The 49,635-nt window shown below is 34.3% G+C and carries 44 protein-coding genes and 1 pseudogene; 16 read left to right on the plus strand and 29 right to left on the minus strand.

The window, feature by feature from the left end; all coding sequences use genetic code 11:
- Positions 1–101 precede the first annotated feature (101 nt).
- Positions 102–1,052 carry a 23S rRNA (adenine(1618)-N(6))-methyltransferase RlmF gene (gene rlmF / locus A9G08_RS04455; RefSeq protein ID WP_065562539.1) on the minus strand — a complete coding sequence of 317 codons (951 nt, stop codon included), beginning with the start codon at positions 1,050–1,052 and terminating at the stop codon, positions 102–104.
- Positions 1,053–1,296: 244 nt separating this feature from the next.
- Between rlmF and A9G08_RS04460 the strand changes: the two genes are divergently transcribed.
- A complete protein-coding gene (locus A9G08_RS04460; protein ID WP_218058404.1) occupies positions 1,297–2,664 on the plus strand; it encodes a sodium:proton antiporter in 1,368 nt (455 codons plus the stop codon).
- A 75-nt stretch (positions 2,665–2,739) separates the two neighbouring features.
- Here A9G08_RS04460 and A9G08_RS04465 read toward each other — a convergent pair whose 3' ends face one another.
- The 3 genes from A9G08_RS04465 to A9G08_RS04475 are packed head-to-tail and all read right to left on the minus strand — an operon-like array spanning position 2,740 to position 6,903.
- Positions 2,740–3,921: a carbohydrate porin gene (locus tag A9G08_RS04465; RefSeq protein WP_065562541.1), complete on the minus strand. Its 1,182-nt coding sequence runs from the start codon at positions 3,919–3,921 to the stop codon at positions 2,740–2,742.
- Between the two features lie 26 nt (positions 3,922–3,947).
- The gene (locus tag A9G08_RS04470) at positions 3,948–5,309 is read right to left on the minus strand and encodes an MFS transporter (protein ID WP_065562542.1); all 1,362 of its coding nucleotides are present in this window, start codon (positions 5,307–5,309) and stop codon (positions 3,948–3,950) included.
- Positions 5,310–5,334: 25 nt separating this feature from the next.
- Complete coding sequence (locus A9G08_RS04475) at positions 5,335–6,903, minus strand: alpha-L-rhamnosidase-related protein (RefSeq protein WP_065562543.1); 1,569 nt, start codon at positions 6,901–6,903, stop codon at positions 5,335–5,337.
- 249 nt (positions 6,904–7,152) lie between these two features.
- Here A9G08_RS04475 and A9G08_RS04480 point away from each other — a divergent pair, with 249 nt between their 5' ends.
- A complete protein-coding gene (locus A9G08_RS04480) occupies positions 7,153–7,959 on the plus strand; it encodes a helix-turn-helix domain-containing protein (protein ID WP_065562544.1) in 807 nt (268 codons plus the stop codon).
- A 78-nt stretch (positions 7,960–8,037) separates the two neighbouring features.
- On the opposite strand, the gene A9G08_RS04485 is transcribed toward A9G08_RS04480, so the two are convergent.
- Positions 8,038–8,838: a DUF1266 domain-containing protein gene (locus A9G08_RS04485; RefSeq protein WP_065562545.1), complete on the minus strand. Its 801-nt coding sequence runs from the start codon at positions 8,836–8,838 to the stop codon at positions 8,038–8,040.
- Positions 8,839–9,144: 306 nt separating this feature from the next.
- On the opposite strand from A9G08_RS04485, the gene rhaS reads away from it, so the two are divergent.
- A complete protein-coding gene (gene rhaS / locus A9G08_RS04490) occupies positions 9,145–9,963 on the plus strand; it encodes an HTH-type transcriptional activator RhaS (RefSeq protein WP_081299486.1) in 819 nt (272 codons plus the stop codon).
- A 29-nt stretch (positions 9,964–9,992) separates the two neighbouring features.
- Positions 9,993–10,841, plus strand: coding sequence for a helix-turn-helix domain-containing protein (locus A9G08_RS04495; RefSeq protein ID WP_065562546.1), 849 nt, complete (start codon positions 9,993–9,995; stop codon positions 10,839–10,841).
- 63 nt (positions 10,842–10,904) lie between these two features.
- On the opposite strand, the gene rhaM is transcribed toward A9G08_RS04495, so the two are convergent.
- The 6 genes from rhaM to rhaB all read right to left on the minus strand — a co-directional run bounded on the left by rhaM (position 10,905) and on the right by rhaB (position 17,075).
- Positions 10,905–11,219, minus strand: a complete 315-nt coding sequence (gene rhaM / locus A9G08_RS04500; RefSeq protein ID WP_065562547.1) for an L-rhamnose mutarotase — start codon at positions 11,217–11,219, stop codon at positions 10,905–10,907.
- A 72-nt stretch (positions 11,220–11,291) separates the two neighbouring features.
- Positions 11,292–12,446 carry a lactaldehyde reductase gene (fucO, locus tag A9G08_RS04505; protein WP_065562548.1) on the minus strand — a complete coding sequence of 385 codons (1,155 nt, stop codon included), beginning with the start codon at positions 12,444–12,446 and terminating at the stop codon, positions 11,292–11,294.
- Positions 12,447–12,458: 12 nt separating this feature from the next.
- Positions 12,459–13,493, minus strand: coding sequence for an L-rhamnose/proton symporter RhaT (gene rhaT / locus A9G08_RS04510; protein WP_065562549.1), 1,035 nt, complete (start codon positions 13,491–13,493; stop codon positions 12,459–12,461).
- Between the two features lie 52 nt (positions 13,494–13,545).
- Entirely contained in the window at positions 13,546–14,370 is an 825-nt protein-coding gene (gene rhaD / locus A9G08_RS04515; protein ID WP_065562550.1) for a rhamnulose-1-phosphate aldolase, read from the minus strand.
- 10 nt (positions 14,371–14,380) lie between these two features.
- On the minus strand, positions 14,381–15,634 hold the full coding sequence (locus tag A9G08_RS04520; protein ID WP_065562551.1) for an L-rhamnose isomerase: 1,254 nt from the start codon (positions 15,632–15,634) through the stop codon (positions 14,381–14,383).
- A gap of 40 nt (positions 15,635–15,674) precedes the next feature.
- Positions 15,675–17,075, minus strand: a complete 1,401-nt coding sequence (gene rhaB / locus A9G08_RS04525; protein WP_065562552.1) for a rhamnulokinase — start codon at positions 17,073–17,075, stop codon at positions 15,675–15,677.
- Between the two features lie 210 nt (positions 17,076–17,285).
- Between rhaB and asd the strand changes: the two are divergent.
- Together asd and mscM are read left to right on the plus strand one after the other, a co-directional pair.
- Positions 17,286–18,131, plus strand: a pseudogene (gene asd / locus A9G08_RS04530) (archaetidylserine decarboxylase); the annotation flags it as partial.
- Between the two features lie 7 nt (positions 18,132–18,138).
- Positions 18,139–20,757 carry a miniconductance mechanosensitive channel MscM gene (mscM, locus tag A9G08_RS04535; RefSeq protein WP_065562554.1) on the plus strand — a complete coding sequence of 873 codons (2,619 nt, stop codon included), beginning with the start codon at positions 18,139–18,141 and terminating at the stop codon, positions 20,755–20,757.
- On the opposite strand, the gene A9G08_RS04540 is transcribed toward mscM, so the two are convergent.
- Positions 20,754–21,284 (minus strand): DedA family protein, encoded by a 531-nt coding sequence (locus A9G08_RS04540; protein WP_065562555.1) that lies wholly within the window; start codon positions 21,282–21,284, stop codon positions 20,754–20,756. The genes mscM and A9G08_RS04540 overlap by 4 nt on opposite strands.
- Before the next feature lie 178 nt (positions 21,285–21,462).
- Between A9G08_RS04540 and fdhD the strand changes: the two genes are divergently transcribed.
- The 5 genes from fdhD to A9G08_RS04565 all read left to right on the plus strand — a co-directional run bounded on the left by fdhD (position 21,463) and on the right by A9G08_RS04565 (position 27,410).
- On the plus strand, positions 21,463–22,266 hold the full coding sequence (fdhD, locus tag A9G08_RS04545) for a formate dehydrogenase accessory sulfurtransferase FdhD (RefSeq protein ID WP_065562556.1): 804 nt from the start codon (positions 21,463–21,465) through the stop codon (positions 22,264–22,266).
- A 253-nt stretch (positions 22,267–22,519) separates the two neighbouring features.
- Positions 22,520–23,338: a purine-nucleoside phosphorylase gene (locus A9G08_RS04550; protein WP_065562557.1), complete on the plus strand. Its 819-nt coding sequence runs from the start codon at positions 22,520–22,522 to the stop codon at positions 23,336–23,338.
- A gap of 47 nt (positions 23,339–23,385) precedes the next feature.
- Positions 23,386–24,612, plus strand: a complete 1,227-nt coding sequence (locus tag A9G08_RS04555; protein WP_065562558.1) for a nucleoside permease — start codon at positions 23,386–23,388, stop codon at positions 24,610–24,612.
- 179 nt (positions 24,613–24,791) lie between these two features.
- Positions 24,792–25,685 carry an EamA family transporter gene (locus tag A9G08_RS04560; RefSeq protein WP_065562559.1) on the plus strand — a complete coding sequence of 298 codons (894 nt, stop codon included), beginning with the start codon at positions 24,792–24,794 and terminating at the stop codon, positions 25,683–25,685.
- 1,254 nt (positions 25,686–26,939) lie between these two features.
- Positions 26,940–27,410, plus strand: coding sequence for a hypothetical protein (locus A9G08_RS04565; protein WP_065562560.1), 471 nt, complete (start codon positions 26,940–26,942; stop codon positions 27,408–27,410).
- Positions 27,411–27,492: 82 nt separating this feature from the next.
- Here A9G08_RS04565 and amtB read toward each other — a convergent pair whose 3' ends face one another.
- The 9 genes from amtB to A9G08_RS04610 all read right to left on the minus strand — a co-directional run bounded on the left by amtB (position 27,493) and on the right by A9G08_RS04610 (position 37,607).
- Positions 27,493–28,773, minus strand: coding sequence for an ammonium transporter AmtB (gene amtB, locus A9G08_RS04570; protein WP_065562561.1), 1,281 nt, complete (start codon positions 28,771–28,773; stop codon positions 27,493–27,495).
- Between the two features lie 20 nt (positions 28,774–28,793).
- Positions 28,794–29,132 (minus strand): P-II family nitrogen regulator, encoded by a 339-nt coding sequence (gene glnK, locus A9G08_RS04575; RefSeq protein WP_065562562.1) that lies wholly within the window; start codon positions 29,130–29,132, stop codon positions 28,794–28,796.
- 225 nt (positions 29,133–29,357) lie between these two features.
- Positions 29,358–30,836 (minus strand): dGTPase, encoded by a 1,479-nt coding sequence (gene dgt / locus A9G08_RS04580; protein ID WP_065562563.1) that lies wholly within the window; start codon positions 30,834–30,836, stop codon positions 29,358–29,360.
- Positions 30,837–30,860: 24 nt separating this feature from the next.
- The gene (gene purK / locus A9G08_RS04585; RefSeq protein WP_065562583.1) at positions 30,861–31,919 is read right to left on the minus strand and encodes a 5-(carboxyamino)imidazole ribonucleotide synthase; all 1,059 of its coding nucleotides are present in this window, start codon (positions 31,917–31,919) and stop codon (positions 30,861–30,863) included.
- Between the two features lie 7 nt (positions 31,920–31,926).
- Positions 31,927–32,427, minus strand: coding sequence for a 5-(carboxyamino)imidazole ribonucleotide mutase (gene purE / locus A9G08_RS04590; protein ID WP_065562564.1), 501 nt, complete (start codon positions 32,425–32,427; stop codon positions 31,927–31,929).
- 152 nt (positions 32,428–32,579) lie between these two features.
- On the minus strand, positions 32,580–32,930 hold the full coding sequence (locus A9G08_RS04595; protein ID WP_065562565.1) for a RidA family protein: 351 nt from the start codon (positions 32,928–32,930) through the stop codon (positions 32,580–32,582).
- A 24-nt stretch (positions 32,931–32,954) separates the two neighbouring features.
- Positions 32,955–34,958, minus strand: a complete 2,004-nt coding sequence (gene uvrB, locus A9G08_RS04600; protein WP_065562566.1) for an excinuclease ABC subunit UvrB — start codon at positions 34,956–34,958, stop codon at positions 32,955–32,957.
- 396 nt (positions 34,959–35,354) lie between these two features.
- Entirely contained in the window at positions 35,355–36,815 is a 1,461-nt protein-coding gene (gene modF, locus A9G08_RS04605; RefSeq protein WP_065562567.1) for a molybdate ABC transporter ATP-binding protein ModF, read from the minus strand.
- A 15-nt stretch (positions 36,816–36,830) separates the two neighbouring features.
- On the minus strand, positions 36,831–37,607 hold the full coding sequence (locus A9G08_RS04610) for a TOBE domain-containing protein (RefSeq protein WP_065562568.1): 777 nt from the start codon (positions 37,605–37,607) through the stop codon (positions 36,831–36,833).
- Between the two features lie 208 nt (positions 37,608–37,815).
- Between A9G08_RS04610 and modA the strand changes: the two genes are divergently transcribed.
- From modA to modC, 3 genes are read left to right on the plus strand one after another with little or no spacing between them, the layout of a single operon-like run.
- Positions 37,816–38,556, plus strand: a complete 741-nt coding sequence (modA, locus tag A9G08_RS04615) for a molybdate ABC transporter substrate-binding protein (protein ID WP_218058406.1) — start codon at positions 37,816–37,818, stop codon at positions 38,554–38,556.
- 12 nt (positions 38,557–38,568) lie between these two features.
- Positions 38,569–39,258 carry a molybdate ABC transporter permease subunit gene (gene modB / locus A9G08_RS04620; protein WP_065562570.1) on the plus strand — a complete coding sequence of 230 codons (690 nt, stop codon included), beginning with the start codon at positions 38,569–38,571 and terminating at the stop codon, positions 39,256–39,258.
- A 5-nt stretch (positions 39,259–39,263) separates the two neighbouring features.
- Positions 39,264–39,944, plus strand: coding sequence for a molybdenum ABC transporter ATP-binding protein (gene modC / locus A9G08_RS04625; protein WP_065562571.1), 681 nt, complete (start codon positions 39,264–39,266; stop codon positions 39,942–39,944).
- Here the strand turns inward: modC and A9G08_RS04630 are convergent.
- From A9G08_RS04630 to A9G08_RS04645, 4 genes are all read right to left on the minus strand, one after another.
- A complete protein-coding gene (locus A9G08_RS04630) occupies positions 39,923–40,675 on the minus strand; it encodes a UDP-2,3-diacylglucosamine diphosphatase (protein WP_065562572.1) in 753 nt (250 codons plus the stop codon). The genes modC and A9G08_RS04630 overlap by 22 nt on opposite strands.
- Positions 40,668–41,159 (minus strand): peptidylprolyl isomerase B, encoded by a 492-nt coding sequence (ppiB, locus tag A9G08_RS04635; protein ID WP_065562573.1) that lies wholly within the window; start codon positions 41,157–41,159, stop codon positions 40,668–40,670. The genes A9G08_RS04630 and ppiB overlap by 8 nt, the downstream gene beginning before the upstream one ends.
- Before the next feature lie 67 nt (positions 41,160–41,226).
- Positions 41,227–42,078 (minus strand): bifunctional methylenetetrahydrofolate dehydrogenase/methenyltetrahydrofolate cyclohydrolase FolD, encoded by an 852-nt coding sequence (folD, locus tag A9G08_RS04640; protein ID WP_065562574.1) that lies wholly within the window; start codon positions 42,076–42,078, stop codon positions 41,227–41,229.
- Positions 42,079–42,141: 63 nt separating this feature from the next.
- Positions 42,142–42,834: a DUF2884 family protein gene (locus A9G08_RS04645; protein WP_065562575.1), complete on the minus strand. Its 693-nt coding sequence runs from the start codon at positions 42,832–42,834 to the stop codon at positions 42,142–42,144.
- A 279-nt stretch (positions 42,835–43,113) separates the two neighbouring features.
- Between A9G08_RS04645 and A9G08_RS04650 the strand changes: the two genes are divergently transcribed.
- Positions 43,114–43,380 (plus strand): GrxA family glutaredoxin, encoded by a 267-nt coding sequence (locus A9G08_RS04650; RefSeq protein WP_065562576.1) that lies wholly within the window; start codon positions 43,114–43,116, stop codon positions 43,378–43,380.
- A 46-nt stretch (positions 43,381–43,426) separates the two neighbouring features.
- Here the strand turns inward: A9G08_RS04650 and tsaB are convergent, their stop codons facing one another.
- From tsaB to A9G08_RS04670, 4 genes are all read right to left on the minus strand, one after another.
- On the minus strand, positions 43,427–44,107 hold the full coding sequence (gene tsaB, locus A9G08_RS04655) for a tRNA (adenosine(37)-N6)-threonylcarbamoyltransferase complex dimerization subunit type 1 TsaB (protein WP_065562577.1): 681 nt from the start codon (positions 44,105–44,107) through the stop codon (positions 43,427–43,429).
- Positions 44,104–46,032, minus strand: coding sequence for an ATP-dependent DNA helicase (locus tag A9G08_RS04660; RefSeq protein WP_065562578.1), 1,929 nt, complete (start codon positions 46,030–46,032; stop codon positions 44,104–44,106). The genes tsaB and A9G08_RS04660 overlap by 4 nt, the downstream gene beginning before the upstream one ends.
- A 282-nt stretch (positions 46,033–46,314) precedes the next feature.
- Positions 46,315–47,289 carry a glycosyltransferase family 8 protein gene (locus tag A9G08_RS04665; RefSeq protein WP_065562579.1) on the minus strand — a complete coding sequence of 325 codons (975 nt, stop codon included), beginning with the start codon at positions 47,287–47,289 and terminating at the stop codon, positions 46,315–46,317.
- An 11-nt stretch (positions 47,290–47,300) separates the two neighbouring features.
- Positions 47,301–48,278 (minus strand): glycosyltransferase family 8 protein, encoded by a 978-nt coding sequence (locus A9G08_RS04670; protein ID WP_065562580.1) that lies wholly within the window; start codon positions 48,276–48,278, stop codon positions 47,301–47,303.
- 150 nt (positions 48,279–48,428) lie between these two features.
- Between A9G08_RS04670 and A9G08_RS04675 the strand changes: the two genes are divergently transcribed.
- Positions 48,429–49,385 carry a glycosyltransferase family 8 protein gene (locus A9G08_RS04675; protein WP_065562581.1) on the plus strand — a complete coding sequence of 319 codons (957 nt, stop codon included), beginning with the start codon at positions 48,429–48,431 and terminating at the stop codon, positions 49,383–49,385.
- Positions 49,386–49,635 lie beyond the last annotated feature (250 nt).

Below are 49,635 nucleotides of genomic sequence, written 5' to 3' on the forward strand. Positions count from 1 at the left end.
TCAACTTTATAAATCTTTAAAATTATAGTTTTTAATCCAGAGAAAATTTAATTTTATTTAAATTTTGTTTATTTATTGATTTCTATGTAGAGATTTAAATGCTAAAAACCCCGCTCCTCAACTTTTTTTATTATCATTTTTCGCTCTTCTTGATCAAAAAACGTCCACGCAACAAAACGGCTAATTTTTTGCCCTTGAGCCATAGAGACAATTTTATATTCAGTTGCCACTTTTAGTTGTTTTTTTATTTTGCTTAGCGTCTCTTTTTTCGATACCAATGAGGTAAACCACAGGCATTGCGTTTTGTATTTGATACTCTCTTTTATCATTCTAGTGATAAATGCACTTTCTCCCCCTTTGCACCAGAGTTCAGCGTGTTGTCCACCAAAGTTGAGGATGAGATTATCTTTCGTTGAATTTACTTTTCCCAACTTTTTAAGTTTAGTGTAAGCACTTGCATGTGCTTCTTGTTCGGAGGCGTGAAAAGGTGGATTGCATAGGGTGGCTAGGTAAAATTCTTTAGGTTGAATGATATTTTCAAAAATAGCTTCGTTGTCAGGTTGTAAGCGACATTGTAATGTGTTTTTTAATAGATCATTAGATTGTGCTATCAATGAAGCAACTTTTATTGATGTTGGATTGATATCACTACCCACAAATGACCAGCCATACTCTGCACAACCAATAATTGGATAAATAATATTCGCCCCAACCCCAATATCTAAAATACGGACCTGTTTACCTGTAGGAATTTGATTATCTTGCGCTAACAGATCGGCAAGATAGTGTATATAATCTGCTCGCCCCGGAATTGGCGGACATAGATAGTTGTCAGGAATGTCCCAATACGAAAGTTGATAATAGTGCAATAATAGCGCTTTATTTAGCATTTTGACCGCAGTAGGATCAGCAAAATCAATCGTTAACCGTCCATATTGATTAGGCTTTACAAAATTAGATAGCTCGTTCAATGTTTTGATAAGTAAATCAAATGGATAACCATTAATGTGTTTATTGCGGTGGTGTAAAGCTGTTTTTTTGATTGATTGCATGGATGATCCAACATAGAGAATTAATCACTATTATAACGTTTTTGAGCAAATTTGTGAAAAGCGAAAGATTTTATGCTTCAAAAACCCCGCTCCTCAACTTTTTTATAATCGTTAAGTTATACGATTGTGGATGATTCGAAAATTAATTTTGAATTTGTTATAATCATCCACTTTAAATCCAACCGATAATACAATGAAAAATATAAAAAAGTTTTTGATATTCCCTTTTTTGAGTTTAATGCTTATGTCTTTTGATTCCTATGCGAGTGAGTTTAATGGACAGGCGTTATCATTACTTTGGGTGATCCCTTTCGTTGGAATTTTGTTATCGATTGCTTTATGTCCACTATTTTTAGCCCGATTATGGCATTATCACTACGGTAAAGTTGTTGCCGTTTGGACGTTATTATTTTTGGGGTTTGCACTGGTTTCATTTGGTTTAACGACCACAATTGAGCTAACAGTACATGCCATTGTTCAGGAGTATATTCCTTTTATATTATTACTTTTGGCTTTGTTTACGGTTTCCGGTGGCATTCTGGTTAAGAGTGATAAAATCAGCACACCAAAATCCAACGTTATTTTACTGATGATTGGCGTTGTGCTTGCTTCAATTATGGGAACAACTGGCGCTGCGATGTTGATGATTCGTCCACTACTTCGAGCTAATCGTCAACGACAGTATGCTGTACACACGGTAATATTTTTTATCTTTTTAGTTGCCAATATTGGCGGTGGATTAACGCCTTTAGGCGATCCACCATTATTTATTGGTTTTTTAAAAGGTGTCGATTTTTTCTGGACAGTTAAGCATATGCTGTTGCCTGTTGTGTTTACATCAGGGTTATTGCTAATTATTTATTATTTTATCGATCATTACTATTACGTTAAGCAGTATGGTGTGAATAGCAATCCAATTAGTGCTAAGCCTGTTAAGTTATATGGTCTAAATAATCTTGTATTATTATTGGCTATTATTGCTAGCGTGATTTTGTCTGGTGTGTGGCATTCATCAATAAGTTTTACTATTTTAGTTTCACAAATCGCATTACAAAATTTAGTTCGTGATGGCCTTTTTATTGCTATTACGATAATTTCAATAATGATTACCCCAAAACAAGTTCGAGCAGGCAACGAATTTAATTGGGAGCCGATAAAAGAGGTTGCTAAGTTATTTATTGGGATTTTTATTACTATTGTGCCTGTGCTAGCGATTTTACGTGCGGGTAATGATGGTGCGTTGGCTTCGGTCATTTCATTGGTGACTAATGACCAAGGTGCACCAATAAATAGTATGTATTTTTGGTTATCAGGATTGCTATCCGGATTTTTAGATAATGCACCAACTTATCTGGTCTTTTTCAATCTTGCTTCGGGTAATGCTAGTAGCTTAATGACGACATTTGAAAGCACTTTACTGGCTATTTCAATGGGCTCGGTATTTATGGGCGCTTTAAGTTATATTGGTAATGCCCCTAACTTTATGGTTAAAAGCATTGCGGATCAAAATAAAATCAATATGCCTAGCTTTTTTGGTTATATGAAGTGGTCAATCGGGATTTTGATTCCGGTTTTTATTATTGATAATTTGGTGTTTTTTGTGTTTTTTTAAGAAATGACTCTTTTTAGAATTCCCCAAGTAAAGTGCGTATTATTTTTACTTGGGGTGAATGTTAATTAGTCTTATTTAAAAGAAATATTTAAAACGGACCCTTGCGCCATAACGATTATCGTTACCTCCTCCTTGTTTTTCATCGCGCTCTAATCTAGATAAGTAAGTCCCTAAATAGATATTGAAGTTATCCATATCCATCACATTTGAAATTAAGTATGAGGCATTGACAGTATGTAATTTATATTTGCCTTTAGCATAAATTTCACCATCACCTCGATAATTTGTATTAAATGCTTTTATATCATTGGCAGCATAGATGTAACCAAGACCAATACCTTTCCAAATACCATTGATACCCGCGGTAAAATCTTTTTCTTGTTCGGCATCTAAATAGGAGATGCTGCTATTGAGCAGTAATCCCTCAGATGATTTATCAAAATCACCTGCACTATTCCAACTCATCGTTAAGCCATACCCATTACGTTTTGACTGATCATGCCATTTGCCGTTTATATCATGGTAACCATAAGCGTTATTAACAACATTACGCTCCATTGCTAGAGCTGCTGATATATCATTATTTCGGTAAGATATGATGGGACGTAAGTAAACGACGTTTTTATCTTTTTGCAATTTATATCCATGATAACGGCTATGGTCAAATAAGGAGGTACCATCTTTTACCATTGCATTAACTTGCAAGTTCAAATCCCCCAACTCTTTGGTTAATTCGATTGCACCGCCGTTACTGCTACGCCCTCTACCCTCTTTCATCATATAGATGTAACCAAAACCATCACTATATAAATCGTTGGCAGTATTGCCAGAATATTCTATGAAGGTATCTTGCCCAAGTGGGAACATGTCATAAGCTTCATAGCGACCAATTCGTAGGCGCCAATCATCTTTTTTACCAAAATAGAAACTAGCATCATCTAGGTTAACTTTACCTCCCATGTCAGCAAGCGGTTGCACCGAGAATCCTGCATAGTTCTGATTCGCTAATTCTCTTTTCCCATCCAAGCCGAATAAAATACGGCCATTTATATCCCACTGATCTGTGTCATTAGCATCAAAGTCTTTGTTTGCCGATGTTCTAAGTGAGGTTAACTGCTTTTTTTTGCTTGCAGCATCAATATTAAATTCGACATCGCCATAAAGTTTAAGTGTTCCTTGTTCGGTCTGCCATTCAATGGATGCTAATGCGGATAAAGAATAGAAACAGCAGACTCCAGCTATTATTTTTAATTTCATCGTTATTTCCTTTTAATGTAAATTGATTAAACTTTTTGTTCATCATTAAGATTTTGGTTTCTGGCATCTAATTCAGCTCGAATTGAAGTATAACTGTCATCAAGTTTGTAGAACTTAGCAATCCAAATCATCGAGGCAATAATTAAAATGGCAGGTAAATATAAGTAACAGAGTTTGATTGCAAAAAGCGCACTTGGTACTTGAACTGCATTGGCAACATATCCACCAGATGAGAGTAAAAAACCGGTAATAGCACCAGCACCTGCCATCGCCACTTTGCCAAAGAATCCATTGATTGATGTCAAAATTCCGGCAGTATTAATACCGGTTTTCCATACACCATAATCAACCGGGTCAGCCTGCATTGAAAAATAAATAGCAAGGCGTTGCCCAGCACCGAGTGATAAGATAACCGCGCCGATGATAAGACCAAGATGATTCACGCCCGATAACATCATTATTCCCATACCAATTAAGTTGATAGCGCTTGAAAATAGATAGACATGTCGTTTTTTCATCTGATTGGCTAAGAATGGTACGGTAAGTGTGCCAATTAAGGGGACGAAAGTTGATATTCCCGCAATTATTGCGGTAAGGTTTTCGCTTTGTACGTAATAGTTGAAGAAATAGACTAAGGAGCCAGTTTGTAAAAAGAATGCGCCCCACATAAGAAAGATGTTAGTTGCAAAGATTTTCCATGGGTTGTTGTCTTTTAAACCTTTCCATGCTCTAGTTAAGGTCATTCGCTCTTGTTGTATAGTGATTTTTTCCTCAACATTTTTAAAACTGACTATCAGAAAGAAAGTCGCAATAATCCCAAAAACAATAGCGGTATATAAAAAGCCATGTGTTTGATCACCATTTCCCAATGTCGCAACTAGCGGTAATGTTGCAACTGCAACAATCGTTGAACCTAAGGAACCTAATAAAATTCTTACTGAAGATAAGGTTGTTCTTTCTAATGAATCTGCAGTTAAAAATGGCAACATTGCACTAAATGGTATATTGACCAAGGTATAGATAAAAGAGAGGCAAAGATAGGTGATAAAGGCATAGATTAGTTTACCTGTCGTACCAAAATCAGGCACATAGAAAACTAAAATACACAATATGCCAAACGGTATTGCGCCGATTAATAGCCATGGACGACAACGTCCCCAACGTGTGGATGTATTATCGATAACTAAGCCCATTAAGACATCAGCAACACCATCAACCAGCCGGGTAACTAAAAACATTAGACCGACATAATAAGCGGGTAGTGCCATTACGTCCGTATAAAAATACATAAGATATAATGAGATTAATTGCCATACTAAATTACAAGATAAGTCAGCAATCCCATAACCTATGCGTTGCCGCCAAAGAGAAAATAATGAATTGACCATTTTTTTATTCCTTATAAATTTTTAGTTAAAGTTTATTTTGTCGAATAAACCAAGCCGGTGTGCAACTCCAAGCATGACAGTAGCTATTGATGATTTTGCTACCATACGGTGAATAATTAAGGTCGTTTGGATCAAACAATTCCCAAAATGTGTCTGCCCCAAATTCGACCATTTTTCCCCAATATGCTTTAATCTCAATAATGGCTTGTTGTTTCATGCCTGTTTTGAACAAGGCTAAGATGTAGTGATGTCGTAAGTAAGGCGTGTTCATGCCGATTTCTGGTGGAGTTGTTATTAATTGAGTTAATAATTTTTGTTGATGAGCTAAATCGCCTACATCAGCTAAAACCATCCAAATTTGTGTGGCGTAACTAATTTGTTTTTGTTCGCCGCTGGTGTAAAAACCGGCTTGCTCGTCCCATAATGTTTGTGCTGCTCTTTTAACCAAATCTAATTTTTGATTAAGCGCCTGAGTTATATCAGGTTGAAAATGTTGGGAAAGTCGACTTGCTTTGTCTAAACAGTAAATTAAAACACCTTGAGAAGCGCCTTGTTTATTGAGTTTTTCGTGCCAATCAATAAATGACCACCAATCATCACTATCTTGAACTAAACCTTGCGCGTCACAACGTTTTAGATTTATTTCAATTTGCTGTAATGCGATCGGCCATAGCTCTTTAACCGTTTGTCGATCATTAGTTTGATTAAAGTAGTCATAAAGGACATCAACAAAAAGAAGTGAGTAATCAAATAAGAACGTATCGTCAGCAATAATGTCAGGTTTAACAAAGACATTAGAGGAAACCAGACCATCTTCCCGACGATGGCTAGCAAAGAGGTATAAGCATCTGCGGACTAAATCGTGCTGTTGAAAAGTGACGTTGTTCACTAGGGCTTGTAAGCGTAAATCGCCTAACCACAGTCTTCTATCTCTTTTCGGACCATCCTCGAATACGTCTTGCATACAATTTCGAAGCGTGTGAATGGAGACTTGATCTATCTTCGTTAATAGCGGATCTGATGATTGATAGCTAAGACAGTGTTCTGGTGCTGAACTGACTGTGTTAAAAGTTATATCTTTAAATAAAATTTGGTATTTAGGCGATAGTGAGACAACATCTATTTTTAAGTATCTAAAGCAGTAGCGTCGAGATAAGTTGATTTTAGAGGGTAAAATATCAATGTATTCATCATGCTGTTGTAACCAGCTTTTGCTAAGCCAACCTTGATATTGACTGAATGGTTCAGCAATTTCACACAGTGTTTCACCAAATGTTAATTTTATATGCGCAGGAGCATCAGGAGGGCTACCAGTGGATTCGCACAAGAAAGAGAGGTAACCAACATTGTGTTGACCAAAATCAATTATAAAACTATCACCTGAATGAAAACTCTGATTGAGATAATCATTTGCATCACTCACTATTTTTGATGACCAATGATGAATAGCACTTGGATCATTGATGAGCGAAATAATCTTTTGGGGTGAGATCTTTTTTTGATAAATCTTTGGTTGTAATTGCTTTGCTTTCAGAATAAATGCATTATCTTTTACCATAACTGCATCAACATTTTTTTGAATTGCTTGTGCCATATTCTTCTCCTATAGAAAACATTTAGGAGTATAGCTATGCAAAACAAAAGCTAGCCACTAAGATACTGCCAGATTGCATTTATAAATGGCAATATTAAAAAGCTTATACCGAGCAAGTTCACATTTTTAAGAATATTATTTTTTATCTCATGTTTAATTACTTTATTGTATTTATATGACGGATAAAAAATGTCTTTTATTTAGCGGGATACCTTGATAATAAGTTACCGTTGTAAGGATATAATCAATATGTATACTTTAAAAATTGACACTTATTTTAATCATAAATCAGATAAATTAGCGCTTTATAAGAGTGACCCTGAGGACAACAGTTGCGAGCATAATCATGAGTTCGACGAGTTAGTGATTGTTGAGCACGGTCATGGTTTACATGTTATTAATGGTAAGCCGTTATTTATTCAACAAGGTGATGTTTTTTTAGTTAGGGGGCATGATTACCATTTTTATGATGATCTCGGAACGCTAAAGCTAACTAATATCCTGATTAATCCAAATCAGAATTTTACTTTTTTGAAGAATATGGAGGAGCTATTAAGGCCTATCTCCGCAAGTGATTTAAGTTCTTATATTTGGTTAGCGCCTAATATTCGTAAAGAGTGTAATTCTGTTATTGATCAGTTATTTAATTTAAATAATTCAATTGAGCATCGTGAGTATCTATTTTTTAAATTGCTTGTTATCATTAAGCAATATCAACGTCAGTCACAACAAAATAATACCCGCTATAAACTCCATCTTTTACTTAACCATCTTCAAGAAAATTGCTTTGATGAATATGATTGGAACAATATAGCTCAAACGTTTCATTTAACAACGCGTACGATGTTTAGGCATATTAAACAAGCAACCGGCCTAACTCCTGAAAATTACATCAGACGATTACGGTTAATGTCAGCAAGATTAAAGATTAGAGAAAGTGATATGACTATTACCGAAATATCACTACTTTGTGGTTTTGTTAATAGTACTCATTTTACTACACTGTATAAAAAAACGTTTGGTATCACGCCATCTGAAGAGCGAAAATTTAACTAGATTTTAATATGGTTGGGTTTTAAATAACGATTAAGGATTTAAGTACTTGTGACAGTTTACACTGTCACAAGCATTAACTTAATTATTCAACGGATATTTTAGCCATGGGCTTTCTTCCGAAGTGGTGCTTTCGGTGTAGATATCAAATAGACCAGAAAGCGAAGCATCATCAGGCTGGTACACAGCACGACCTAGCATATAACTTTGACCAAATTCTTTCCAATTGGCAAAATTTTCTTTAACCGTTGGTAAAACTGAGTTAATCGATTGCCATGCTTGATCTTTGCTAATATAGCCCGCTATATAGCTTGCTCTGGCAATATAAACTAGGCGTCCTAAATCCCATGCAATTGAACCTCGTAGTAAAATTTGACGCAATTCGTCTTGGTCTTCAGCGACTTTGTTTTCAATCAGCATTGAAGATACTTGATCTAATCTTGAGCAATAGATTGTAATAATATCACGGTAATCTTCTGGAACTTGGTCATCAATACAACTTTGCCACTGCTCTTTAGGTACGTTTAGATAAATTTCAATCGCTACATCAATGAGTTTGTGAGTTGATCCAAAAGAGGATAAACATTCAGTAGCACTTTGTGGAGAAGTTACATCCCAAGCTGTACTTAAGCGATATCGCTGTTCTTTTTTACCAGAGTTTCTGGCATCACTTTCTAAGCTATCCCAACAAAACATATGCTGCTCAGCAATAATAAGTCCAGCTGATAATGCATTTTGCAGGTCAACTGTCAGTTGTTCAGTTTTTTGAGAATTTTGGGGAAAAGATTTGTGTTTTAAAGTTTTAATGAGAATCGTAATCACTCTATTGTATCGTACAAGTAGTGACGCTAAAAGAATCAAAATTACAATTAATATTTCCATATGAACATCTTCTTTTTGACATAAATCAATTTAAATAAGCTGTGAGATAATAATACATAACACCTGCTAACAAGATAAATTTTTAGAAAAGTTTTGTAAAAAATTAAGCTGTTTCGTTGTTATATTGATAATTTTTTGAATGAAGTGGTTTTAAAAATGTGAAGCTTCGCACATTTTTAATAAAAATTCCTGTATAGCTATAATTTATTGCCAAAATATTATATTAGCTGTCCAAATTTTAAAGGTGAGATTTCGATTTACTTTTTAGAATGTGGTTGTAGGTTTTTATAAGGAGTGAGGTTCAAAATGATTGAGATGTTACTTGATAAAGATTTTTTTTCGTCTAGCGATCAAAATATCACCGTTGAGCCTCGGGCGCCTCAACCCGTCTACCCTGAACACACGCATAATTTTAATGAAATCGTTATTGTGACAAGTGGGTATGGAAAACATATTTTAAATGGGCGACTATTTGATTTATATCCAGGTATGATGTTTTATATTAAGGCTTCGGACTGCCATTTGTATGAGAACGTTAATAATCTACATTTGACCAATATTTTATTTAGAGATCCTGAGAATTTTCATTTTATTAATGGGATAAATCAGTTAATTCCAAATCCTGATCCGATTCATTCTCATTACTTTTTTGATAAAAAATCTGATGAAAATATTCAATCGATTATTAATCAATTGACGCAAAATCAATCAAGTGCTGTACAGGAAAGTTTATTTTTACAATTACTACTTATTTTTAATAAGAATTTTTATGTCAATGAAGGTTCTGGATCATCTGATAATCGCGTTAAGCAGTTGTTGCGTTGGTTACAGATCAATTTTAAGGAGCAAATTGATTGGGAACAGTTAACGGCACAATTTTCATTGTCATTGCGCTCTTTTCATAGGAAGATGAAAAATGAGATTGGCATCACGCCTCAAAAATATTTAATAAAGTTGCGGTTAGCTAATGCTTATACTCAGTTAATTTATAGCAATAAATCTATTACAACCATTGCGCAAGAATGTGGTTTTAATGATAGTGCTTATTTTTCTACCTGTTTTAAACAAGAATTTACGTTTTCGCCACAAGCATTACGTAATAACCCAGATAAAGGGTATCATTAGTTGTTTTACTAGTAAGTCAGGAACAGTTTATGGAAAGATGTTTGCGTTTATATAAACAAGATTATTTTATTTCAAAGATGAATACTGTTACTGTCGAAAAACGTGATCATCAACACCCTTTTCCTTTACATGATCACGATTTTTATGAAATTGTGATTGTTTGTTCAGGTAATGGTTTGCATTATTGGAATGATTATATTTATCCAATTACCAGTGGTGATATTTTATATATTAATCCCAAAGATGTGCATGGTTATGAGTCAGTTAATGATCTAAAATTGGATAATATTTTATATTTGAGAGAGTCACTTTTTTTATTATCGACTATCGAGTCTTATTTACCTAAAGTGACAGCCAAACATAATGAGCGTTCTTGGCGAATTCAACCTTCATACCTTAAACTTTTATCTCCACTTATCGAAAAATTAGCTATCGAATCAAAGAAAAATAATTTAGCCTCCGTACATTTATCTGAGGCACTTTTTCTGCAATTAGTTATTTTGTTAGACCGGATAAAACAAGCACCAAAGGTAACGGAGCCGACTGCTACTCATCAGTTGGATTTATTGTTTACCGCGCTCCATAACAGTATTGCAACACCATTTAATGTTGATGTTTTTTGCAAGGAAAATCATATTGCAAGCCGTTCACTTAGTCGTTTATTTAAAAGCCAAACAGGGATGACCATTAGTGGTTATTTACAAAAAAGGCGATTATGTGATGCCATGTCTTTACTTCGTAATACTAATTATTCGATTAGTATGATTGCTGCTGAGTGTGGTTACGATGATAGTAACTATTTTTCCTCAGTGTTTAAAAAGCAAACTAATCAAACGCCTTCAGAGTACCGGGCTAAATTTAATGATAAGAAGTGCTAGGTGAAGGTAGATTAAATATATATTCAATTTACTCTCTTTTAGGCTTTAAAAGAGAGTAATGTTTTATTCTAAATAAAAGACTTCTGCTAATGATTCACTAATTGGGCTGTTGTCTGGGTTGCTTGGCATGATATCTTTCATAAACGCCCACCATTTTTGACAAGCTGCTGTTTTAGCTACTGCATCCCATCGCTCTTCTGATTCGATTTCAACATAAGCAAAAAGTAGATTTCTTTTGCTGTCTAAAAATATTGAGTAATTGTGAGCGCCATGGGCTTTTAGTTCTTTTACCAGCTCGGGAAAGATTTCATCATGCCGTTTTTTATATTCAGCATGTTTGTCAGGATGGACCTGCATTATGCTTGCTTTTCTTATCATAATAGCTCCTTTTTAATGAATTAGGTTAAATTTGCATTTAACCTATTTCATTATCACGTGTACATTCAATTTTTATTGGTAAATAGAATGATATAGTTGCTCAATTTCTTTTACGTTAGTGTCACGCGGATTGCCTCCGGTACAAACATCATCAAAAGCAGCTTGAGCTAACGCAGGGATATCCTCAAGTTTTACGCCAATATCTTTTAATGTAGGAGGGATACCAACATCTACGTTAAGTTGTTTAACAGCATCGACAGCAGCTTTTCTTGCTTGTTCGATCGTCATTTGTTCTGTTTTAGCCACTCCCATCGCTTTAGCAATATCACGATATTTTTCACCAGTAAATTCAGCATTGTAAGCCATGATATGAGGTAAAAGTACCGCATTAGCTACACCGTGAGGAGTTCCATAAAATGCTCCAAGTGGGTGAGCCATTCCGTGAACTAAACCTAATCCCACATTTGAAAAGCCCATGCCAGCAATATATTGGCCTAATGCCATGTCTTGAGAACCTTTTGCAATCCCTTTTACTGAGTCACGTAATGAACGAGATATGACTTCTATTGCTTTAAGATGGAACATGTCTGATAGTTCCCAAGCGCCTTTGGTTATATAACCTTCAATGGCGTGAGTTAAGGCATCAACACCTGTTGCTGCTTTTAAACTCGCTGGCATACTTGTCATCATATCGGAATCTATGATTGCGACAACGGGAATATCGTGAGGGTCAACGCAGACAAATTTACGTTTTTTCTCTTCATCGGTAATGACGTAGTTAATGGTCACTTCAGCTGCTGTACCTGCTGTTGTAGGAATAGCGATTGTGGGTACTGCTGGTTTTTTCGTTGGCGCTACCCCTTCAAGACTACGAACATCTGAAAATTCTGGATTGTTGATAATAATACCGATCGCTTTTGCAGTATCTTGTGGTGAGCCACCACCAATTGCAATTAGGTAGTCTGCACCCGATTGTTTGAAGACTTCAACCCCTTTTTGAACAATACCAATAGTTGGATTTGGCATGACTTCATCAAATATTTGATAAGCAAAGCCATTGTCATCTAATAGTTTTGTTACTTTAGTTGCTACTTTGAATTTAATTAAATCTTTGTCAGTAACCACTAATGCTTTTTTAAAACCCCGTTTTTTTACTTCATCTACGATGTGGCTGATTGAACCAGCGCCAAAGTAAGATGTTTCATTTAGAATCATTCTATAAGCCATAATGTTTTCCTTTTAATTCGTCATGCCTAAACCAACAATGTTCGCTGCAACAATGATAACTAAGCAGCCAATACAAAGTATTCGTACTGGTTTTTTGCCAGTACCAAACCACTCTTTTAGTGCTAATCCAACAATACCACCACAAAGTACATAGAAACTCATATGTAACATCCAACTCATGAAACCATATTCAGTTGGAATATTTGCATGACCCCAAGCATAGAAGAAGAATTGGAAATACCACATTGCGCCACCTAAAATGGCAAATAGTATGTTGCTAATAAGTAGGGATTTGGCAACTGAGATATCTTTTTTAAATGAAAGTTCTTTTTTAGCGCAGAGTCGACTAATACAGAAACCTAGATTAATAATTGCACCACCACCCATAATAATGACATAGCTTGGGAGAGCTACGTATAGATGGTCTACGCCAAGTTCGGCAGCTTTTTCGTGCATTGGTACTGCTGCACTCATGGCAAATGACATACCAGCAGAGAAGATACCACACATGATGGCAAGAAGAAGTCCTTTCTTTAAATTAAAATCTTCAACTTGTACTCCGAGTGTTTTTTCTTTCAATAAACCCGCATAAGTTACGATAGCGACACCAATAACCGCAACAACGACACCTAATAATGTCATTTTTCCGCCAGTTGAAGCCAATAATTCACCAAATTTACCTTGTAGTATTGGCGTCATTAGCGTACCAACGATTAAGGTTATGCCAATCGCAATACCTATACCCATCGACATGCCTAAATAACGCATTGTTAATCCGTAACCAATGTTACCTACTCCCCACATGGCGCCAAATAAGAAAACTGGAATTAATATATCTGAACTAAACGATCCGTAATAAGACCAAAAGTCAGGCAATAAGAAGTAACTAATTGACCATGGCAATATGATCCATGAAAATAGTCCGGCTATTGACCACATGGTTTCCCATGACCAATTTTTTACTTTTTTAAGTGGTGCGTAAAAACACGCAGCAGAAGCGGCACCAACAAAGTGCCAAAATATGCCTAAAATAATTGAACTACCCATATATTTATCCTTATATTTTTGAAATATAATTTGATATTTTTATTAGTAGCTTTTACTGTTTTAATGCTTCTTCCATTGGGTTCACATCAAAACGCTCAGCTAATAATCTGAACTCTTCCGTGGATATGGTTTGACGTTTTCCTCCCATTGATAGGACTTTTACAAGAACTTCTGCTGATTTTTCAGCTGTATCAATCAAGCCGAAAGCTTCATCTAACGTTGGTCCTGTTCCAAATACACCATGGAAAGCCCATAACACTAAACTATGTTTTGCCATCTGTTTTGCAGTGGCATAACCAATTTCGTCTTTTCCTGGAACCATCCAAGGAACGACACCAACACCATCTGGAAATACAACTAAACATTCGGTACTCATTTCCCACAACAATCGCGTTATTACCGCAGTATCAAGTTCTAGGACATAAGTTAATGCAATTAAATTGGTCGCATGACAGTGCATGATCACGCGGTCTTTTCCTTGGCTTTGTTCGATTCTTACAATATGTGATTGCAGATGAGCAGCGAGTTCAGAAGTCGGTAATCCACCATTTATTAATCCCCACATGATGTAATAACCCTTGCCTTGTTCATCAATTTTGACAATGGCTAACGTATCAGCAGGATCTAAAATGACATTGCGGAAAAACTTACCTGATCCTGTGACAATAAAGTACTGGTTAGCAAGTTTAGTCACATCTTGTGTTAACGATACGTGACGGGGATTTTTATAAAAGTCACTTTGAAAAGAGACCACATCACTTTCAAGTAATCTTAAGCTAACATTACCACCATTACGCTCATCCCATCCTTTTAACCACATATCGTAAGTGGCTTTGATCATCCCTTTTACAAACCAAGAAGAAAGAATCTGTTGCATTTTGTTTTCCTTATGATCGTTTAGTTAAAACTGTTGTTTCATATTGACGAACTTCATCTAACCATCGGCTACCAACTGGTACGTCATTCAATAAACAGTAGTGATCCCAAACTGCTTGCCAAGGTAATGATTTTTGTTCTTCGAGTAATGCTAGTCGTGAAGTAAAGTCACGATCGTGTTCATATTTTTTTAATTGCTCGGTCGGTTCTAATAGTGCTTTTAACAAGCATTTTTTCATGTTGCGAGTGCCAATTACCCAAGCGGCAATACGGTTTATAGAGGCATCAAAGAAATCTAAACCAATATGTACTCGGTCAAATAGTTTGTTTCGAATGATTTCGCTCGCGATATTTTGAGTTTCATCATCAAAGAGCACTACGTGATCACTATCCCAACGCACTGGACGGCTAACATGTAGTAAGAGATGTTCAACAAAAGGCATTACGGCAGAAATTTTGTCTGAAATGACTTCAGTTGGATGGAAATGTCCAGCATCTAAACATAGTGCAGTTTTACGTGATGTAGCATAAGCGAGATAGAATTCATTTGAGCCAGCAGTATAAGATTCAAGACCAATACCAAATAATTTACTTTCGACTGCATCAATGTGATATTTTTGATCAATCTTTTCTCGAATAATTTCATCCAATGATTCAACTAAGTGTTGTCTTGGTGCAAATTTATCGACAGTAATGTCTTTCATTCCATCTGGTAACCAGATATTCATGACTGATGGTGTACCTAATTCTTTACCAAAATATTCTGATACTTTACGACAAGCTTTTCCGTGATCTATCCAGAATTGACGAATTTCTGGATTAACATGAGTAAGAGTGCCTTCGTTACTTAAAGGGTGTGAAAAATATGTTGGATTGAAATCTAGACCAATCTGGTGCTTTTTAGCCCATTTGACCCAATTGGCAAAGTGTTCTGGTTTGACTTCATTACGATCGACTTTTTTATCTGATTCTAAATAAGAAGCATGAAGATTTAATCGTTTTGGTCCTGGTATAAGGCTAAAGGCTTTATCTAAATCTGATCTTAATTCATCTGCATTACGAGCTTTACCCGGATAATTACCTGTCGCTTGAATACCACCAGTTAATTCACCTTCTTGCTTTTCAAAACCAGCAACATCATCGCCTTGCCAACAATGTACAGAAATCGGTAATTTTGCCATTGCTACTATAGCAGCATCTGTATCCACACCGATTTCAGCAAATCTTGCTTTAGCGATCTGATAGGCATTTTCAATTGCGCTCATGAAATACTCCTTAATAAATATAAAATTTTTCTATAATTGGTTAATTACTTTTGGGTTGATAATATTTAGTGTCAAAATTCTGTGAAATGAGTTGTCTTAATGCGTTAACATCAGCAATTTCACCTAATGAAATTAACTGGTAACCCACATTGCCTAAGGCTGATGATTCAATAGGACCTGCGGTAACATTGACATTGCATAAGTCAGCACATAACTGGTTTAAAAAAGCATTTTGGCAACCACCACCGACAATATGTAATGTGTTAATTGGTTTACCACTTAGCATCGATAATTCGTTTAATACATCTCGATATAGATGTGCTAGGCTGTCAAAAATACATCTCACCAATTGAGGGAGATTTTTAGGCGCCTGACCAATGTTTTCTAAACATACCTGTTTGATGGTTTCTGTCATATCATCAGGATTTAGAAACCTTGGATCATTAGGATTAATGAGAAAAGCAAAGGGTTGCTCTTGTTTTGCCAATGTAATTAATTGATTGATATCTTTGACTTCGTGTTCAGAACAAACGCGTTGGAATAACCATAATCCCATGATGTTTTTTAACACTCGATAATTACCATCAACACCACCTTCATTGGTAATATTTGCTTTTAATGCTTCTTTTCCTGTGAAAGGTTGTTTAGATTCCAATCCCATAAGTGACCAAGTACCTGAACATAAATAAGCACTATGTTGGTCCATTAATGGCGCAGCAATAACAGCACTGGCAGTATCATGGCTTGCAATTGCAATTACTGGAATACGATCGCCCTTGGCACTTTGCCAATATCCAACTTGGTTTCCGGGCATACAAATATCACCAAACCATTTACGTGGTATGCCTAGATAATCAAGTAGATCTTTGTCCCAAGTTTGAGTTGCAACATTAACAAGTTGGGTTGTGGTAGCATTGGTATATTCACGATTTAAAACACCGGTCAATCGATAAATTAGGTAATCAGGAATCATCACAAAATCAGATACTTGTGACAGCCAAGATGGTGATTCAAGCATCATAGCTTTGAGTTGATAGAGTGTATTGAAGGTTAAGAATTGAATTCCGGTTTTTTGATAAATATTTTCTGTTCCAATTTCATCTTGTACCTTTGACATGATATTGTCAGTACGATGATCACGATAAGAGTATGTCGGTCCGACGATTTGGCCTTGCTTGTCAAGTAATACATAATCAACGCCCCATGTATCTATACCAATACTATCGAGTTTGATTCCTTGTTGAATAATTTTGTTTAATCCATTTAAGATTTCTTGTTCTAAATAGTTCAAATCCCAACAAAAATTTTTACCATTACTTTTATATCCATTACTGAATCGGTGGATTTCTGTTAATGTGATTTTTTGAGATTGATAACTCGACAACATAACTCGGCCACTAGATGCACCTAAATCAATTGCAGCAATATATCTATCTGCCATTATAACTACCCTCAATTTTGCTAATGGGGATAGTCTAGAGAACTATTTTGATAGACACTTTTAATTGACTGCCATTGTTAGTGAAGTTTGGCAAAATTTTTAAAATGCTTGTGATCTTTGCCACAAAATATGAATTAAGTTGTGCTATTTATACTTTCAGAATAAATATTGATATAATGCATTATTTCGAAAATAATTTGAGAGCTATCTATGTTAAATCAGTTAAAAGCAATTATTCAGTATCTTCTTCCAAAACAATTATTAACTACCCTATTTGGTTGGTTAGCTAACAGACGTTTAGGAAAAGTCACTACATGGATGATTATCGGTTTTTGTAAATTATATAAAATCGATTTAAGTGAAGCTAAATTGACTGATGCTAAAGAGTACAAAACGTTCAATGACTTTTTCGCTCGTGAGCTAAAAGAAGATGCGCGAACAATCGATGATGCGGCAAATAGTATTGTAATGCCAGCAGACGGGATAATTAGTCAATTTGGTAACATTCAAGATAATCTTCTTTTGCAAGCTAAAGGACATTTTTATTCTTTAGAATCCCTGCTTGCTTGTCATCCTGATATGATTAAGTTTTTTAAAAATGGATCTTTTGCGACTACCTATTTATCACCTAAAAACTACCATCGTTTTCATATGCCTTGTGATGGTATATTGCGTGAGATGATTTATGTTCCTGGCTCGCTATTTTCAGTTAATAAAGCAACAACAGAAACTATTCCTAATATTTTTGCTCGAAATGAACGTGTAATTTGTCTATTTGAAACTGAATTTGGACCAATGGCACAAATTATGGTTGGGGCAACGATTGTAGGAAGTATTGAATTAAATTGGGAAGGCGTTATTACGCCTCCTCGCGACGGCATAATGAAACGTTGGACTTATTCTGGTCAGATTAAATTAGCGAAGGGTGAAGATATGGGTTGCTTTAAATTAGGTTCAACCGTTATTACGCTGTTTGCTTCAAATGCTGTTGAATTTGACAGCCATCTTAAACTTGGTGACGTTACTCGTGTAGGTCAAAAACTAGCTGAAAGGATCTAACTTTATGTTGATGCGTGGTTTTTTGGGTGGAATATTACTCCTTCTGTCTTGCTTTGCTTTTGCTGAAGAATCAATACCCAATATTGATAATGAAGATCAGCTTACCGAAGTTATTGCTAAGCTTAATGAAAAAAATGAAGATCTTCGTCAGAATATGGAGTATCAAAAAGCACATTTAACCAGCATCATCAATGAACAAAATAATATTAATACACAAATTTCCCATGTTCAAAATACGCTCGCAACCCTTGCTGAACAGGGCGAATGGTTAAGTTTTTCAACAGCATTAGGTGAAACTCTTCGCCAACAGTTATTACGATTACCTGAAAAACCTAAATCACAACCCCTTGATGCTGAAATCGCAGAAGCCAAAGTTCAGCAACTCAATTATTCAAATACCTTAGCTAGGCTAGATAGTTACCCTACGTTACCAAGTAATTTGAATAATCTAAAATCAGCTAGTCAATATCGCCGTTTATTAAGAGAACAAAGTGAGCTCATCAAAACGTTGATTTCGGGTACTGATACCACGATTCTTGAACTAACTAAATTAAAAATATCAAATAAGCAACTAACCAATGCTATCGATGAGGTTAATGATGCTGCACACCGTTACTTTTTCTGGGTTGCTGACGTCAATCCCGTTTCATTAAGTTTTATTCTTGATTTAGCCAGAGATGTCGTTTATGTCACCGTTCAAATTGATACGCTGTCACAACTATATAATGCTGGTGTTGAAGTACTTAGTGCGCCAAAACCATTGTTTTTCCTAGTATTATCTTTATTGTTTGTATTTGTACATTTCAAAATGCGAGGAAAATATAACGCTTTCTTAAATAAATCGGCGGCTCGGGTTGGTAAAGTCACCCAAGATAGTTATTCACTTACTTTGGAAGTGATTGTTTTGTCATTAATTATGGCATTGCCGGTTCCTATTTTATGGGCAGCTTTGGGTTATGCTCTTCAAATTAACTGGGATTATCCTGTAGCCGTTGCTCTAGGCTATGGCGTTAATGCTGCTGCTCCAATTTTGTGGGTGTTTATTATCACCGCGCATTTTGCGTCTCAAAATGGGCTATTTATTACTCATTTTGGCTGGTCAAAGAAAAATGTCCGTCAAGCTATGAAATATTATCAACTGTCGGTTTGGGTGGTTATCCCTTTAGTAATGGTTGTAATGAGCTTTGATCAGTTTAACAATCGTCAATTTGCAGCAACTATCGGTCGTACCGCATTCATTATTCTCTGTTTTGCACTCGTATTTATGACTAATTCTATTCATCGCGCTGGAGTTCCACTTTATATCGATAAAAAAGGATCTGGCGATAATTTATTAAGTCATATTCTGTGGTTTGTGTTGTTGAGTGCACCCTGGTTAGCCATTATTGCTGCTTGTTTAGGTTATTTATCGACAGCTGAAGTGTTATTAGGACGATTAGAAGCTTCGGTCATTATCTGGTTTGGCTTGTTAGTGGTCTATTTTATGATACGCCGTTGGATGTGGATACAAAAACGACGAATTGAATTTGAACGTACAAAACAACGTCGATTAGAACGTATGCAACGCGCTAAAGGAATTGAAGAAGATCTCACCCCATTAAATGATAATATGGATGAACCTGTTATCGACTTAGATGCGATCAGTGCCCAATCATTACAACTAGTCAGGTCAATTATTATGCTAATTGCTTTAATTAGTATGATTTTACTTTGGTCTGAACTTCATTCCGCTTTTGCCTTTATGAATAATATCAAGCTATGGGGAACAAGTACCATTATTAATGGCAACGAAATTGAACAACATATTACCCTAGGTGCTGTCTGTATCGCAATCTTGGTTATGACCATTACTGTTCAGTTAGTAAAAAACTTACCGGCGCTGCTTGAGTTAGGCATTTTACAACATTTAGACCTCGCACCCGGCACTGGATATGCCATTTCAACCGTATCAAAATATATTATTTTGATGGTTGGTTGTATGATTGCTTTTTCATTTATCGGGATAGATTGGTCTAAGATTCAGTGGTTAATAGCGGCATTAGGTGTTGGTTTAGGATTTGGTTTACAAGAGATTTTTGCTAACTTTATTTCTGGCTTAATTATTCTGTTTGAAAAGCCGGTAAGAATTGGCGATACCGTAACTATTCGTGATTTAACAGGTAACATTACCAAAATTAATACTCGTGCAATAACGATTGTTGATTGGGATCGTAAAGAAATTGTTATGCCAAATAAGGCTTTTATTACTGAACAATTGGTCAACTGGTCTTTATCTGACTCAATTACTCGTATTGTGTTAACTATTCCAGCTACGATTGATGCCGATAGTGAACTGGTTATGAAGCTATTACAACAAGTTTCAGAGGAGTGTGAATTTGTTCTTAACGATCCTGAACCGCAAGTCTTTTTAGTGGATATTCAAGAAGGTATTCAATTATTTGAGTTACGTGTTTTTGCAGCTGAAATGGGGCATCGTATGAAATTACGTAGCTCAATACAAAAATTGATTCTTGAAGCTTATCGCCAGCATAATTTGACATTGCCATTCCCACCTTTACAAACCAATTTAGAAGCACTTGGTCGCAAAAGTGGGCGTCGTAGTTATACAATTGGTACTATTTAACCAAACAAGGTTTCTAACCATGGCACCCCAAATGCACCGGGTGCCAATAAAACAAATGCCCAGATTGGTGCTGAAGCAATATTGGCGATATTGAATTTTGTTGCTGGCATATGCATTGTTCCTGCAATTAATGGAACGATTGCACGTAATGGTCCAAAGAATCGACCAATAAACACGCCGAAAGTACCGTATCGCTGGAAAAATTGTTCAGCACGAAATATCATTTTTGGGTATTTATTTAAAGGCCATGAAGAAATTACCTGTTGGTGATAATGTTTACCTAACCAATAAGAGATAAAATCACCTACAATGGCACCTAATGATGCCGATATCAAAACAGGAACAAACGAGATCACTCCTGTTCCCACCAATGCACCTGCACCTAGTAAAATTGCGGTAGCCGGTACCAATAATGAAATGATCGCCAATGATTCACCAAATGCTAATATGAAAATAATTGGCAAAGCCCACATTTGATGATGTTCGATAAATTGCATAATTGTATGCGTGATTTCATTTAATGACATATTTTGCTAGCTATTAACTATTTAGAATAACTCATTCTAACACAACAAATGCACTATCGTTCTACTAATCATTGTTAGAAACTAGCAAATTTAATAAGCTTTCATGCCAGACTTTTTATTACTATCAACCTCAGTTATTATACTTGAAATGAAATTGCTAATAATAATGAGATAAACCATGACGGTAGGCATTGAAAAATGTAGTGTAAATAAATTCAAACATGGTCAATTACAACCATTGCAAGAAGATGTTGTCGCAATTGAAAGGCCTGTTGCACTAATTTATAACGGTATTTCTCACGTTGTAATGATGGCAACACCAAAAGATCTTAATTATTTCGCTATTGGCTTTTCGTTAACAGAAAAAATTATCGAGTCTGTTGATGAAATTTATGGAATAGATATCATCGATAGTGAGCAAGGCATTGAAGTCCATATTGAGCTCTCTTCACGACGTTTTATGCAATTAAAAGAAAAACGTCGAAATTTAACTGGTAGAAGTGGCTGTGGCATTTGTGGTACCGAGCAGTTAGAACAAGTTTGCCAGTTTATTCCTCCCCTTTCTTTGAACGATAAAATTCATCTTTCTGATTTTGAACAATCCCTTAATTATCTAAAGGAAGTTCAAACCGTGGGCGGTCAAACTGGTGGTACTCATGCTGCGGTATGGTTAGATTTGAACGGTAATTTTATTGCTGGATTTGAAGATGTGGGTAGGCATGTCGCTTTAGATAAGTTATTAGGCTATCGTGCCACATTTCTACGAAATCAAAATTTAAAAGGTGTAATTCTTGTTTCAAGTCGGGCAAGTTATGAAATGGTACAAAAAACAGCCCGTTGTGGAGTCGAGATCCTCTTTGCCGTTTCAGCAGCAACTTCTATGGCGATTGAACAAGCTAAACAGTGTCAGTTAACATTAGTTGGATTTTTTAGAGATACTCAAGGTGTTATTTATTCTACTAAAGAACGTATTCTCAAATAATATGCAGTTTTTTATTTAAATTAATTAAAAATTAATCGATATTAATTATCACAATAAAAACAATATATTAACTTTTTTATACGAAGATATCTCATTCCACGTCTTTCTTTATTGGTCGAAGATCATCATAATATACGCTAAAAATAAAAATGACTTTGTTTTTATTATAGATTACGTGAACTTTTTCTATTTATGATTTTGATCACACAGTTTTATCAATTAAGTAGCTACTAAAATTTGAAAGGATAGTGTTATGCATCAAACAGCAGATATTCAACAAGCAGTTAACTATATTCAACAACACACAGACAAAAAACCAACAATCGGGATTATACTTGGATCAGGTTTAGGTCCTTTTGCCGATACTCTTGAAGATGCCGTCCATATTCCTTATGACAATATCCCTCACTTTGCTAAATCTGCTGCTGTTGGCCATGCAAATGAATTAGTGATTGGTAAATGCGGTGATAAGACTGTTGTCGCAATGAAAGGCCGTTTTCATTACTATGAAGGTTTTTCATTAGATCAAGTTACCTTCCCTGTGCGTGTAATGAAAATGCTAGGCGTTGAAAAACTAATCATTACTAATGCTTGTGGCGCAGTCAATACTAGCTTTAAGCCAGGGGATTTAATGATAATCACTGATCACATTAACTTAACCGCTAATAATCCATTAATGGGGCCAAATAATCCTGAATTAGGGGTTCGCTTTTTGGATGTAAGCGAAGTTTATAATAAGCAATTAAGAGCAACAGTTAGCGAAGTAGCTAAGGAACTAAATATCACATTACAACAAGGTGTTTATGCTTGGTGGACAGGCCCAACTTATGAAACCCCAGCAGAAATCAGAATGATCCGTACCCTTGGTGCTGATGCGGTTGGTATGTCTACGGTTCCTGAAGCAATTATTGCTCATCACTCTGGCATTAAAACTATCGGTATTTCATGTTTAACTAATATGGCTTGTGGCATTTTAGATCAACCTTTAGGGCATGAAGAAGTGATTGAAACAGCTGAACGCGTTAAATCAACTTTCTTACAATTGATAACTAAAACAATTGCGCGTTTTTAATTTGTATAATTTCATATCAGCAGTTCACTTTATTTTGGATATAAATAATGAACATGAAGCATAGATTACAAGTAATGATGTTTTTCCAATATTTTATTTGGGGAAGCTGGTTGACAACTTTTGGTATTTATTTAATCAATACGTTGCATTTCTCTGGTGCAGAAGTCGGTCTGGTTTATAGCACTAAAGGCTTTGCGGCATTATTTATGCCGTTTATTATTGGAATAATTGCGGATAAATTTATTCCACCAAAATACTTATTTATGCTTTGCCATACTGTTTGTGCTATTGCACTATTTTATGCGGCAACCGCAACAACACCAATTCAACTTTATTGGTTGATGCTTATCAATGCAATGGCTTTTATGCCAACAATTGCATTATCTAATTCAATTAGTTATCACTGTTTAGATAAAAGCAATTTAGACTCTGTTACCGTTTTTCCAAAAATTCGTGTTTTTGGAACAATAGGCTTTATTATTGCTATGTGGACAATCAGTTTACTAAAATTCGATATTAGTAATGCTCAGCTCTATATTGCTTGTGGTGCGTCTGTGATTTTGGTCATCTACAGTGCGACTTTACCTGATATTAAAGTCATCGCTAATCAACAACAATCATGGATTTCACGCCTTGGCTTAGATGCGTTTGTATTATTGAAAAACCCAGTAATGTCGATATTTTTTCTCTTTTCGATGCTATTAGGGGCTATATTACAAATCACCAACACCTTCGGCGGAGCATTTTTGAAAGATTTTGGTAGAATCCCAGAATTTCAAGATAGCGTGATTGTACAACATCCAGCAATATTATTATCAGTGTCACAAATGGCTGAAGTTGCCTTCATTTTGACGATCCCATTTTTTCTCAAGAAATTTGGAATCAAAAAAGTCATAATAATCAGCTTAATCGCTTGGACACTTAGATTTGGCTTTTTTGCCTATGGTGATCCAACGCCATTTGGTTTTGTATTATTGATGTTATCAATGATTGTATATGGTTGTGCTTTTGACTTCTTTAATATTTCAGGCTCTATCTTTATTGAGAAAGAAGTTAACTCTAATATACGTGCGAGTGCCCAAGGGCTATTTATGACGATGGTTAATGGTATTGGTGCGATTATAGGTTCTTTTATCAGTGGTTTTGTCGTTGATATCAATACTCATGATGGATTAAAAGATTGGCACTCAATATGGTTAATTTTTGCGGCTTACGCATTAATTTTAGGTTTTGTTTTTTATTTTACCTTTAATTATAAACAATCTGCGAAGTAACATCTTATCAATATAAATAAGGGATACATCGTCCCTTATTTATCCTCTGTTTTTTTTGAGTATTACCATACCGTAAAAAATAGTGACATAAAGCCGCAAGATATAGCTTGTCGGCTATGATTGTTTTATGCGCCAATTATTGGCGATAAATATAGTTTTAAAAGTAATGAGATTTTAGTATGAAAGAAAAATTTTTTGGTGGTTTATTAGTTTTTTTAGGTGCGTGTAGTTTTGGCGTTCTCTCTTCTATTGTAAAAACCGCTTATCAATCAGGTTATACCTTAGGACAAGTTACTGGTGTTCAATGTTTTTTAGGTATGTTGATATTATGGGGGATACATCTGATTGTAAAAACGCTCAAACAATCAAAGATTAAAAATAAAAAAACATTAACCCCAAAATGGAAAGTATGTGCAGTAGGTATATTTCCCGGATTAGTGGGTATTTGCTATTATCAATGTGTACAGTTGGTGCCAGCATCAATTGCGATTATTTTGCTTATGCAATACTTATGGATTAGTGTCATTATTGATTTTGTTATTTTTAAAAATAAACCTTCACCACTTCAATTAGTCACAGTCGTTATCATAATTGTTGGTAGTTGTTTTGCTGCAGGTCTTTTTAATCAAACTATTGAATTAAATTTAACAGGTTGTTTATTTGGTTTTCTAGCAGCGCTTATGTATTCGCTTTTTATTACAACTAGTAGCAATATCGGCAATGAATTACCAAAATTAGAGAAAAGTGCCTTGATGATAACCGGTGCTTGTATTGTGACTTTCTGTATTTTTCCGCCACTATTTTTCTTTGAACTCAGTATTGACGATAAAATTTATCAACTCGGATTTTTATTGGCCTTATTAGGTACAGTCTTACCCCCTTTTCTATTTTCAGTCGGTATGCCTAAAATCGGCATTTCGTTGAGTGCGATTTTATCCGCTGCAGAACTGCCTGTAGCTGTAACCTGCTCTTATTTTTATTTAAAAGAATCGGTCTATTTGAATCAATGGATTGGAGTAGTGATTATTTTGTTTGCAATCGCCTTACCAAATCTAAAACATTTAAAGAAATAATATTCAACAAATTAAGTGTGGTTATCCACACTTAATTATCTTCAAACAGGTTTTGTACTTAACTTTTTAACCAATAGTCTAAATATTCTTTACAGGATTCTTTTGTTACTCACAAATATTATAACGTTAAGCATAGGCTGTTTTTATCTATCGTGGAGATACAATAAGTTGCCCTGATCCCCATTATTTTATCCTGAAGAATATTTGACGTGATAACAATTAGTATATTGTAATAATTTTGAGCTCAAAATCGCTCGAGTGAAAAGAGCAAAAAAAAATAATCAGAATGCCAATAATATTTTTCACCGTTATTCTGCCCATTAAAATAATGAAATGTTTAAATAATCTCGCTAAATTAAATTAACAATATATCATTTATCAAATACTGGACAAAAATATAAAAAAATACTAGTATTTAATAACCTGAAAAACAGTAATGTTATTGATAAAATAGTTTATGTTTTTTAAGGTATTTTTTACATCTTTAAAATAAAGTCTTTACCGAGGTTGATACATTTTGTTATTTAGTTTATTTAGTTAAATAAAGTAGAAATGAAGTAATATTATCTTTTGGTATTTAAAAATTTATTGATCGTCCCAATATAAAGTAATATATTTTTATCTTAAAAATATTTTGCATCACCAAGAGTTAATTATTTTCTAAAAATATTTTCTAGTAGAGTAATAACGAAAGAGTTTAAGTCCGATATACGATAAATTAGTAGTTGAGTTTATCCCTTTTATTGCAAACATTTTCAAGAAGATTTGATACTTCTTAAATGGACTTATATCAACCAATGATTGGATTGAGGTATCAATATGCCCCCTAATCTATATTCTAAGACAAATATTTTATCAAGATGAATAGCTTGACTGAGTGATAAATGTTTAGTTGTAAGAAGTCTTATTTATTTTAATCCAGATAGAGTTTATTTAGTTAATCTTTGATTTGTAGATCATAATTGGTATTTTTTTAATTAGTTTTTTCAAAATATTATGGAGGGTACTGAAAAAATAGCCGGTTTAAATAAGCTAGTAATTAGTCTGATAGGCTTATAGTAATCGTATGGTCTTTTTTGTAAAAAAACCACAAGTTTTAATAGTCAGTAGTAAATAGCAGTATTTTAAAAATCTTAATTGATTTTTATTTATAAACATAAAGTTATACAGATATACAGATATACCTTGGCAATGAGTGTTTATTATCAAATTTATTGTTCTATTTTTACCCTGAATTAAAAAGGAAGTTACAGAATGAAGACATATAAAAAGCCATTATTTACCTTAGTGCACAGTAATGATGCTATTCCTGAACACAAAACTTTAGCTTATTTAGATTCAACATTAAATGATTATACCGATCACATCGACGAAATTATTGGTTTACGTATCAAGGAGTTAAAGCTACACCATTCTGAATACAGGGAACATCATAATGACACTAATAAGAAATCAGGTTTTTCATTTATTTTCCCTGAAATATTTGAATCAGAACACCATAAAAAACAGATTGGCATGTTAAAAGAAGAGATGTTAATTGCCAAAGAGTCCAATAAAGTTATGGAATTACTTAGTGATCGTTTAAAAGAATTTGCCAAATTTTACCCAGAAATACAACTTAATTTAAATAATGTTCAACTATTACCAACTAAATTTAAAGAGTACCTTTTTGCTCCACCTTTAGTCTTAACCGAAGATAATGCAATTATGCTTTGGGATGACTAGAAAAAAACTTAACAATAATTAATAAGCTAAAAATCTACAGTAGTAACATACTGTAGATTTTTTTTATTTATAGTTTTATATATTAACTATTAAATGCGCTTTCTCCGTGACTGTTAATATCAAGTCCTTCACGTTCATATTCTTCTGAAACACGTAAACCAACTGTAATATCAGCGATTTTATAAGCAATGAAGGCAATAATTGCAGTCCAAATTACACAGGTAATCACACTCATTAATTGTATGCCAACTTGACTAGCCATAGTAACGCCTTCGGCAAAGCCTATACCACCCAGTGATTCGGAGGTAAATACTCCAGTTAATATACAGCCAACAATACCACACACGCCATGAACGCCAAATACGTCGCAAGTATCATCTACTTTTAAGACTCTTTTTAAAGATGATACGCCCCATACTCCTGCAAAACCACAAGCAAGCCCAATTAACATTGCTCCACCAACACCAACAAAGCCAGCAGCAGGTGTTACACCAACTAATCCAGCTATTACACCCGATGCAGCGCCTAAACATGATGGTTTGCCACGTAGTATCCATTCGGCAATGGTCCAGGCGAGTACGGCTGCGGCTGTTGCAGCTACGGTATTGATGAAGGCTAGTCCAGCGATTTCGTCAGCGTGTGTTGATGATCCTGCATTGAATCCAAACCACCCAATATATAATATTGCGGCCCCTAAATAAACATAAGGTAGGTTGAATGGTTTTAATGGTTCACGGTTATAGCCAATACGGCTTTTAAGCATATAAGCACCTAATAGACCGGCAACAGCTGCATTGATGTGCACAACGGTTCCGCCAGCGAAATCCAATGCACCTTCATCACCAAGGATACCCCCACCCCATACCATATGTGCCATTGGAATATAGGAAAAAGTAAACCATAACACCATAAAAATAAGGACAGCTGAAAAACGAACTCTTTCAGCAAACGCACCTAAGATCAAACAACAAGTAATACAAGCAAATGAACCTTGGAATGCAATCCAAATTAGTTCGTAAATCGAACCTGAAATATCAGTAATACCAACATTAACCAATAAGAATTGGTCAAAATTGCCGAAAAACCAGTTACCTTCACCAAATGCTAATGAATACCCATAAGTAATCCATAATACAGCAATTAAAGAAAAGGTGACTAAGACTTGCGATAACATGGATAGTACATTTTTAGATCGTAATAATCCGCCATAAAAAAATGCGATACCAGGCACAGACATAAATAACACTAATGCAGTACAAATCATCATAAAACCATTATCGGCTTTATCCGCAATTTCCACTTCGTCGGCAAAGACTGGACTGGCTAAAACTAAACTTAAAGAGAGAATAATTTTCTTCAACATAATGATATCCTTATTGATAGTTATAGTGCTGACTCATCAGTCTCGCCGGTACGAATTCGAACTACATGTTCTAATGGCGTAACAAATATTTTGCCATCACCTATTTTTCCGGTATACGCAGCTTTTGTAATGGTGTTAATGACTTCATCAAGTAATTCATCGCTAATGGCTAACTCTATTTTTACTTTTGGTAAAAAATTAACATTGTATTCAGCGCCTCGGTACAGTTCGGCGTGACCTTTTTGTCGGCCAAAACCTTTAACTTCAGTAACAGTTAAACCAGTAACACCTATATTGGATAGTGATTCCCTAACCTCTTCTAATTTAAAAGGCTTAATAACTACAGTGACAAATTTCATCCATTACTCCTTATAACTATTAATCTTATTAAAGTTAATGCAAAGGGCGTGCCAAAAATTAAAAAGAGGGTGATTAATATTGTGAAATACTTAAAATGAGTAAAGGTTATTAGTTGCTATTTAAAAAAAAGTTGAGGAACGGGGTTTTTGACGCTAAAAATAGCCTCATTGTCGCACTAATATGGTGCTTGTGCTTATTTTTGGTGCTGTTTTAAATGTGCCAAATTAGAATGTTACCATTAATTTTCGATATTCATCATAAGCAAAATGGTCAGTCATACCGCTGATATAATCTTGAATTAAGCGACAACGATAGTAAAATTCCCAACAATCAAAGTGTTGATTGTCTATCTGATCAAGTGCTTGTTGATAAGCTACGCAATGTTTTGCTGATAGTTTGTGATACAACCGAGTTTCGATAGGATATTTTTTGTGATTACCTGTTTTGACTAATTTTATAAAATCATCAGTATGCATAGCTAAAAGTGGGCTGTAGATCTCTAGCAATCCAGTAATGATTCGGTAACCTTGCAGTTCGATATTTTCAACCGTTTCATGGTTAAAGATGTGTTCAAAGCCAACTGTTTTGAAGATACTAAGTAATTTATATTCCGCACCATGATCTTCAAGTAGAGCATGATTAAAAGAACCATGATAAATTGCTTCGATGTTTTCGATAAATCGTTCAGCTGCATGAGGTACGAGTTGACCAATGGTATTTACGCGCAGATACATAAAAAACTGGTCGATACCTATCGCTTCAAATTCATTCTTTTTCAAATTTTCATAAGGGCGATTCACAACTTCATCAAATAAATCACCTTTTTTAACGGGTCCCCATGCTTCTTTTAAATAATGATAAAGCTGCTGAACAGTTAAAATTTTCTTTTCTACAGCATCTTCAAGATCGGCGATGCAGTAAGAAATATCATCTGCTGCTTCCATAATATAAGTGAGCGGATAACGATGGAAAGGTTGGATATCAAGTTGTTCCGAAAGTGTTTTAATAAAAGACTCTTCAGATAGATAATACCCAGGTTTTTTCATTAAGTAATTAAATTCATCAGGTATAGGATCAGACCAATAAGCTGGTTTCGAATATTTAAGAATTGACGCAATTTGCGAGTAAGTTAAATTGAGTCGTAAAATCGTATGAACTAATCGAATCGCTTGTGCATTACCCTCAAAATTAGAGAGATCTTGGCGTATTTTCAATTTTAATGATTGAGTTGATTGATCATCAGTATCCTGAATATTAAGCACTGAGTAGCATGACGTTTTATCTATACCTAAACGCATACCAAACCAATGATTGATTGCCGCTTCACCAAAGTGACCAAATGGTGGATTACCTATATCATGCATTAAACATGCCATTTCAACTAGGCTTTCAATTGACATAACTGAATTTTCAAGGCCAAAGGCTTTTAATTGTCCAGATTTATTAAGTCGATAAATAATCTCTTTTACAATATAACGACCAACTTGTTGTACTTCCATTGAATGAGTAAGGCGTGTTCGAACGACAGAATTACGCTCTAAAGGAAATACTTGTGTTTTTTGTTGTAAACGCCTAATGGCAGCAGAATTAAGGATACGACCACGATCACTTTCGAAAAAGCGTAAAACCGAGTAATCATCAAATGCTTCACGCGGTTTACTTGCATATCGTTGATAATTAATTTTTTTACTAAAGTCGATCATATCGCAGTCCCTTGATTTAATCAGCTATAATTTTTGTTTTGCCCACGCTATTGGTTGACTATATTCCGCTGGTAATAAAAAGGATAATTGGTTTAATGCTTCAACTAATTTTGGGCTATAGTTATGAGTTAGGTTGATGTGTCCAACTTTTCGCCCTGCTCTTACTTCTTTTTCATACCAGTGTAGATGCGCTAAATCAACTGATAACCATTTGACATTAAAATCTGTTCCAATCAAATTCACCATGACCGATGGGCAAAAAACATCCGGTTTAGGCATTGGTAGTCCTAAAATTGCCCTTAAGTGTAATTCGAATTGGCTAATAGATGCCCCATTTTGGGTCCAATGTCCACTATTATGTACTCTTGGCGCTAATTCATTAATTAGTAAGTTATCCCCAATAACAAAACATTCCATCGCCATAACGCCTACATAATTGAGTTTATGCATGATGCTTGAAAGCATCTGTTCAGCTTTATTCTGCAATGTATTATTTTTACCAGGAATGGCAACACTCATTTTTAAAATGCCATCTTGATGGAAATTATTTGTTAATGGATAAAAGACAGTTTCGCCTTTAGCATTTCTGGCACCAACTAGTGATAGCTCTTCTTCAAAAGGAATGGCTTGTTCAACAATAGCATGTTGATAAACATCGTCTGGAATCGAATCGTGAGCAGTTATGCGCCATTGGCCTCGACCATCATAGCCACCTGTTCGACGTTTAACGATTAATAAATCACCCAAATTTTTAAATAAATTCGGCCAATCATTTTCATTATTAAGCGGGTACCATTTAGCCGTAGGTAAGTTAAGCTCATCAAGTAACTGCTTTTGACTTAAACGATCTGCTATTATTGGAAATACATCTCGATTAATGAAGTGGGGGTGGCTAGCTAAGAGTTGAGTAAACGTTGTTTCGGGCCAACGCTCAATTTCAGCAGTAATGACTGAACTTTGATAAGGGATGGTTGCAGGATCAACATCCAAGCCAACTGGATAGACATGGATTCCTAAAGGTTCACCAGCTTGTCTAAGCATTCGTCCTAGCTGGCCATTTCCTAAAACACAAACAGATTGCATTGTCATATTAAATATCGACTCTCGGATCAGGATTATTCAAAACTTCATCAGTTTGACTCAATCGCCAATTTGATAAACGTAGATAGATCTCTGGGTTATGCAATGCCAGAATTTGTGCAGCTAATAAAGCTGCATTTGCCGCTCCAGCTTTACCTATAGCTAATGTTCCAACAGGAATACCTTTAGGCATTTGTACGATAGAATAAAGGCTATCAATACCACTGAGCGCTGCACTTTGAACTGGAACACCTAACACTGGTACTAGTGTTTTCGCCGCTAACATACCAGGTAAATGCGCAGCCCCACCTGCTCCAGCTATGATCACATCAAAACCTCGTGATTTGGCATTTTGCGCAAATTCAAACAATTTATCGGGTGTTCGGTGTGCAGAAACAATTTCGACATGATAAGCAATGGTTAAAGTATCTAAGATATCCGCAGCATGTTGCATGGTACTCCAATCACTTTTCGAGCCCATTACAATGGCAATTTTAGGTTGAGTATGCATAAACGTTTATAGGAAGATATAAAATATTAAGTGTTCAAAGTATACACTAAAATTAAATGAATGGGCTAGCAAGAAGTAAGGTTGATTATCAATAAGTTAAATTATCAGATTGAGAATATCCGCCAAGATTATGACGGATAATTATCTGTATATTACGGACTCACTGCCGCAACAATTTTTATTTCAATTAAATACTCTTTTTTCATTAACCCTGCATGAACGGTACAACGAACAGGCGCTTTTCCTTTTGCTACCCATTCGTCCCATGCTTTGTTCATGGCAGAGAAATCGTTTTTATTTACTAAAAATAGTGTCGCATCAAGAATGCGAGTTTTATCACTATTTGCTCTAGCCAAGATGTGATCTATTTCAGCTAATGCACTTTTAGTTTGTATATAAGCATCATCACTCAAATCAGTTGGTACACTAGTATAGTAAATTACATTGTTATGAATTACTGCTTCTGACCACCTTTCCGCAGGATCTATTCGTGTTATTGTCATTATATTTTCCTTAAAGACTATTTATTAAGATACCTTTATAAAATCCGAACGCAATTTTTTAATCTCATCACGTAATACACCTGCTTTTTCAAATTCAAGATTCTGAGCAGCTTCGTACATCATGGCTTCAAGTTCTTTAACTCTTGCCTGAACTTCTTTTATTGAAACATAATTATACTGACCACCTTGTTCAAATGCTTGAATTTTAGCCGTTGATTTTTTAGTGCTTAAACCTGCATCTAAGATATCTTTGATTTCTTTACGCACTGATTTTGGTGTAATACCATGTTCCTGATTGAAATCTTCCTGTTTTTTACGACGCCTTGCAGTTTCATCAATAGTGAGTTGCATTGCTGGCGTAATTTTATCAGCATATAATATTGCTTTACCATTAACATTTCGAGCTGCGCGTCCCACGGTCTGAATTAATGAGCTTTCTGAACGTAGAAATCCTTCTCGGTCAGCATCTAAAATTGCGACTAATGATACTTCTGGGATATCTAATCCTTCTCGAAGTAAGTTAATACCAACTAATACATCAATCTTACCTAAACGCAAGTCGCGAATAATTTCCATTCGTTCAACAGTATTGATATCAGAATGCAAATATTTAACATTGACATTATGTTCTGATAAATAGTCTGTCAAATTCTCAGCCATTCGCTTAGTCAATGTGGTCACAAGAACGCGTTCGTCTTGGTTTATGCGTAATTTAATTTCAGACAAAAGATCATCAACTTGAGTAGCCACAGGCCTAACTTCGATGATTGGATCTAATAATCCTGTAGGTCTTACCACTTGTTCGATGATTTCACCTGCTGATTTTTCAATTTCATATTTAGCAGGTGTTGCCGAAACATAAATTGTTTGTGGCATGATATTTTCAAATTCTGTAAATTTTAATGGTCTATTATCTAAAGCCGAAGGTAATCGAAAACCGTATTCAACCAGATTAAGTTTTCGCGATCTATCACCATTATACATTGCACCCAATTGTGGGATTGCTACATGCGATTCATCAATAAACAATAAGCCATCAGCAGGTAAATAATCAAATAATGTTGCTGGCGGATCGCCTGCATTTCGTCCTGCTAAATAACGAGAATAGTTTTCTATCCCAGAACAATAACCAAGCTCTGTCATCATCTCAATATCAAATAGTGTGCGTTGAGTTAATCGTTGCTCTTCTAGTAGACGATTATTATCCAACAATACTCTTTGGCGTTCTTGAAGCTCTTGCTTAATTTCGACAATTGCGTCATCCATGATATTTCTTGGTGTGACATAGTGTGTTTTTGGATAAATAGTAATACGTGGTACTTCATTAATTGCATTACCTGTTAATGGATCAAATATGACTATTCTTTCAACTTCATCATCAAAAAGCTCAACACGCACTGCATGTTCATCTGAATCAGCTGGAAATATATCAATCACATCGCCACGAACACGAAAAGTACCGCGACTAAAGCCAATTTCATTACGTGTATATTGTAATTCTGCTAAGCGCGTTAATACTGCGCGTTGGTCAGTAATCGTCCCTCTTGCCAAATGTAATATCATTGACATGTAAGTTTCAGGTGCACCTAAACCATAAATAGCCGATACCGAAGCAACGATAACAACATCACGGCGTTCTAATAATGATTTGGTTGCCGATAGTCTCATTTGTTCAATGTGCTCGTTAATCGATGCATCTTTCTCTATAAATGTGTCTGTAGACGGAACATAAGATTCTGGCTGATAATAATCATAATAAGAGACGAAATATTCCACCGCATTATCCGGAAAGAACGCTTTCATTTCACCATATAGTTGAGCAGCCAAAGTCTTATTAGGCGCTAAAATAATTGTTGGGCGATTATGCTTTGCAATAACATTAGCCATGGTAAAAGTTTTACCAGATCCTGTTACTCCTAATAATGTTTGATGCGCAATTCCATCATCAAGATTTTGATTTATACGATCAATTGCTACCGGCTGATCACCTGCTGGTTTAAAATCAGAACATAATTTAAATTTTCTCATTACATCGCAACCTAAAATTTCACCTATTAATAAAAATTATCCCCAAAAACACTTGACCTTTAAAAATGTTATATTTTTTGTTCAGTTAAGTTAAAAGTTTGTTAAGACATTATTAAAACTATACCTTGATTTATCGTAACATTATGATTAATAATAATTATTAAAATCATGGCTAAGTTGTAATCAAATTAAATAAAAACCTGATAGACATTGAAGTTAGCACACTTTTCAATTAACTATTCACAGACTTATCCACAGGCAACGGGGATAACTTGCTAAGTATAATCAATATAGACTTTTTTGAATTTTTAGCTTAAAAAAACGCCACTAAAAAAAAGTTTTTTTATTGATTATTTCTATTTTTAAGTCTCATTTTAATAGTTTATAACTAATCCATTATTTGATACGCTCAATTTTATATTGATAGCCAACAGTATCATTTGGCACAAAAGTTAATCGATGAGTGATGCATTTTGGTGCATCTTCTGCATGATGTGAAACAAACAATAATTGTGTACGACCTTTATCGATTAAATTATCAATCCAATTTTTTACTAGTTCTCTATTTAGATGATCCAGTCCTTGTAGCGGTTCATCTAAGATAAGTAATGTTGGATGTTTCACTAAAGCTCTCGCTATCAATACTAATCGCTGTTGTCCCCAAGATAATGATTGAAAGGGTTTATCGGCTAAATCAGTCAAATCTAATAATTGTAACCATTGCTTAACTAACTTTGCTTGTTTATCACTAATCGCTTGGTAGACCCCAATTGAATCAAAGTACCCCGATACCAATACATTTTCCACACTCAAGCTAACTCGATAGTCAAGATGAAAACTACTACTGACATAACCAATATGACGTTTAATATCCCATATTGTTTCGCCAGACCCTCGTTTTCGCCCAAATAGCGTCAAATCATTACTATAACCCTGAGGATGATCGCCAGTTATTAGGCTTAATAATGTCGATTTACCTGCGCCATTAGGACCAATGATCTGCCAATTTTCATTCGCTTTTACCAACCAACTAAGTCCATTAATAATAGCCTTTCCATCATATTGAACATGACCATTATTTAATATAATGCGTTCTAATGTATCGGGTAGTTGAATGGGTGTTTCATCCGGTTCGGGTAAAGTAAAGTTTGATAGCTGTTCTAAATTCGCAAGTTGCTTGATGGCTACGTCATTTAATATGGTGGCTTTGGATCCAAATTTCAATAGCTGGCAGTTAGCAAGTATTCCAATATTTTTTACAAATATTGGGATTTCATTAAAACGATTCAACACCATTACAATCGTAATATTTTTTTCAGAGAGTTGTTTAAGTTTTTCAGCTAAGTTTGCTCGAGATGCAACATCTAAACCATCAAACGGTTCATCTAAAATTAGCAGTTCCGGTCGACTCATTAATGTGCGACATATCAATGTTTTGCGTGTTTCACCGGTTGAGAGATATTTAAAGCGACGATCTAACAGATGTTCAATACCAAATTGTCGGGCTAAATGTTCGCAAAGTTCGGCATCTTGATTAACTTCTTGAATAATTTCTGCTGTAGTTAATCCAGTATCATCTTCGTTGTCACTAAGCATATCGGTATTATTGCGTTTCCATTCATCATCTATTATTTTTTGAAGTTGCTCAAATGAGATATGCGCTATTGATTTAAATTGATTGATAACTTTACCCGACAATAACGGTTGATTACCAGCTAATGCTTTAGCCAATACCGACTTGCCCGAGCCATTTCGACCTACAAAAGCGACAATGTCACCACTATTGATAGTCAATGATTCAATTTTAAAAACGTTGAAATCACTTATTTTATATACTGCATTTTCAATTTGTAACATAAATACCTCAAACTGCTAGACTAATGTGGCAACAATGATGTTCTGGGGATGGATGGATATGGTAGTTTTTTGGCCTTCGGTTAATTTTAGATGATTAATTTCACTGGTTGATTTATTAGCATAAAGCATCAGACCGGAAGGTAATGAAAATGAGATCTCAGATAATTGACCATCGCTTACTATTTTTTCAACTTTAACTCTTAATTGATTTTCATTTAAATCATTTAATTCAATCAAAGGTGCTTTAATCAATAAAAGAACAGTTTTATCAATATTCAATTTTAAACGCGCAATACTTTGTTGAGTTATATAAGCTTTTAATTCAGTTTGGTTATCACTTAATTTTACTTTTACAAACCCAGCTATATTGTTAGTTTCAATGCTCGAAACATTGCCATAGATTTGATTACGGGCGCTAGTCTGTAATGATAATTTAGCGGTTATTTTTAATATATCATCAAGAGGAATATTGTCGTCATTTAGAATATTAAAAGCATTATATTGGAGTTGAGTTAAGAGATCATAAAGCTGAATAAACCTTATCGCATAAGCGCTAAGTTTTGTGCCTCCGCCATTTTTACCACCCGTTGCTGTTATCAAAAAAGGTTTTGGTGATAACTGATTGATTTCGTTTATCGCATCCCAAGCAGTTTTATAGCTAATACCGACTTTCTTAGCCGCTTGGGTTAGTGAGCCAGTTAGTTCAATTGCTTTTAATAAGGCAATTCGTCTGGGATCAGTAAATAATTGCTGATTTATGTTTAAAGTTAATAATATTTCTGGTGACAGCATTACTTTATGCCTTAATTGAATAAACAAGCTACTTTCAATAAAAAAGTAAATCTATTGTAGACGTTTTTTTCTTTTCCTTCAAAAAATGTCCTTAGCCATATTCGTAAAGAATAAAAATAGTGTACTGCTTAAAGTTTGATTGTACTTTATTAATAAATTTTGATAGCATCGCTATATAGTTCATTATATAACGAATATGAGGAATAAAATGCGTAGAATCATTGGTGTATCACTATTTATAGTAACTTTACTCGTCAGTTTAACAACATCTGCCACCCAAAAAATTACGGTATTTGCAGCAGCATCACTTACTAATGCAATGCAAGATATTGCAACTTCTTACAAAGATGCAGAAATTGTTTTCTCATTTGCTTCATCTTCTGTATTAGCCAAACAAATTGAACAAGGGGCACCTGCTGATATATTTATGTCTGCTGACCAAAAGTGGATGAATTATCTTATTGAACACAAAGTTGCAACAGATAAACAGAATTTGTTAAAAAATGGATTAGTATTGATTGCTCCAAAACAATCTAAATTAGAAAAGGTAGAAATTAATGCAAATACTGATTGGCAAGCCATTTTACCAAAAGGAGAAAGGTTAGCTGTTGGTGATCCTGACCATGTACCTGCAGGGCTTTATGCTAAGGAATCTTTAACCAATTTAGGCGTATTTGATAAATTATTGCCTCAAATGGCGCCAGCAAGTAATGTTCGTGATGCATTAATGTTAGTTGAGCGTAATGAAGCTGCATTAGGTATTGTTTACAGTACTGATGCGAAAGTGAGTGATAAAGTGAAAATTATTGGTAGCTTTCCCGCTGAGACATTTACGCCAATTGAATATCCGATCACATTACTTAAACCTGAAGCAAAGGAATTTTATCAATATTTAAGTTCTGAAACTGCCAAAAAGATTTTCCAAAAATATGGTTTTATCACTGAATAGAATTTAAACAAGATGATGTTAACTGAGTATGAATGGCAAACATTGCTGTTAAGCTTGAAAATAGCAGGAGCAGCAATTGTCTTTAGCCTTCCAATAGGTGTGTTGACAGCTTGGATTTTAGCAAGATGTCAATTTATCGGTAAATCACTATTTGATAGCATTGTCCATTTGCCTTTAGTGTTGCCTCCAGTAGTATTAGGCTATCTTCTACTCTTAACAATGGGTCGCCATGGCTTTATTGGCGAATGGTTAGATAAATATTTTCATTTAAGCTTTAGCTTCAATTGGCAAGGCGCAGCTTTAGCTTCTGCTGTGGTTGCGTTCCCGCTTATGGTTCGATCGATTCGATTAGCAATTGAATCGATAGATTCACGTTTAGAAAATGTAGCTCGAACCTTAGGTGCTAAACCATTTCGAGTCTTTATGACTGTCACGCTACCATTAGCTTTCCCTGGAATTTTAATGGGAGTCGTGCTCGGTTTTGCTCGTTGCTTGGGTGAATTTGGCGCGACAATTACCTTTGTATCAAACATTCAAGGAGAAACACGCACCCTTCCATTAGCAATGTACACCTTATTACAAACCCCAGATGGCGAGTCAGGAGCATTACGACTTTGTATTGTTTCGATCATTTTATCTTTAGTTGCCTTATTCGTTTCAGAGATGCTAAATCGTTGGCATAAAAAGAAATTAACAGGATAACAATAATGTTAAATATCAATGTAAGCAAAAAACTTGCCTCGTTTGTTTTCGAATTTAAACATGAAATTAACTGCCAAGGTGTGACTGCTGTTTTAGGGGTTTCTGGTTCGGGAAAATCAACACTTATCAACCTTATTAATGGTTTAATCAAACCTGATAATGGTTATATCAATTTAAAACAAGATAGTTTAGTCGATACAGAAAAACATATTTTTGTCACACCAGAGAAAAGACAAATTGGTACTGTTTTTCAAGATGCACTACTTTTTCCTCATTATAAAGTAATCAAAAATTTAACTTATGGGGCACGATCGTTAAATACAGAAAAATTTGATGATATTGTCAATGTGCTCAATATTGGTTCACTACTTGATCGTTATCCAGCGATGCTGTCAGGTGGTGAAAAACAGCGAGTTGCCATTGGTCGAGCTTTATTAACCAACCCCAAATTATTATTGATGGATGAACCTTTATCCGCTTTAGATATGCCCCGTAAAAAGGAGTTATTAAGCTATATTAATAAACTAGTGAGTGACTTGAACATACCTATTATCTATGTCACCCATAATATTAATGAAGTCAAACGTATTGCTCAGCATGTAGCCGTGTTAGAACAGGGGAAATTAATAGACTTTGGTATGACAGAACAAATATTACAAAGTAACTATTTGAAAGACTGGCTATAAAGCTTTAATGTAGTACTATTCTCTTCTTGTTTTATATATGAAACACCATCATGCCAAGCACCTAATACTATTCTGGTTACTGATTCACCATTAATGGTTAGATGATGGGTTGCAGGTTTATGAGTATGGCCATGAACCATTATATTGGCATTATTCTCAATCATCATATCAATCACTGCTTGTGGATTTACATCCATGATCGTTTCTGATTTTATTTGATTATGCTGACTACTCTCTTTTCGTAATTTCGTCGCAATTTTTAATCGAATAAATAATGGTAAGAATAAAAATAACTTTTGTAGCCACTTTTTATGCATGATTTTTCGGAATTTTTGGTATTGATGATCATCAATACAAAGCAGGTCGCCATGTAAAAAAACAATATTTTTATCCTGATTGACTAAACAATTAATATCGCCTAGTAAGGTCATATCACATCGTTTAGCATAGTCTTTACCAATCAGAAAATCACGATTACCGTGGACAAAAAACTTTTTAATTTGCTTTGAGGATAACTCATTTAAAGCATCCGAAATCTGCTTGTGTAGTGTTGAATCAACATCATCCCCCACCCAATAGTCAAACAAATCCCCTAGAATATAGAGTTCACAGCCATTAGGTAATTGTTTAAGAAATGACAAAAAGCCTGCTGTAATATCAAAATGATGTGCAGCAGGCTCGTTTTCACCGAGGTGAATATCTGCGATAAAAAAGCGAACAGGATTATTCAACCGTTACACTCTTAATCACGACATCTTCAACTGGCACATCAGAATGCATTCCATTACGGCCAGTTTTAACGGCTTTGATCTTATCGACAACATCCATGCCATCCACAACTTCAGCAAATACGCAGTAACCAAAACCATTAATATCAGAAGAACGATAATTTAAATAATCATTATCAACGACATTAATAAAGAATTGAGCCGTCGCGGAATGAGGATCACTTGTACGTGCCATAGCTAAAGTACCACGACTATTTTTTAGACCATTAGCAGCCTCATTTTTGATTGGAGCCTTAGTTTTTTTCTGTTTCATACCTGGCTCAAATCCACCACCTTGAATCATAAAATTATTAATCACTCGATGGAATATAGTGTTGTCATAGAAACCTTCTTTACAATATTCAACAAAATTTTTGACTGTTTCAGGAGCTTTATCATCAAAAGTATTGATCTTAATATCACCTAAAGAAGTATGAAATATAATCATAAGATGTCCTTATTTTCATTTTTTAATTCATAAAAATCATAATACAAATCTGTCTATTATCTTAGACTTACTCGCTAAATCTTTCACATGCCTCTAATGTATTACTCATTAGCATTGCAACTGTCATTGGCCCTACTCCACCAGGTACAGGTGTGATCCAACCGGCATGTTGGCTAGCAATATCGAATTCTACATCTCCAACAAGTTTGCCATCAGGTAAACGGTTAATTCCAACATCAATTACGATAGCACCAGGTTTGATCCATTCTCCCTTAACATAGTTAGGGATTCCAACACCCGCAACAACAATATCAGCATTACGAACATGCTTTTCTAGATCAATAGTTCTGCTATGAGTAATCGTTGTGGTACAACCTAATAACAATAATTCTAACGCCATAGGACGTCCAACAATGCTTGATGCGCCTACAACTGTTGCGTTTAAGCCAGATAAATTAATGCCGGTTGATTCTAACATTTTAACAACACCATACGGCGTGCATGGGCGTAATATCGGATCGCGTTGTAATAAATGACCAATATTATAAGGATGAAAACCATCAACATCTTTACGAGGATCGATACGCTCTAACACTTTTGTCTTATCAATGTTATCTGGTAATGGAAGCTGAACTAAGATGCCATGAACATCGGCTCGTTGATTTAATTCATCGATCAACGCTAATAATGCCTCAGTGGTTGAAGATGGATAATCATAAGCAAAAGAAGCAAAGCCGACATCGTCACAAGCTTTTTGCTTATTTTTAACATAAATTTTAGAAGCGGGATCAGAACCAACTTGTATAACAGCTAGTCCTGGAACAGATAAACCTTGTTCCGTCCGTGATTTTACCTTTTTGGCTATTTCGTTACGTATTTGCTGCGCTAACGCTTTACCATCAATTATTTTTGCAGTCATAAGCGATTACTTCTTTTACCCAATGAATGGGGTATTCTCGCAAAAGTTTTTATTATTGTCTATTCACTTATCGGTTGATTGACTAAGTTCTGTTAAAATCTGTTGATATTGTTTGTCTATATCAGTAATTACCGAACAAATATGTGCATCGAATGCTTTAAGTTTCGGTTTTTGAGCTTTCCATTCATTTTTTGAGATATCTTTGATGGCACCGAAATTTTTAAAGAAGTTGAATTCTAAAATACTTCCGCCTACAACATTATAAAAAATACGTTCGCCGATATCTTGTCCATCTTTTTTTAATTTATTAAAGTTTTGGTAATAAAATTTTGTTGTTCCATTTTCAGTAATAATTGAACGATGTAATAACTTAACTAATCGTTTATATAATTTATTTAATTCGCCATGTAGTTCGCGGTCATCACTTAATTTTCTTGTTATTGCTAGATCGAAAGCAATTTTTACTTCCAATAATAAATCTAGTGATTGTTGTTCTAGTTGTGGTAATTGTGATCTTAGACTTTTTTGAAACTCATTGAGCTTTTTCCGTAATTGAGGGCTAGCTGATATAGTTTTCTTATTAAGTATTACTTTGCCATCATTCTTGATCGATAAATCATCCGACTTATTTACGATTTGGATGTTGTCTTTATTTATCACTATATCGTAATTGGGTTTTACAGCACACTCTTTTTGTGCCGCAAACACTGTTGTTGATAAGGTTAATGAAAAAATAACTATTATTTTTTTTAGCATTTTGACATCCATTTAATGGTTGAAATTTAAATTATAGCGAGTAATATCAAATTAGCATCAATTTAAAGAATTAAAAAACCCCGTTCCTCAACTTTTTTTAATAAAAGCAGCTATAAAATAATCAATTAATCATTTAAATGATTAAAGCGTATACCTTACACGCTATGCGGATGTAATATCAATAGATATAATCTATTATATCAACTAGATTTAACTACTTTTTTTTATTCAAAACTAAAGTATAGTAATTTTATTAAATTTAACTTATAGAGGTGAAATATGTACGCTGTTATTTTCGGACGTCAAGGATGTCCATATTGTGTGCGAGCTAAAGAGCTTGCCGAAAAGTTATCTCAAGAACGTGATGATTTTTCATATCGATATGTAGATATAAATGCAGAAGGTATTACCAAGGAAGATCTTTCTAAAAGTGTTGGTAAACCGGTTGAAACCGTACCGCAAATTTTTATTGATGAAAAACCAATTGGTGGCTGTACTGATTTTGAAGCATATGCCAAAGCTAATTTGGGATTATTTCAAGACTAAATACTTTTGCACATCAAATACAGATAAACCATTTCGGTGGTTTATCTTAACGCCCCGGCAATTTTTGCCATGTAACTTCATTACGCAAATAAGTTGGCTCGACACCTTCAACTTTAACCACTTCATTTCTTAACCATTTTTGATGAGCGATAACCACCAAATCTTGTGCTTCTGGTAAGAATACTTCACTAGGCTTTGTTCCTGTTAACATTTCAGGATAAGTCTGCCAACCCGTACCTGCTGAGTAATAATCATTATGACTTTTTTGAATTTTATTGATTACATTTTCAGGTTTGACGACACATTCTGGAATGATCGTTTGCCAATTTTGGTTTTGATACTCATATTGTCCTAAATAGACTTCGCCCATTCTAGCATCTATCGCAGGTATGACTTTCTTTGCCTCTGTTTTCCTATAAGCGCCTTGCGCTAGGGTCATCAAAGTTGAGACACCTATCATCGGTTTATCAATTCCTAATGCTAATCCTTGAGCTACACCAATACCTATTCTTACTCCAGTAAAGCTACCAGGACCTTGAGCAAAAGCAATAGCATCAAGTTGTGAAAGCGTGCAACCTGATTGACTTAAAATTTTATCAACCATTGGTAAGATCTTTTTAGTATGATCACGTGCCGAAATCATAAAATCATGAGTGATTTCATTTCGAAAAAATAGAGCTACGGAACAAGCTTCTGTCGAAGTATCAATGGCTAAAATAGTACTCATTTGGTTTCCAGATTATCTGATTGGTTGTTAGATAATAAAAAATTGATTACCTTGTTAACATCTCGGGTTCTTGGCGATGGTGGTAAACTATTTATAAACGTTGCCCCATAAGGTCGCATAACTAATCTATTATCGCAAATAATAATTGCTCCTCGATCATTATGATGACGGATTAATCGCCCAACACCTTGTTTTAAGGTAATAACGGCTTCAGGTAATTGCACTTCATTAAAGGCATCGCCACCTTGCATTTGGCAATCTTCCATTCTCGCTTTCATTAAGGGATCATCTGGTGAGGTAAACGGTAATTTATCTATAATAACACAAGATAAAGTATCTCCCCTAACATCAATCCCTTCCCAAAAACTGCTCGTTGCGATTAATAGTGCATTACCACTTTCAATAAACTGTTCAAGAAGTTTTGATTTGCTTGTTTCACCTTGAACTAAAACCGGTAACTCGGTATGTAAGCGAAAATGTTCAGCTAATGCATTCATCATTGCATAAGATGTACAAAGGAAAAAACAACGCCCTTTGTTTGCCTCAATAACCGGTAATAAAATATTGACAAGTTTTTCAGCATTGCCCCTTTCATTTGGTGATGGTATATAACGTGGTACACACAAAATAGTCTGATTGATATAATCAAATGGGCTTTCTAAAATTAATGATTCTGCATTAGTTAAACCTAAACGTTTGGTAAAATAATCTAATTGATTATCAACTGATAATGTTGCTGATGTGAAAATCCAGGCACCTTTACGCTGGATTAATAATTCCTCAAATTTTTCCGTTACCGACAATGGAGTTAATGCAAAGAGGAAAGAGCTGTATGAACTTTCATACCAATAACTGAAACCTGGTACATGAGTTTCGGACAATTTTTTTAATAATTGCTGGTATTGGTTAACTCGATCATAACAATTATCTAAAGTTGTGGATCGCCCTATCGCTAATAACAGAACTTCTTTGCAAAAATCAAGCGCATCAAATAAATAAGATAATTCTTGTTTAATATTGGTTTGATTAAATAGATAACGAAGATTTCCTTTATTATTTTGCTGGCTTATCAACAATCTTAAATCTTGTGTACATTTTTGTAGTTTATCAGCACACTGCTGGAGTTGTGACATGTCTTTGACTTCTGTTCGATAAGCCAAATTTATCTCTTTAGCTAAGTCGAACAGTTGTCGACTTGTTAACTGCTCACCAAAATAGTGACACGCAAGATCAGGAAGTTGATGCGCTTCATCAAATATCATCACATCAGCTTTAGGAATTAGTTCACCAAATCCGGTATCTTTCACAACAACATCAGCTAAAAATAGATGATGATTAACAACAACAATATCAGCGTTCATGGCTCTTTTACGAGCTTTAACCACATAACAATCGTTGTAATGTTCACAATCACTACCCAAACAATTATCGTTTGTGCTAGTTAAAATTGGCCAAATTGGATTATCTTCGGTAACAGTTGTACATTTACTAATGTCACCATCTTTTGTTTTGATTGACCAATTTTTAACCCGAACCAGATCAGTTCGTAAATTCTTATCTAAATCTCCGGCAGCAGCATATTGATGATACATGCGCTCTAAACAGAGATAATTGGCTCGACCTTTAAGAAGTGAAATTTTACCAGTATAGTTTAAAGCTTTTTTGATAATGGGTAAGTCTTTACTATATAACTGTTCTTGTAAATTCTTGGAGCCTGTCGAGATTATTGCTTTTTTCTCACTGCGTAATGCAGGAACTAAATAAGCAAAGGTTTTACCCGTTCCAGTACCCGCTTCGACCACCAATGACTTTTGTGCATTTATTGCTTCAGTGACCTTATTTGCCATATGTCTTTGTGGTTCTCTAGCAACAAAACCATCTATAGCTGTCGCAAGCAAACCATTTTCTGCAAAATCATTAATCACTTAAAATGCACCTAATTAGAAGATAAGCCCAATTTGTCTATGTATATTGGAAAATTTATTTAAGAAATAAGCTAACGTTTGAAAAAAATAAAATATTCATAAAGTTGAGATGAAATTATAAATAAACAGTTATCTAAATTACAAGCTATACTATAGCAATAACCCAGACAAAAATATATACATGAATATTCACTATAAAGAAAAAGCTTAGTTAGAAATAGATTAAGTTTCAAATCTATTGACTAAATAAGCTTATATCTATTAACCGTATATTTTTTAGTATTACTTTTTAAACTTAGTTTTTAGATAAATTAGATAATGCTTTATTCCTAATAGATATTTTTTTTGCTTAAACATTAACTTTGAATAAGCACGAATTGAAGAAGTTTTTTTAGGATTATACAAAGGTAAACTGTCATTCTGCCATGGTGATTTTTCTAAATAAGCATCAAATAATTTAGATCGATAAGGCTCATGCCAAGGTTTATTTTTCGTTATATAATGAATAAAAATAGTTTCGCTAGGGACATTTGCATCTTCATTACCATTAACCGATAATGCCAATAAATTATTAAATTTTCTTGGCAATATTAATCGTTTTTCTCCGACACAAATATTCAAAACATCTTGGTCTGGATATTGGTACTTTTCACCACTTTTCAATAGTTCTAATGTCTTATCAGTAATTTCGTCTTCGCACCAAAGAGGAATATTAATCAGCATAACACCAGAATTAAAATAAGAGCCTTCAACTATATGATATTTAGTACATTGAGATTGTTGCATATATGGTTCGTCAGCAACCGCGGCGACTAAAATACCACTTAAATCAATACTATCAATTTCTGATAAACTATTAATACATAAAGTATCACTATCAACATAAAGTAATTTATCAGTAGTATTTTTTAATAATATTGGTGCTATTAAACGAACACAGGCTGAAAATGGAAATTGTTCGGTATTTTTTTGATCGACTTTAAACTGATCATCAATAATATATTCAGTTATTGATATAGTATCGAACTTTATTTCACTAAATTTAAGTCTATTTTCATCAGATAGATTATGAGTAAATAAATGAAAATGAATCGGTCTTAAAGGATTATTTTCAAAAATAGATAAAATATTTACACCTGCTGATAATGCATAATTATCATCAAAGCATAATAAAATATGCAAAACAGACTGGTTATTGTCAAAATTATGTGACAGTAATTCATTTCTTTTGTTAATAAATCTATCAACTTGAATCACGACGAACATCCTTATCGTTTTTTAGTAACTTTGTGCTTAAGATAAAGTAAATAATATTTGAACGCCGAAAAATACTTTTTCTGACTAGCTAACAATTTTGCATACCGTCTTGTAGTTGAAGGCGCATTTTCATTAGCCAATGATAATTTTTGATTAGCCCATGGTGAAGAAGCAATATAAGTTTGATAAAGTGGAGTTAAATATAACTGATACCATGGTTTATTGCCGGTAACATAATGAATAATAACAGTATCTTCACTTAACAAATTATCTTCATTACCACCAACGGTAAGTGATGTAAGTTGATTATAAATTTTAGGAAGAAAAACAGTTTTACCTTGCATTAATATATTTAAAACATCTTGATCAGCAAACTTATATACTTTACCGCTATTTATCATAGCAAACGCTTTATCAGTAAGATTATTATCTACCCACATATCAGTATTAATATAGATCATTCCGGCATTAAAATATTCACCGTAAGGGATATCACAAGCTGGGCATTGTTTTTCTTGCGTTTTATCAACATCAGGTACCACTGCTGCATATTTATCATTTAAATCAGTGTGAATTAATTCATTAAGATTATTTGTACAAAGTACATCGCAATCTAAATACAAAACTCGCGAAGTCACTTTATTTAATATCTGAGGAACGACAAATCGTAAGCAGGTTGAGGCAGACACATGCAATACTAATGTATCAGGATTAATCGAAAAATCATCCCCTATTTCATAACAAATTATGCTAACATTATCGTTGTTTAGTTGATTAAACATTGATATTTTTTCATTAGTTACATTATTAGCAAATAAATGGAATACCAGATTTTTATCCATATTATTTGAGATAACTGAGGACATCGCTATTCCTGCTGGCATTGCATAATTGTCATCAAAACAAAATGCAATATGTGTGGTTTCTAAAGATGCTTGAGCATTTTCAAATAATGTAGAGATTTTTTTGATAAAAAGATTTTCTTTCATTTTTACTAATATTTAAGGATGATTTTAGAAAATTTGAAATAACATTGTAACATACGTTAAATTAAACAATGAAGTAATAATCAATTTTATATTGACATATTAATTGGGTAATGACTAAATATCATGATAGGTTATTTAAGAGTGTCTGAAATGAATAATATTATTAATATCGCATATTGTACTGATTCAAATTATCTTGAACATGTAGGCGTGTCGATAAGCTCTATAGTGCATAATAATCTCAATAATAATATTCATTTTCATGTTTTTTTATATGATGTTTCGCAAGCAGAACAACAGAAGTTACAGCAAATTAGCTCTTCAATTACCCTATATTTAATTCCTGTAGAGGAGTTGACAAAATATTCTGATACTCAAAATAACAAAGTCAAACATATCAATCGGTCGATGTATATACGACTATCCGTTCCCAGACTATTAAATGGTGTTATTGATAAATTTATTTATCTTGATGCTGATACCTTATGTTTTGCTGATATTTCTTCAATTTCGGATATTAATATAGATTCGGTGGTTTGTGGTGTAACGCCCGATTCATTAGACAAACAAAATATGTTGAAAAACCAGGAAAGGCTTAAACTTAATTCAAACAATTATTTTAACTCTGGTTTTTTATATATTAATGTTAATAATTGGATTGAGTTTGATACTGAAAATAAAGTTAATCAAATATTACTATCGTCTGAAAAAAAACATCTAATCTATCCTGATCAAGATGCTTTAAATGTCGTATTACAAAATCAAGTTTTATGGATAGATCCTAAATGGAATTATTTATTTACCTGGATAAATGACAAGCAAAAAGAGACATTTTTTTACAACAAAAAATCGTTACCATACATAATTCATTTTACTGGTGCAAGAAAGATGTGGTATCAAGAGCACACTGGACTTGCACAAAATTTGTATAATTTTTATAAACACTTCACCCCTTGGGCAAATACCCCTCTTAAAAGTTATAAGTATAAAATGCGGGTTAATGATTATCGTATTTATGCCAAATCTCATCTTAAAGATAAAAATTTGATTAGTAGCTTAAAGTATTATTTGCTTTATTTAGTTTTGAAAATAAAGAAACAGTCTTAATTTAATTAAATATATTTATGCATAGTTGTAATTAATCTATCAGGCTTAAATGTATTATTACTAACATAAAAAATTTTTTGTTTATCCATATTATTATTTGGTAACCAGATATCTTTATCTATTCACAATTCCATATTTGGATGATATCTTTTATATATTATTTATCTGAAATCAAATTTCATTATAAATATTTGAAATAATTTGATAATTAAATATAAAAAGACTTTGAGTTTTTAAATCTATCCGGAAA

The organism is Gilliamella sp. wkB195 (assembly GCF_001690445.1).
Taxonomy (GTDB): Bacteria; Pseudomonadota; Gammaproteobacteria; order Enterobacterales; family Orbaceae; genus Gilliamella; species Gilliamella apicola_E.

What these genes read in the sequence shown, in the direction of transcription:
- rhaB (WP_065562552.1), bottom strand. Translation starts at nt 17,075, where the DNA reads ATGGCAGATAGATATATTGCTGCAATTGATTTAGGTGCATCTAGTGGC.
- rhaS (WP_081299486.1), top strand. Translation starts at nt 9,145, where the DNA reads ATGATTGAGATGTTACTTGATAAAGATTTTTTTTCGTCTAGCGATCAA.
- A9G08_RS04675 (WP_065562581.1), top strand. Translation starts at nt 48,429, where the DNA reads ATGAATAATATTATTAATATCGCATATTGTACTGATTCAAATTATCTT.
- A9G08_RS04610 (WP_065562568.1), bottom strand. Translation starts at nt 37,607, where the DNA reads ATGCTGTCACCAGAAATATTATTAACTTTAAACATAAATCAGCAATTA.
- uvrB (WP_065562566.1), bottom strand. Translation starts at nt 34,958, where the DNA reads ATGAGAAAATTTAAATTATGTTCTGATTTTAAACCAGCAGGTGATCAG.
- purE (WP_065562564.1), bottom strand. Translation starts at nt 32,427, where the DNA reads ATGCATACTCAACCTAAAATTGCCATTGTAATGGGCTCGAAAAGTGAT.
- folD (WP_065562574.1), bottom strand. Translation starts at nt 42,078, where the DNA reads ATGACTGCAAAAATAATTGATGGTAAAGCGTTAGCGCAGCAAATACGT.
- A9G08_RS04520 (WP_065562551.1), bottom strand. Translation starts at nt 15,634, where the DNA reads ATGAGCGCAATTGAAAATGCCTATCAGATCGCTAAAGCAAGATTTGCT.
- A9G08_RS04645 (WP_065562575.1), bottom strand. Translation starts at nt 42,834, where the DNA reads ATGCTAAAAAAAATAATAGTTATTTTTTCATTAACCTTATCAACAACA.
- rhaD (WP_065562550.1), bottom strand. Translation starts at nt 14,370, where the DNA reads ATGCAACAGATTCTTTCTTCTTGGTTTGTAAAAGGGATGATCAAAGCC.
- A9G08_RS04560 (WP_065562559.1), top strand. Translation starts at nt 24,792, where the DNA reads ATGAAAGAAAAATTTTTTGGTGGTTTATTAGTTTTTTTAGGTGCGTGT.
- rhaM (WP_065562547.1), bottom strand. Translation starts at nt 11,219, where the DNA reads ATGATAAGAAAAGCAAGCATAATGCAGGTCCATCCTGACAAACATGCT.
- dgt (WP_065562563.1), bottom strand. Translation starts at nt 30,836, where the DNA reads ATGATCGACTTTAGTAAAAAAATTAATTATCAACGATATGCAAGTAAA.
- tsaB (WP_065562577.1), bottom strand. Translation starts at nt 44,107, where the DNA reads ATGAGTACTATTTTAGCCATTGATACTTCGACAGAAGCTTGTTCCGTA.
- fdhD (WP_065562556.1), top strand. Translation starts at nt 21,463, where the DNA reads ATGACGGTAGGCATTGAAAAATGTAGTGTAAATAAATTCAAACATGGT.
- modA (WP_218058406.1), top strand. Translation starts at nt 37,816, where the DNA reads ATGCGTAGAATCATTGGTGTATCACTATTTATAGTAACTTTACTCGTC.
- A9G08_RS04565 (WP_065562560.1), top strand. Translation starts at nt 26,940, where the DNA reads ATGAAGACATATAAAAAGCCATTATTTACCTTAGTGCACAGTAATGAT.
- purK (WP_065562583.1), bottom strand. Translation starts at nt 31,919, where the DNA reads ATGCAATCTGTTTGTGTTTTAGGAAATGGCCAGCTAGGACGAATGCTT.
- A9G08_RS04460 (WP_218058404.1), top strand. Translation starts at nt 1,297, where the DNA reads ATGTCTTTTGATTCCTATGCGAGTGAGTTTAATGGACAGGCGTTATCA.
- A9G08_RS04650 (WP_065562576.1), top strand. Translation starts at nt 43,114, where the DNA reads ATGTACGCTGTTATTTTCGGACGTCAAGGATGTCCATATTGTGTGCGA.
- amtB (WP_065562561.1), bottom strand. Translation starts at nt 28,773, where the DNA reads ATGTTGAAGAAAATTATTCTCTCTTTAAGTTTAGTTTTAGCCAGTCCA.
- modF (WP_065562567.1), bottom strand. Translation starts at nt 36,815, where the DNA reads ATGTTACAAATTGAAAATGCAGTATATAAAATAAGTGATTTCAACGTT.
- A9G08_RS04475 (WP_065562543.1), bottom strand. Translation starts at nt 6,903, where the DNA reads ATGGCACAAGCAATTCAAAAAAATGTTGATGCAGTTATGGTAAAAGAT.
- A9G08_RS04495 (WP_065562546.1), top strand. Translation starts at nt 9,993, where the DNA reads ATGGAAAGATGTTTGCGTTTATATAAACAAGATTATTTTATTTCAAAG.
- A9G08_RS04555 (WP_065562558.1), top strand. Translation starts at nt 23,386, where the DNA reads ATGAACATGAAGCATAGATTACAAGTAATGATGTTTTTCCAATATTTT.
- A9G08_RS04470 (WP_065562542.1), bottom strand. Translation starts at nt 5,309, where the DNA reads ATGGTCAATTCATTATTTTCTCTTTGGCGGCAACGCATAGGTTATGGG.
- A9G08_RS04465 (WP_065562541.1), bottom strand. Translation starts at nt 3,921, where the DNA reads ATGAAATTAAAAATAATAGCTGGAGTCTGCTGTTTCTATTCTTTATCC.
- fucO (WP_065562548.1), bottom strand. Translation starts at nt 12,446, where the DNA reads ATGGCTTATAGAATGATTCTAAATGAAACATCTTACTTTGGCGCTGGT.
- A9G08_RS04670 (WP_065562580.1), bottom strand. Translation starts at nt 48,278, where the DNA reads ATGAAAGAAAATCTTTTTATCAAAAAAATCTCTACATTATTTGAAAAT.
- rlmF (WP_065562539.1), bottom strand. Translation starts at nt 1,052, where the DNA reads ATGCAATCAATCAAAAAAACAGCTTTACACCACCGCAATAAACACATT.
- glnK (WP_065562562.1), bottom strand. Translation starts at nt 29,132, where the DNA reads ATGAAATTTGTCACTGTAGTTATTAAGCCTTTTAAATTAGAAGAGGTT.
- modC (WP_065562571.1), top strand. Translation starts at nt 39,264, where the DNA reads ATGTTAAATATCAATGTAAGCAAAAAACTTGCCTCGTTTGTTTTCGAA.
- A9G08_RS04550 (WP_065562557.1), top strand. Translation starts at nt 22,520, where the DNA reads ATGCATCAAACAGCAGATATTCAACAAGCAGTTAACTATATTCAACAA.
- modB (WP_065562570.1), top strand. Translation starts at nt 38,569, where the DNA reads ATGATGTTAACTGAGTATGAATGGCAAACATTGCTGTTAAGCTTGAAA.
- A9G08_RS04480 (WP_065562544.1), top strand. Translation starts at nt 7,153, where the DNA reads ATGTATACTTTAAAAATTGACACTTATTTTAATCATAAATCAGATAAA.
- rhaT (WP_065562549.1), bottom strand. Translation starts at nt 13,493, where the DNA reads ATGGGTAGTTCAATTATTTTAGGCATATTTTGGCACTTTGTTGGTGCC.
- ppiB (WP_065562573.1), bottom strand. Translation starts at nt 41,159, where the DNA reads ATGATTATATTTCATACTTCTTTAGGTGATATTAAGATCAATACTTTT.
- A9G08_RS04540 (WP_065562555.1), bottom strand. Translation starts at nt 21,284, where the DNA reads ATGTCATTAAATGAAATCACGCATACAATTATGCAATTTATCGAACAT.
- A9G08_RS04485 (WP_065562545.1), bottom strand. Translation starts at nt 8,838, where the DNA reads ATGGAAATATTAATTGTAATTTTGATTCTTTTAGCGTCACTACTTGTA.
- A9G08_RS04595 (WP_065562565.1), bottom strand. Translation starts at nt 32,930, where the DNA reads ATGACAATAACACGAATAGATCCTGCGGAAAGGTGGTCAGAAGCAGTA.
- mscM (WP_065562554.1), top strand. Translation starts at nt 18,139, where the DNA reads ATGTTGATGCGTGGTTTTTTGGGTGGAATATTACTCCTTCTGTCTTGC.